59 protein-coding genes are annotated in these 52,831 nt (G+C 72.0%); 18 read left to right on the forward strand and 41 right to left on the reverse strand.

Annotation, left to right across the window (positions count from 1 at the left end):
* From ACTIF1_RS19405 to ACTIF1_RS19445, 9 genes are all read right to left on the reverse strand, one after another.
* On the reverse strand, nucleotides 1–202 hold a 202-nt coding region (locus ACTIF1_RS19405; RefSeq protein ID WP_439598108.1), incomplete at its 3' end, for a GcrA family cell cycle regulator.
* 137 nt (nucleotides 203–339) lie between these two features.
* Nucleotides 340–1,305 (reverse strand): acetamidase/formamidase family protein, encoded by a 966-nt coding sequence (locus tag ACTIF1_RS19410; RefSeq protein WP_439598109.1) that lies wholly within the window; start codon nucleotides 1,303–1,305, stop codon nucleotides 340–342.
* Nucleotides 1,306–1,379: 74 nt separating this feature from the next.
* The gene (locus ACTIF1_RS19415; protein WP_439598110.1) at nucleotides 1,380–2,210 is read right to left on the reverse strand and encodes a hypothetical protein; all 831 of its coding nucleotides are present in this window, start codon (nucleotides 2,208–2,210) and stop codon (nucleotides 1,380–1,382) included.
* Nucleotides 2,120–3,103: a magnesium/cobalt transporter CorA gene (gene corA / locus ACTIF1_RS19420; protein ID WP_439598111.1), complete on the reverse strand. Its 984-nt coding sequence runs from the start codon at nucleotides 3,101–3,103 to the stop codon at nucleotides 2,120–2,122. Before corA ends, ACTIF1_RS19415 begins: the two co-directional genes overlap by 91 nt.
* 72 nt (nucleotides 3,104–3,175) lie before the next feature.
* On the reverse strand, nucleotides 3,176–3,871 hold the full coding sequence (mtnC, locus tag ACTIF1_RS19425) for an acireductone synthase (protein ID WP_439598112.1): 696 nt from the start codon (nucleotides 3,869–3,871) through the stop codon (nucleotides 3,176–3,178).
* Entirely contained in the window at nucleotides 3,868–4,407 is a 540-nt protein-coding gene (locus ACTIF1_RS19430) for a 1,2-dihydroxy-3-keto-5-methylthiopentene dioxygenase (protein WP_439598113.1), read from the reverse strand. Before ACTIF1_RS19430 ends, mtnC begins: the two co-directional genes overlap by 4 nt.
* Nucleotides 4,404–5,015 carry a methylthioribulose 1-phosphate dehydratase gene (locus tag ACTIF1_RS19435; protein WP_439598114.1) on the reverse strand — a complete coding sequence of 204 codons (612 nt, stop codon included), beginning with the start codon at nucleotides 5,013–5,015 and terminating at the stop codon, nucleotides 4,404–4,406. Before ACTIF1_RS19435 ends, ACTIF1_RS19430 begins: the two co-directional genes overlap by 4 nt.
* A complete protein-coding gene (locus tag ACTIF1_RS19440; protein WP_439598115.1) occupies nucleotides 5,012–7,054 on the reverse strand; it encodes a TRAP transporter permease in 2,043 nt (680 codons plus the stop codon). The genes ACTIF1_RS19435 and ACTIF1_RS19440 overlap by 4 nt, the downstream gene beginning before the upstream one ends.
* Nucleotides 7,055–7,247: 193 nt before the next feature.
* Nucleotides 7,248–7,517, reverse strand: coding sequence for a twin-arginine translocase TatA/TatE family subunit (locus ACTIF1_RS19445; RefSeq protein ID WP_439598116.1), 270 nt, complete (start codon nucleotides 7,515–7,517; stop codon nucleotides 7,248–7,250).
* Nucleotides 7,518–7,997: 480 nt separating this feature from the next.
* Here ACTIF1_RS19445 and ACTIF1_RS19450 point away from each other — a divergent pair, with 480 nt between their 5' ends.
* Nucleotides 7,998–9,038, forward strand: a complete 1,041-nt coding sequence (locus ACTIF1_RS19450; protein WP_439598117.1) for a TerC family protein — start codon at nucleotides 7,998–8,000, stop codon at nucleotides 9,036–9,038.
* Nucleotides 9,039–9,379: 341 nt separating this feature from the next.
* Here the strand turns inward: ACTIF1_RS19450 and ACTIF1_RS19455 are convergent, their stop codons facing one another.
* From ACTIF1_RS19455 to ACTIF1_RS19485, 7 genes are all read right to left on the reverse strand, one after another.
* Nucleotides 9,380–10,303 (reverse strand): manganese catalase family protein, encoded by a 924-nt coding sequence (locus tag ACTIF1_RS19455; RefSeq protein ID WP_439598118.1) that lies wholly within the window; start codon nucleotides 10,301–10,303, stop codon nucleotides 9,380–9,382.
* 136 nt (nucleotides 10,304–10,439) lie between these two features.
* Nucleotides 10,440–11,417, reverse strand: a complete 978-nt coding sequence (locus tag ACTIF1_RS19460) for a Bug family tripartite tricarboxylate transporter substrate binding protein (protein ID WP_439598119.1) — start codon at nucleotides 11,415–11,417, stop codon at nucleotides 10,440–10,442.
* Nucleotides 11,418–11,477: 60 nt separating this feature from the next.
* Nucleotides 11,478–11,981 (reverse strand): CHAP domain-containing protein, encoded by a 504-nt coding sequence (locus ACTIF1_RS19465; RefSeq protein ID WP_439598120.1) that lies wholly within the window; start codon nucleotides 11,979–11,981, stop codon nucleotides 11,478–11,480.
* Nucleotides 11,982–12,038: 57 nt separating this feature from the next.
* Nucleotides 12,039–12,491, reverse strand: coding sequence for an ASCH domain-containing protein (locus tag ACTIF1_RS19470; RefSeq protein ID WP_439598187.1), 453 nt, complete (start codon nucleotides 12,489–12,491; stop codon nucleotides 12,039–12,041).
* Nucleotides 12,392–13,303, reverse strand: coding sequence for a hydroxymethylglutaryl-CoA lyase (locus tag ACTIF1_RS19475; RefSeq protein WP_439598121.1), 912 nt, complete (start codon nucleotides 13,301–13,303; stop codon nucleotides 12,392–12,394). Before ACTIF1_RS19475 ends, ACTIF1_RS19470 begins: the two co-directional genes overlap by 100 nt.
* Complete coding sequence (locus ACTIF1_RS19480) at nucleotides 13,296–14,495, reverse strand: CaiB/BaiF CoA transferase family protein (protein WP_439598122.1); 1,200 nt, start codon at nucleotides 14,493–14,495, stop codon at nucleotides 13,296–13,298. Before ACTIF1_RS19480 ends, ACTIF1_RS19475 begins: the two co-directional genes overlap by 8 nt.
* Nucleotides 14,496–14,551: 56 nt before the next feature.
* Nucleotides 14,552–15,445 carry a LysR family transcriptional regulator gene (locus tag ACTIF1_RS19485; protein WP_439598123.1) on the reverse strand — a complete coding sequence of 298 codons (894 nt, stop codon included), beginning with the start codon at nucleotides 15,443–15,445 and terminating at the stop codon, nucleotides 14,552–14,554.
* A 98-nt stretch (nucleotides 15,446–15,543) separates the two neighbouring features.
* On the opposite strand from ACTIF1_RS19485, the gene ACTIF1_RS19490 reads away from it, so the two are divergent.
* Together ACTIF1_RS19490 and ACTIF1_RS19495 are read left to right on the forward strand one after the other, a co-directional pair.
* Nucleotides 15,544–16,092, forward strand: a complete 549-nt coding sequence (locus ACTIF1_RS19490; RefSeq protein ID WP_439598124.1) for a GNAT family N-acetyltransferase — start codon at nucleotides 15,544–15,546, stop codon at nucleotides 16,090–16,092.
* A complete protein-coding gene (locus ACTIF1_RS19495) occupies nucleotides 16,089–16,910 on the forward strand; it encodes a phosphodiesterase (protein ID WP_439598125.1) in 822 nt (273 codons plus the stop codon). The genes ACTIF1_RS19490 and ACTIF1_RS19495 overlap by 4 nt, the downstream gene beginning before the upstream one ends.
* A 129-nt stretch (nucleotides 16,911–17,039) precedes the next feature.
* On the opposite strand, the gene ACTIF1_RS19500 is transcribed toward ACTIF1_RS19495, so the two are convergent.
* The 6 genes from ACTIF1_RS19500 to hrpB all read right to left on the reverse strand — a co-directional run bounded on the left by ACTIF1_RS19500 (nucleotide 17,040) and on the right by hrpB (nucleotide 24,493).
* Nucleotides 17,040–18,158 (reverse strand): YbfB/YjiJ family MFS transporter, encoded by a 1,119-nt coding sequence (locus ACTIF1_RS19500; protein WP_439598126.1) that lies wholly within the window; start codon nucleotides 18,156–18,158, stop codon nucleotides 17,040–17,042.
* A gap of 48 nt (nucleotides 18,159–18,206) precedes the next feature.
* Nucleotides 18,207–18,524: a hypothetical protein gene (locus ACTIF1_RS19505; protein ID WP_439598127.1), complete on the reverse strand. Its 318-nt coding sequence runs from the start codon at nucleotides 18,522–18,524 to the stop codon at nucleotides 18,207–18,209.
* A gap of 39 nt (nucleotides 18,525–18,563) precedes the next feature.
* Nucleotides 18,564–20,033: an ATP-binding protein gene (locus tag ACTIF1_RS19510; protein WP_439598128.1), complete on the reverse strand. Its 1,470-nt coding sequence runs from the start codon at nucleotides 20,031–20,033 to the stop codon at nucleotides 18,564–18,566.
* Nucleotides 20,034–20,037: 4 nt separating this feature from the next.
* Nucleotides 20,038–20,718, reverse strand: coding sequence for a winged helix-turn-helix domain-containing protein (locus ACTIF1_RS19515; protein ID WP_439598129.1), 681 nt, complete (start codon nucleotides 20,716–20,718; stop codon nucleotides 20,038–20,040).
* Nucleotides 20,719–20,848: 130 nt separating this feature from the next.
* Nucleotides 20,849–21,928: a trypsin-like peptidase domain-containing protein gene (locus ACTIF1_RS19520; protein ID WP_439598130.1), complete on the reverse strand. Its 1,080-nt coding sequence runs from the start codon at nucleotides 21,926–21,928 to the stop codon at nucleotides 20,849–20,851.
* Between the two features lie 102 nt (nucleotides 21,929–22,030).
* Entirely contained in the window at nucleotides 22,031–24,493 is a 2,463-nt protein-coding gene (gene hrpB / locus ACTIF1_RS19525; protein WP_439598131.1) for an ATP-dependent helicase HrpB, read from the reverse strand.
* A gap of 182 nt (nucleotides 24,494–24,675) precedes the next feature.
* Between hrpB and ACTIF1_RS19530 the strand changes: the two genes are divergently transcribed.
* Nucleotides 24,676–25,440 (forward strand): hypothetical protein, encoded by a 765-nt coding sequence (locus ACTIF1_RS19530; RefSeq protein ID WP_439598132.1) that lies wholly within the window; start codon nucleotides 24,676–24,678, stop codon nucleotides 25,438–25,440.
* 13 nt (nucleotides 25,441–25,453) lie between these two features.
* Here ACTIF1_RS19530 and ACTIF1_RS19535 read toward each other — a convergent pair whose 3' ends face one another.
* Nucleotides 25,454–26,296 carry an alpha/beta fold hydrolase gene (locus tag ACTIF1_RS19535; protein ID WP_439598133.1) on the reverse strand — a complete coding sequence of 281 codons (843 nt, stop codon included), beginning with the start codon at nucleotides 26,294–26,296 and terminating at the stop codon, nucleotides 25,454–25,456.
* Between the two features lie 215 nt (nucleotides 26,297–26,511).
* Between ACTIF1_RS19535 and ACTIF1_RS19540 the strand changes: the two genes are divergently transcribed.
* Nucleotides 26,512–28,191 (forward strand): diguanylate cyclase, encoded by a 1,680-nt coding sequence (locus tag ACTIF1_RS19540; protein WP_439598134.1) that lies wholly within the window; start codon nucleotides 26,512–26,514, stop codon nucleotides 28,189–28,191.
* Here the strand turns inward: ACTIF1_RS19540 and ACTIF1_RS19545 are convergent.
* The 4 genes from ACTIF1_RS19545 to ACTIF1_RS19560 all read right to left on the reverse strand — a co-directional run bounded on the left by ACTIF1_RS19545 (nucleotide 28,181) and on the right by ACTIF1_RS19560 (nucleotide 33,432).
* Nucleotides 28,181–28,717 carry a GNAT family N-acetyltransferase gene (locus ACTIF1_RS19545; protein WP_439598135.1) on the reverse strand — a complete coding sequence of 179 codons (537 nt, stop codon included), beginning with the start codon at nucleotides 28,715–28,717 and terminating at the stop codon, nucleotides 28,181–28,183. The genes ACTIF1_RS19540 and ACTIF1_RS19545 overlap by 11 nt on opposite strands.
* Before the next feature lie 5 nt (nucleotides 28,718–28,722).
* The gene (locus tag ACTIF1_RS19550; RefSeq protein WP_439598136.1) at nucleotides 28,723–31,377 is read right to left on the reverse strand and encodes a DUF4175 domain-containing protein; all 2,655 of its coding nucleotides are present in this window, start codon (nucleotides 31,375–31,377) and stop codon (nucleotides 28,723–28,725) included.
* Entirely contained in the window at nucleotides 31,374–32,717 is a 1,344-nt protein-coding gene (lysA, locus tag ACTIF1_RS19555; protein ID WP_439598137.1) for a diaminopimelate decarboxylase, read from the reverse strand. Before lysA ends, ACTIF1_RS19550 begins: the two co-directional genes overlap by 4 nt.
* A gap of 106 nt (nucleotides 32,718–32,823) precedes the next feature.
* Nucleotides 32,824–33,432, reverse strand: a complete 609-nt coding sequence (locus ACTIF1_RS19560; protein ID WP_439598138.1) for an NAD(P)-dependent oxidoreductase — start codon at nucleotides 33,430–33,432, stop codon at nucleotides 32,824–32,826.
* A 104-nt stretch (nucleotides 33,433–33,536) separates the two neighbouring features.
* Between ACTIF1_RS19560 and ACTIF1_RS19565 the strand changes: the two genes are divergently transcribed.
* Nucleotides 33,537–33,905: a winged helix-turn-helix transcriptional regulator gene (locus ACTIF1_RS19565; protein ID WP_439598139.1), complete on the forward strand. Its 369-nt coding sequence runs from the start codon at nucleotides 33,537–33,539 to the stop codon at nucleotides 33,903–33,905.
* On the opposite strand, the gene ACTIF1_RS19570 is transcribed toward ACTIF1_RS19565, so the two are convergent.
* From ACTIF1_RS19570 to argH, 4 genes are all read right to left on the reverse strand, one after another.
* The gene (locus tag ACTIF1_RS19570; protein ID WP_439598140.1) at nucleotides 33,887–34,306 is read right to left on the reverse strand and encodes a DUF2852 domain-containing protein; all 420 of its coding nucleotides are present in this window, start codon (nucleotides 34,304–34,306) and stop codon (nucleotides 33,887–33,889) included. The genes ACTIF1_RS19565 and ACTIF1_RS19570 overlap by 19 nt on opposite strands.
* Before the next feature lie 84 nt (nucleotides 34,307–34,390).
* Nucleotides 34,391–35,002: a TetR/AcrR family transcriptional regulator gene (locus tag ACTIF1_RS19575; RefSeq protein ID WP_439598141.1), complete on the reverse strand. Its 612-nt coding sequence runs from the start codon at nucleotides 35,000–35,002 to the stop codon at nucleotides 34,391–34,393.
* 20 nt (nucleotides 35,003–35,022) lie between these two features.
* Entirely contained in the window at nucleotides 35,023–35,148 is a 126-nt protein-coding gene (locus tag ACTIF1_RS19580; protein ID WP_280864807.1) for a hypothetical protein, read from the reverse strand.
* Entirely contained in the window at nucleotides 35,145–36,539 is a 1,395-nt protein-coding gene (gene argH / locus ACTIF1_RS19585; protein ID WP_439598142.1) for an argininosuccinate lyase, read from the reverse strand. The genes ACTIF1_RS19580 and argH overlap by 4 nt, the downstream gene beginning before the upstream one ends.
* An 18-nt stretch (nucleotides 36,540–36,557) precedes the next feature.
* Between argH and ACTIF1_RS19590 the strand changes: the two genes are divergently transcribed.
* The 3 genes from ACTIF1_RS19590 (at nucleotide 36,558) to ACTIF1_RS19600 (ending at nucleotide 39,479) form a co-directional block, all read left to right on the forward strand.
* Complete coding sequence (locus ACTIF1_RS19590) at nucleotides 36,558–37,145, forward strand: TlpA disulfide reductase family protein (protein ID WP_439598143.1); 588 nt, start codon at nucleotides 36,558–36,560, stop codon at nucleotides 37,143–37,145.
* A gap of 17 nt (nucleotides 37,146–37,162) precedes the next feature.
* Nucleotides 37,163–38,398, forward strand: a complete 1,236-nt coding sequence (locus tag ACTIF1_RS19595; protein WP_439598144.1) for an aminopeptidase — start codon at nucleotides 37,163–37,165, stop codon at nucleotides 38,396–38,398.
* Nucleotides 38,399–38,501: 103 nt separating this feature from the next.
* Nucleotides 38,502–39,479, forward strand: a complete 978-nt coding sequence (locus tag ACTIF1_RS19600; RefSeq protein WP_439598145.1) for a cyclase family protein — start codon at nucleotides 38,502–38,504, stop codon at nucleotides 39,477–39,479.
* A gap of 7 nt (nucleotides 39,480–39,486) precedes the next feature.
* On the opposite strand, the gene ACTIF1_RS19605 is transcribed toward ACTIF1_RS19600, so the two are convergent.
* Genes ACTIF1_RS19605 through ACTIF1_RS19625 form a run of 5 tightly spaced genes read right to left on the reverse strand, consistent with a single transcriptional unit; the run spans nucleotide 39,487 to nucleotide 43,554 of the window.
* Nucleotides 39,487–39,801 carry a helix-turn-helix domain-containing protein gene (locus ACTIF1_RS19605; RefSeq protein WP_439598146.1) on the reverse strand — a complete coding sequence of 105 codons (315 nt, stop codon included), beginning with the start codon at nucleotides 39,799–39,801 and terminating at the stop codon, nucleotides 39,487–39,489.
* Nucleotides 39,791–40,117 (reverse strand): addiction module toxin RelE, encoded by a 327-nt coding sequence (locus tag ACTIF1_RS19610; protein WP_439598147.1) that lies wholly within the window; start codon nucleotides 40,115–40,117, stop codon nucleotides 39,791–39,793. The genes ACTIF1_RS19605 and ACTIF1_RS19610 overlap by 11 nt, the downstream gene beginning before the upstream one ends.
* 56 nt (nucleotides 40,118–40,173) lie before the next feature.
* Nucleotides 40,174–40,914 (reverse strand): SDR family NAD(P)-dependent oxidoreductase, encoded by a 741-nt coding sequence (locus ACTIF1_RS19615; RefSeq protein WP_439598148.1) that lies wholly within the window; start codon nucleotides 40,912–40,914, stop codon nucleotides 40,174–40,176.
* 13 nt (nucleotides 40,915–40,927) lie between these two features.
* Nucleotides 40,928–42,520: a GMC family oxidoreductase gene (locus ACTIF1_RS19620; RefSeq protein WP_439598149.1), complete on the reverse strand. Its 1,593-nt coding sequence runs from the start codon at nucleotides 42,518–42,520 to the stop codon at nucleotides 40,928–40,930.
* 35 nt (nucleotides 42,521–42,555) lie between these two features.
* Nucleotides 42,556–43,554 (reverse strand): Bug family tripartite tricarboxylate transporter substrate binding protein, encoded by a 999-nt coding sequence (locus ACTIF1_RS19625; RefSeq protein ID WP_439598150.1) that lies wholly within the window; start codon nucleotides 43,552–43,554, stop codon nucleotides 42,556–42,558.
* 156 nt (nucleotides 43,555–43,710) lie between these two features.
* Here ACTIF1_RS19625 and ACTIF1_RS19630 point away from each other — a divergent pair, with 156 nt between their 5' ends.
* Nucleotides 43,711–44,163: a cytochrome c gene (locus ACTIF1_RS19630; RefSeq protein ID WP_439598151.1), complete on the forward strand. Its 453-nt coding sequence runs from the start codon at nucleotides 43,711–43,713 to the stop codon at nucleotides 44,161–44,163.
* 23 nt (nucleotides 44,164–44,186) lie between these two features.
* On the opposite strand, the gene ACTIF1_RS19635 is transcribed toward ACTIF1_RS19630, so the two are convergent.
* Nucleotides 44,187–44,903, reverse strand: a complete 717-nt coding sequence (locus tag ACTIF1_RS19635; protein WP_439598152.1) for a cytochrome b/b6 domain-containing protein — start codon at nucleotides 44,901–44,903, stop codon at nucleotides 44,187–44,189.
* Nucleotides 44,904–44,980: 77 nt separating this feature from the next.
* Here ACTIF1_RS19635 and ACTIF1_RS19640 point away from each other — a divergent pair, with 77 nt between their 5' ends.
* Nucleotides 44,981–45,628 (forward strand): hypothetical protein, encoded by a 648-nt coding sequence (locus tag ACTIF1_RS19640; RefSeq protein WP_439598153.1) that lies wholly within the window; start codon nucleotides 44,981–44,983, stop codon nucleotides 45,626–45,628.
* Between the two features lies 1 nt (nucleotide 45,629).
* Here ACTIF1_RS19640 and ACTIF1_RS19645 read toward each other — a convergent pair whose 3' ends face one another.
* Together ACTIF1_RS19645 and ACTIF1_RS19650 are read right to left on the reverse strand one after the other, a co-directional pair.
* On the reverse strand, nucleotides 45,630–46,427 hold the full coding sequence (locus ACTIF1_RS19645) for an alpha/beta fold hydrolase (RefSeq protein WP_439598154.1): 798 nt from the start codon (nucleotides 46,425–46,427) through the stop codon (nucleotides 45,630–45,632).
* A gap of 11 nt (nucleotides 46,428–46,438) precedes the next feature.
* The gene (locus ACTIF1_RS19650) at nucleotides 46,439–47,227 is read right to left on the reverse strand and encodes an SDR family NAD(P)-dependent oxidoreductase (protein WP_439598155.1); all 789 of its coding nucleotides are present in this window, start codon (nucleotides 47,225–47,227) and stop codon (nucleotides 46,439–46,441) included.
* Nucleotides 47,228–47,330: 103 nt separating this feature from the next.
* Here ACTIF1_RS19650 and ACTIF1_RS19655 point away from each other — a divergent pair, with 103 nt between their 5' ends.
* From ACTIF1_RS19655 to ACTIF1_RS19685, 7 genes are all read left to right on the forward strand, one after another.
* Complete coding sequence (locus ACTIF1_RS19655; RefSeq protein WP_439598156.1) at nucleotides 47,331–48,101, forward strand: DUF3750 domain-containing protein; 771 nt, start codon at nucleotides 47,331–47,333, stop codon at nucleotides 48,099–48,101.
* A gap of 135 nt (nucleotides 48,102–48,236) precedes the next feature.
* Nucleotides 48,237–48,695, forward strand: a complete 459-nt coding sequence (locus tag ACTIF1_RS19660; protein ID WP_439598157.1) for a Rap1a/Tai family immunity protein — start codon at nucleotides 48,237–48,239, stop codon at nucleotides 48,693–48,695.
* 17 nt (nucleotides 48,696–48,712) lie between these two features.
* Nucleotides 48,713–49,000, forward strand: a complete 288-nt coding sequence (locus ACTIF1_RS19665) for a glycine zipper domain-containing protein (protein WP_439598158.1) — start codon at nucleotides 48,713–48,715, stop codon at nucleotides 48,998–49,000.
* A gap of 62 nt (nucleotides 49,001–49,062) precedes the next feature.
* On the forward strand, nucleotides 49,063–49,539 hold the full coding sequence (locus ACTIF1_RS19670) for a M23 family metallopeptidase (RefSeq protein WP_439598159.1): 477 nt from the start codon (nucleotides 49,063–49,065) through the stop codon (nucleotides 49,537–49,539).
* Between the two features lie 93 nt (nucleotides 49,540–49,632).
* Complete coding sequence (locus ACTIF1_RS19675; RefSeq protein ID WP_439598160.1) at nucleotides 49,633–50,556, forward strand: LysR family transcriptional regulator; 924 nt, start codon at nucleotides 49,633–49,635, stop codon at nucleotides 50,554–50,556.
* A gap of 93 nt (nucleotides 50,557–50,649) precedes the next feature.
* Entirely contained in the window at nucleotides 50,650–50,988 is a 339-nt protein-coding gene (locus tag ACTIF1_RS19680) for a hypothetical protein (protein WP_439598161.1), read from the forward strand.
* Nucleotides 50,989–51,119: 131 nt separating this feature from the next.
* Nucleotides 51,120–51,329, forward strand: a complete 210-nt coding sequence (locus tag ACTIF1_RS19685) for a DUF4170 domain-containing protein (protein ID WP_439598162.1) — start codon at nucleotides 51,120–51,122, stop codon at nucleotides 51,327–51,329.
* Between the two features lie 4 nt (nucleotides 51,330–51,333).
* Here the strand turns inward: ACTIF1_RS19685 and ACTIF1_RS19690 are convergent, their stop codons facing one another.
* Both ACTIF1_RS19690 and mntR read right to left on the reverse strand, forming a co-directional pair.
* Nucleotides 51,334–52,287, reverse strand: coding sequence for a sterol desaturase family protein (locus ACTIF1_RS19690; RefSeq protein ID WP_439598163.1), 954 nt, complete (start codon nucleotides 52,285–52,287; stop codon nucleotides 51,334–51,336).
* Entirely contained in the window at nucleotides 52,284–52,781 is a 498-nt protein-coding gene (mntR, locus tag ACTIF1_RS19695; protein ID WP_439598164.1) for a manganese-binding transcriptional regulator MntR, read from the reverse strand. Before mntR ends, ACTIF1_RS19690 begins: the two co-directional genes overlap by 4 nt.
* Nucleotides 52,782–52,831: the final 50 nt, after the last annotated feature.

Raw genomic sequence — 52,831 nt, forward strand, 5'->3', positions numbered from 1 at the left:
CGGCGGCCGGCGCGGCCTGGGCCGGGCGCTCCGCCGGCGCCTCGCGGCGGATCGGGCTGGGGCGCGCCGGCAGGTTCAGGCGATGCGCCTTGCCCACCACGGCATTCTTCGAGACGCCCATGCGGCGTCCGATCTCGGCCGTCGAATGGCCTTCCGCCCAGAGCGCCCGAAGCCGCTCGATGGCCTCCGCCGTCCAATCCATGCGCTCTCTCCACAACCCCGGCTGACACAACATACGGTAGGGCAAGCCGGGGGGCGACTACAAGTTGTAGAAAGCCTGAGGAGGCATGATTCCTGTGGACAGAGTCGCCTGAAGGTTGCTGAAGCGTTAACGGGCGCTCAGAACAGCAACCCTTTCTTCAGCATGCCGTGCACGCCCTTCTCGCCATTCACCGTCTGCGTCACCCGGAAATCCACCGCGAGCGAGCAGAGCTGGTAGGCATCGGCGGCCGAGACATTCATCCGCGCCACGATGAAGGCGATCATTTCCCGCAAGGCCTGCTTCATGGCAAGGTCCAGATCCTCATTCATCCCCATGGAGATGAAATGCGTGGCCGTCTCCGCCCGCGGGAAGCGCAGCGCGGGGTCGGCAGCGCCGCCGCCCTTCTCCAGCGTCAGCCGGAAATGGCCGGTCAGGCACATCTCCAGCGCATTGATGCAGACCTCGCCATCGCCCTGCACGCCATGCCCGTCGCCGGCCGAGAAATTGGCTCCGGCCACATGCACGGGCAGCCAAAGCGTGCTGCCGGCGGTCAGTTCCTTGTTGTCCAGATTGCCGCCATGGGCGCGCGGCTCCTTGGTCGAGATCGCGCCCCAGGGCGCCGGCGGGGCCACGCCCATCACGCCGAAGAAGGGGCTGAGCGGCAGCGTCACGCCCGGCCCCACCGGCACGCGTCCCGTCATCGCGGCCTTGTCGACCGGGATATGCAGCATGCGCGCATAGGGGAAATCCTCCGGCAGCGTGCCGAAGAGCGGCCGGAACCCGCAGAAACCCCAGTCGCAGCCGAGCTCGATCCGCTCGATATCGACGCGCAGCACATCGCCGGGCTCGGCGCCCGCGACCGCCACCGGGCCGGTCAGGATATGCGGGCCGAGGCGCGGCGGCTTCGACGCATGGATCGCGGCCAGGGCGGGCGGCGGCACCAGGCCCGACTCCGGCTTCGGCATCGCCTCCGGCCCGCCGGAGACGCATTCCAGCACCACCAGGTCGCCGCTGGCGATGGTGGCGACGGGGGCGAAGCTGGCATCGAAGGCGCCCCAGCGGATGGTCTCGGGTGTGGCGGGGATGCGGTGGGTTTCGGGCATCGGGCGACCTCGGCTGGGGATTGGGGGCAGTGCAGCAAGACGGCGCCCGCGGGTCAACGCATCGCCCGCGCGATTCAATGCGCGCCGAAGCGCAGGCTCAGCCGCCGCTGATCGGCCGGGCAGACGCGGCCGAGGCGGCGGTATTCCTGCGGCGTGTCGATGGCATCGTGCCCCTCCTCCCGCGCCGCGCGCAGCCGGGCCAGCACCGGCTCCACCGCCGCCGTCAGATCCTCCTGCAGCAGCAGCGCCGCGCCCCCTGCATCGGGGGCCTGGGCCTGGGCCCGCGCGGCCCAGTTGCGGGCGGCCGCGCGCAACCCCTCCGCCGCCTCGCGCAGCGTGCGGCGGTTCACCTCGGCATGCCGGCGCTCATGCGCCAGCACCTCCCGCGCCAGGCAGCCATTGCGGGGAATCTCCCGCGCCAGGCGGATGCTGTGCTCGGCATGCACCAGGCTGAGTCGGACCTCGGAGGGCAGCCCGCAGACCGGCCCCTCCGAGGGGCCCTGGCTGCGCACCGTGATCTCGCTGCGCCATTCGACGCGCGACAGCGTCAGGCCGAGATGGTGCAGCACCGTGCCCTGGCCATGCGTCTCCTCCGGCACCTCCGCCAGGCGGCGCAGCTGCTCGGCGCTGACCGGCGGCAGGATCCGGGGATCGGGGTCCGAGACGCTGACCCGCACCAGCGGCGTGCCGCGCGGCGGACAGGCCACCTGCGCCGGCACCGGCGCCGGCAGCGCCCCGCCCTGGGCCAGCGCCGGCCCGGCACCCAGCAGCAGCAGGGGCAGCAGCAGCGCCGGCAGAAGAAGGACCGGCAGGGTCAGAGCCAGCCCTTCCGCTTGAAATAGGCGATGGGCAGCACGCCCGCGATCACCATCAGCCCCAGCGCGGCGGGATAGGCCCAGGGCCATTCCAGCTCCGGCATGTGCTGGAAATTCATGCCGTAGATGCTGGCGATCAGCGTCGGCGGCATCAGCGCCACGCTGGCGACGGTGAAGGTCTTGATGATGGCGTTCTGCTCGACATTCAGGATGCCCAGCACGGCGTCCAGCAGGAAGGTGGCCTTGTTGTTCAGGAAGCCGGCATGGTCCACCAGGGACCGCACGTCCCGCACCAGGGTCTTGATCAGCGTCTGGTTGTCCTTGCGGATCACCGTCGCCTTCTCCGCGCTGACGAAGGACAGGATGCGGGTCAGGCCCAGCAGCGTTTCGTTCGTGCGCGTCGTCACCTCCCCCACCTCGCCCAGGGTGATCAGCGCCTCGCGCAGGTCATGGTCGCGCTTGTCCGCCTTCACCTTGGTGCGCGCACTGCGGAAGGAGGCGGAGGAGGCGCGGTCCATATCGGCACCCACCCGCTCCAGGATATCGGCCAGCCGGTCGACGATCTGCTCGAACAGATGCAGCATCACCGCATCGGGGGTGGAGACCAGGGCCGGGGAGCGCTGGCAGCGCAGCGCGAAGACGGAGAAGGCCTTGGGCGTCGCGTAGCGCACCGTCACCAGCGCCTGGTTGCTGAGCACGAAGGTGATGGGGGTGGAGCCGTATTCGCCGCCCTCCACGCCGTAGAGGAAGTTGGCGGTCAGGAACAGCGCCTCCCCCTCCCGGTAGAGGCGGGAGGAGCTTTCGATCTCCTGCATCTCCTCCCGCGTCGGGATTTCCAGGCGCAGCGCATCCTGCACCGCCCGCTCCTCCTCGGGCGTCGGGTTGAGCAGGTCGATCCAGACCGCCTCGGCAATCTGCTCCGCGGCCAGGACGCCATCGCGCAGGGCGAGGCGGCCGTCACGGACGGCATAGCTCGTCATCATATTGATTGATCTCCCGCGCCCGATCACCGCGCCCCGGGGGCGCGGGCACTTAGCCTGCCGCGATAAAGCGTGTCACCCAGGCAGAGGCAGCTGGAACAGGCTGGCGACGCCGGGGAAGTCCATCGCGGCGGGGTGTCTCCCGCAGGCCACGGTGCCGTCCTGCGCGCGGACCAGCTGGCAGGTTGCCAGGCCGCTGGCGCGGGCCGCGTCCAGCTCCTCCGCCACATCGGACAGGAACAGGATCCCCCCCGGTTCCTGCCCGGTCTGCGCGGCGATCGCGGCGTAGGAAGCGGCCTCCCGCTTCGCGCCCACCCGCGTGTCGAAGAAGCCGCTGAACAGCGGCAGCAGGTCGCCGGCCTCGCTATGGCCGAAGAGCAGCCTCTGGGCGCCGACCGAACCGGAGGAATAGACGGCCAGCGCCACCCCCGCCGCGTGCCAGGCGCGCAGGCAGGGCGCCACATCCGGCCAGAGATGCCCGCGCAGCCGCCCATCGGCGAAACCCGCCGCCCAGATCAGCCCCTGCAGCGCCTTCAGCGGGGTGACCTTGGCATCCGCCGCCATCCAGCCGCGCAGCGTCGCCGCCCGGTCCGGCCCCGGCACCTCGGCCAGGATCGCCGCCACCTCCGGCTCCGCCCCGCGGTCGGCCAGGAAGGCGTCCAGCTCCGCCTCGGCGAAGGGGAACAGGGTGTCCTTGACGAAGGCGATGGCGCTGGTCGTGCCCTCGATATCCGTGAGGACCAGCCTTGGCAGCACCGGGCGCGGCGTCATGCCGTCGCGGCGGGGAAGCGGTTCGCCATGTCGGTGCCGGTGTAGTGCGGCGTCCAGCCGGAGGTGTCGGTGAAGACGCGCAGGACCGCGAAATTCGGATTCTCGCCGGCATCGAACCAGTGCTTGCTGTCCGCCGGCACCGAGATCAGGTCGCCCGCCGTGCAATGCGCGTCAAAGACCTTGCCGTCCACATGCAGCACGAAGTTGCCCGACCCCGCATGGAAGAAGCGCACCTCGTCCTCGGTATGGATATGCTCCGACAGGAACTTGGCCCGCATGGCATCCTTCTGCGGATGGTCGGGCGTCAGCTTGATGACATCGGCCGTGCCGGCGCCGGTCTCGCCCATGAAGGCATCGAGCCGCGGGCGATAGGCCTCCAGCACCGCCTCGGCCGGGGCATCGGCGGGCAGGTCCGCCAGCGGCCAGCGCTCGAAGCGCACGCCGATCGCGCCCAGGGCGGCGGCGATCCGGGCGGGATCCTCGGTGACCTGGACCTGCTGGTTGGTCGCGGCGTCCCAAATGGTCAGACGGCTCATCGCAGGCTCCTTTCCTTCAAGGCACAGTCCAGCATGAATTCCAGCCCCTCCATCCGGGCGAGGGCCGCGGGCATGTCGGGCGCCCATACATAGGACCCGTGGCCACGGATCAAATAGCCCGGCGGGACGCTGGGCAGACCGTCCCACAGCGCATCCAGGCCGCGCTGCATGCGGGCGATGTCCTGGTCGTTCTCCACCACCGGCACCGCCACCTCCGCCTCATGGGTGGCCAGGCCCGGGAAGACCTTCAGCAGCTCGTAGCCCGCCAGCACCAGGCTTTCGCCGGCGGCGCGGGACAGCACGGTATTGGCGATGGAATGCCCATGCAGCACGGCGCCGGCCTCGGGGAAGCGGCGATAGATGCCGCAATGGAGCAGCGTCTCGGCCGAGCTCTCCCTGCGCGGATCCTCGGCGATGCCGTCGAGGTCCACCACCATCACGTCGTCGGTGGTGAGAAAGCCCTTGTGGCGGCCCGACACCGTCACCGCGAGCCGCCGCGCATCCAGACGGACGGAAAAATTCCCCGCCGTCGCCGGCACCCAGCCCCGCGCATCCAGCCTTCGCCCGGCGGCGACGATCGCCTCCGCCGCCTGGTCCCAACCCGTCATGCCGCCCGCGTCTCCGGAAAGGCGCGGTACTGCCAGGCGAGCAGGCCGATGCCAACCGCCAGGCCGAAGAGGTCGGTCAGCCCCTCCGGCACCATCAGCGCCAGGCCCGCCACGGCGGAGAGCAGGCGCAGCGGCAGCGACAGGCGACCGTTCAGCATCCAGCCTTCCGTCGCGCAGGCCAGCAGGAATACGCCGCAGCCGGCGGTGAAGACGGCTTGCAGGATCACCAGCAGCTCCCCCTGCGCCAGCAGCGCCGGGGAGATCCAGAACATGAAGGGCACGATGAAGGTGGCCAGCCCCAGCTTCACGGCGATGACGCTGGTCTTCCACATATCGGCCCCCGCCATGGAGGCCGCGGCGAAGGAGGCCAGCGCCACCGGCGGCGTGATGGCCGAGAGGATGGCGAAGTAGAAGATGAACATATGCGCCACCAGCGCCGGCACGCCGATATTGATCAGCCCCGGCGCCACCACCGCCGCCGCGATCGCATAGGCCGCCGTGGTCGGCACCCCCATGCCGAGGATGATCGCCACCACCATGGCGAAGAGCATGGCCAGCAGCTCGGAGGCGCCGGCGATCTCCAGCAGCATATTGGCGAAGCGGCCGCCGATGCCGGTCAGCCCGATGACGCCCGCCACCAGCCCCGCCGCGGCGCAGACCGCGATCAGCTGCATCACCTCCTTGGCCGAGCCGGCCAGGGCGCGTTCGATCGCCTGGGCGAGTTCCACCAGCGCGCCGACGACGCCCGCCACCAGCCCTTCCCGCCGCAGCACCAGCCGATGCACCAGGAAGGTGACCAGCATGATGGCGATGGTGGCGGCGATGCCGGTGGCCGCGGCGCGGAAGGGCGAATAGCCCGTCACCAGCATATAGATCATCAGCACCAGCGGCGCCGCCATATAGGCGCGGCGGCCGAGATCGACCCAGCGCGGCAGCTCGTCCCGGCGCAGCCCCATGATGCCCGCCTTGCGGGCGTTCAGGTCGCAATGGATGTAGTTGGCCAGGTAGAACAGCAGCGCCGGGATCAGGCCCGCCAGCGCGATCTCCGTGTAGGGAATGCCCAGCACCTCCGCCATGATGAAGGCGCCGGCGCCCATCACCGGCGGCGTGATCTGCCCACCGGTGGAGCTGGTGGCCTCCACCGCCGCCGCCGTCTCCCGCGAATAGCCGACGCGGCGCATCATCGGGATGGTGAAGGTGCCGGAGGCGACGACATTGGCCACCGCGCTGCCGGAGATGGCGCCGAAGAGGATGCCGGAGACCACCGTGACCTTGGCCGGCCCGCCGCGCGCCCGCCCCACCAGGGCAAGGGCGAAGTCGTTGAAATAGTCGCCGGCCTTGGAGGCGGTGAGGAAGGCGGCGAAGGTCACGAATAGGATGATGAAGGTCGCCGAGACCTGCACGATGGTGCCCAGCACCCCGTTGTTGTTGAACAGCTCCACCACCGCCTGTTCATAGGCGATGCCGCCATGGAACAGGATGCCGGGCATCCAGGGGCCGACGAAGCAATAGGCGATGAAGACCACGGCGATCAGCGGCATGACGAAGCCGGCGGTGCGGCGGGCGAATTCCAGCACCAGAAGGATGCCGACCGTGCCCACCGCGATATCCTGCCAGTTCGGCCCCATGAAGGACCGCATCTCGATGCCGTCCGCATCCAGGATGTAGTGCATCGGCACCAGCAGGCAGGGGACCATCAGCAGCCAGTCGTACCAGGGCACCCGCGTGCCGGCGCCCCCCGCGCCCTGCACCGTGGCCGGCGCGAACAGGGCGAAGCCCAGCGCGGCGCCCAGGAAGACATGCGCGGCGCGCGCCACGGTGGGATCCACCGGCGCCACCAGCAGGATCCACATATGCCACAGCACGAAGGCCACGGCCGCGGCGCGCCAGGCATAGCCCTGCCAGCCCGAAAGCTCCCGCCGGGCGGAGGCGAATTCCATGTCGTCGATCTGCACCACGCCGGTGCCCGCGCCTGCCGCTGCCCCCGCGGCCGCCTGCGGGGCAGGCTGCCCCGCGCCGTCCATTGCCGGCCTGTTCATTCTTGAAGCCCCCCAAACGCAACGCGCCGGCCCCGGATCCGGGGTCGGCGCGCGACCCCACCTTGTGGCGGGGCACGTCCAATGCGGGGCGAGCCTAGGCCGGGGCTGCCCGGCGATCAACCAAGCAGCCATCCCACCGGCCAGCGACCACCTCGGAACCTGGGGCCGAGGGGCCAGCCAGCCGGGTGGCGCGTCAGGCCGCCGGGCGGGTCGGGTTGGCGGCCTGCTGGGTGGCCGTGGCGGCGCCGGGGGCCGCGATGGTGCCGGCGGGCGGAACCGGGGTCTGCGCCGCCGGATCGGCCACCATCGAGGCGTCCTTGCCGTCCTCCTCCTTGATGTTCGCCTTGAAGGACTTGATGCCCTTCGCGACGTCGCCCATCAGGCCGCTGATCTTGCCGCTGCCGAACAGCAGCAGGACGACCAGCAGAACGACAAGCCAATGCCAGATGCTGAAAGAACCCATAGCGACGCCTCGATCCCGTGAGTGGCCCGCCCGTGGCAGGGGGCCGGATTGCCTCGGGGCCGGAGAGTAATCCGCCCCGGCGTCTTCCGCAAACCGCAGATGGCCCGCCGCCAGGGCCGAGACAACCGGGGGCGGCCGGATTATCGCGCGAAAGCCGCCGCCACCCGCCCCCGGCGGCGCCCCCGTGGGCCGCCCTGGCAGCTTTCCAAAATATTTACGTCCGTCCATGTAGAAGGGGCTTGAAGGCGTGCGGCCCGCCCCTTAATTCGGCCGCTGATCCGGGCCCCTCTGGCGGCTCGGGCGGGTTTCCGGCGCTGCGCCGGCCCCCGCCCCCGCGATGTCGGATCGCCAGAGCCTGCCACGACCCCGGCCCGGATCGTGACACCCGCGCCGGGGTGCCCCCTGTGAATCCGTCTCCCGGAGCCCCCCTTGAGGGCCATCCGGGGCGGCGGCTTCCGTATGACCCGGAGCGAAAACGTCATGGACTTTCTTCTGTTGGAATGGGTCGGCAAGCCGGTCTGGATGTGGCTGGGCTTCCTCGCCATCGTCTTCGCCCTGCTGGCCTTCGACCTCGGCGTCCTCCACAAGGAGGACAAGGAAATGGGCATCGCCGAAAGCCTGTGGCTTTCCGCCTTCTACATCGGCTTCGCCATGCTCTATGGCGGCGCCATCTGGTGGGCCTACGAGGCCGGCCATATCGCCACCGAGGACGGCACCCATGCGGGGGTGACCTACTTCACCGGCTTCTTCATCGAGAAGGCGCTGTCGATCGACAATGTCTTCGTCATCAGCCTGATCTTCGGCTTCTTCGCCATCCCCCGCAAATACCAGTACCGGGCACTGGTCTGGGGCATCATCGCGGTCATCGTGCTGCGCGGCATCATGATCGGCGTCGGCGCCGCCCTGGTGCAGGAATACGACTGGCTGCTGTTCATCTTCGGCGCCTTCCTGATCGGCACCGGCATCAAGATGATGGTGGTGCCGGAAGGGGATTCCGACATCTCCAAGAACCCGGTGGTGCGCTTCCTGAAGCGCCACATGCGGGTGACGGACCAGCTGCACGACCAGAAGTTCTTCGTCCGCCAGCCGGATCCGAAGACGGGCAAGATGGTGGCCTGGGCCACCCCGCTGTTCCTGGCGCTGGTCGTCATCAACCTGGCCGACCTGGTCTTCGCGGTGGACAGCGTGCCGGCGATCTTCGCCATCACGACCGACACCTTCATCGTCTATACCGCCAATATCATGGCGATCCTCGGCCTGCGCGCGCTGTACTTCGCGCTCTCGGCCATGGTTCACCGCTTCCACTACCTGAAGTACGCGCTGGCCATGGTGCTGGTCTTCATCGGCGCGAAGATCTTCTGGAACCAGATCTTCGGCAAGGTCGACCCGGCCATCTCGCTGGGCGTCACCGCGGCGCTGATCGCGGGCGGCATCGCCTACTCCCTGTGGAAAACCCGCGGCGCCCCGCCGGCCCCGAACGCCCTGGTCGCCGAGAAGGAAGCGATCGAGCGGGCGGGCTGACACGCGACGCCCCGGGGGGTGAGGCGCAGGCCGTGCGCCGGATGAGTCGGGGCGCGCGGCTTGATTGCAGGGGGACGCTGTCCCCCTGCACCCCCTGCCAAGGGGCAGTGGCCCCTTGGAACCCTTTGAATCATGAGTGGAAATGGAGAGGGGGCCGGAGGGACCGCATGATCTGCGGCACCGCTGGCCCCCTCTCCATTTCCACTCAAAGGTCCTGAGGTCCAGGAGGCCACTGCCTCCTGGCGGGAGGGGCGCGGGGAGGGCAGCGCCCTCCCCGCATCACCCGCGCCGCCCTCACCCGTCCCGCCTCCGTGCCTGCGCGGCCCGCGGGACGCGCGCCGCTACATCTTCGCGGTCAGCTTCTTCGCGATCTCGAACATTTCCTCGGGCGCGTAGTCGGGTGTGAAGGCGGAGGGCACGCCCACCAGTTGGTGGATCTTGCCGCCTTCCGGCATGCCGGCCACCACTTCCAGTTCGCCCGGCGGATCGCCTGGCAGCGCCATTTCGCCATTGCCCCAGATCGACGCCATTTCGGCGTAGTCGTTCGGGCTGAAGCGGTAGAGGCGGCGGTGCGAGCCCTCGGCCAGGTATTTCTGGCTTTCCGGGATGTTGGAGAGGTTGATGTTCGGCGTCGGCAGCATCTTGTGGATGTCGACGCCGGTGATCTGCTGCAGCGCCAGCGCATAGGCATGGGCGTGGACGGATCCGCGCACCAGCAGGTAGCCGCAGACCTCCCGCGCGGTCGGGTCCTTCACCGTCTCATAGACCCGCAGCTTGTGCAGCCGCGCGCCGCATTCCAGGTGGAAGTTGTGCAGCAGGTCGATCACCACATTGCCCGTGGTGGTGATCATGTCCGCATTCCAGGACATGGAATTGCTGTTCACCGGCATGGCGCCGCCGGCGTTGGACGCGAAGCTGGCGTAGGAGCGGATGTCCTTCATGTCGGCGAAGGGGGCGCCGGTGATGTCGCCGCCGTCGCCGGTGTCGTCACCCTCGCTGTCCGGGCCGTTGTTGAGCATGGCGACGCCGTTGCTCACAAGCTCCACATGGCCCAGCTCCTCCGCCGTGATGGCGGCGACGAGGCTGTAGAAGGGGCGCAGCTTGGCCTTGCTGCGGAAGTTGAAGCTCTGGAACATGTAGTTGCCGAGCGTGGACATCTCGCCGTACTTGCCGCCGAGCAGTTCCTGCAAGGCCGCGGCCTCGTTCGGATCCTGGCGCTTGGGGGGCGGCAACTCGGTTTGCAGCTTGTCGATGCGTAGGAACATCTCGTCTCTCCCGTCAGGTATACGGGACGAACGGCACCCACTGCGCACAGTTCTTTGCCGAAGGCGACAGGCCGCCCCCCGCCGCGTCACCTATGCGTGGTGACACGCGCGGGTGCATGGTTCCGCCGGGGTGCCTTCAGGCATCCATGCGGATGCCGAGGCGCCGGATCATGCCGCCCCAGCGGTCGGTCTCCTCCGCCAGGAAGGCGGCGGCCTCCTCGGGCCCGGTGGCCATCACCTCGAAGCCGGCATTCTCCAGCCGCTGCCGGCCCGCGGCCTCCCGCAGCCCCTTCTGCGCTTCCGCCGCCAGGCGGGCGATGCGTTCGGGCGGCGTATTGGCGGGGGCGACCATGATCTGCCAGCCATAGCTCTCGGCATTGGCGATGCCCTGTTCCGCCAGCGTCGGCACCTGCGGCGTCAGGTGGAAGCGGTTGGCGGAGGTGACGGCCAGCGCGCGGATGCTGCCATCCCGCACCTGGCCCATCACCGCCGCCGTGGTCACCACCATGGCCTGGATGCGCCCGGCCACCAGGTCCAGCGTCGCCTCGGGGAAGCCGCGATAGGGCACGTGCAGCATCTCGAGCCCGCCGGCCTTGGCCATCAGGTCGATCATGCCGAGATGCCCGCCCGAGCCCGGCCCGACCGAGCCAAAGGCCAGCTTGCCCGGATTGGCCTTCACATGCGCCACGAAGCCGGCGAGGTCCGCCGCCGGCAGGTCCTTGTTCACCACCAGGAATTGCGGCCCGCGCACCAGCAGCGAAACCGCCTTCAGGTCCCGGATGGGGTCATAGGGCAGGTTGGCAAACAGCGCCGGCGCGGTGGAGAGCGGGCCGTTGATCGACAGGCCGATGGTATGCCCGTCCGTCGCCTTGGCCACCGCATCCGTGCCGATATTGCCGCCCGCCCCGGCCCGGTTCTCCACCACCACGGGCTGGCCGAGCGCGGTTGCCAGATGCGCGCTCACCACCCGCCCCGTCAGATCCGGGCTGGAGCCCCCCGGGAAGGGCACGATGAAGCGCACCGGCCGCTCCGGCCAGTTCGACTGGGCGCGGGCGGAAAGGATGGGCGCGGTGGCCAGGGCGGCGGCCATCAGGCCGCGGCGGGTCGGGTTCATGGGTTCCTCCGGGGAATGATTGCAGAACAGATAGCCTGCCGGCGCGGCCTGCGGAAAGGCTCAGCCGCCGGCGTAGCTGCGCCCGGCATGGACGAAGCCATGGGCCGCGAAGACCGTGTTGCCCAGGGCGTTGATCGGCGGATACCAGACCCGGACGCGCGACCAGTCATTGCCGGGCGAGACATCGACCACCCGCTGGTCGGTCATGATCCGCCCACGCGCCGCGCCGGTGGCCCAGTTCGCATGGTCCACCAGGATCTCCCGCGGGCCGAGCACGCGGGTGACCACGGCGACATGCCCGGCGCGCATCCGCGGCGTGCGGCCGATGACCAGCACGCTGCCCGGCCGCGGCGCCGCGCCCCGGTCATAGCGCCCGGCGGCGGCATCCCACCACTGCCAGGCATCGCCCGCCAGCGCGATGCCGGACCGCGCCCGCGCATAGGGCACGCAGGAAATCGGCTCCCCCAGCTCCGGCCGCAGCGGCGCCACCACCGCCGGCGGGGTGCGGGAGGTGCCACAGGCTGCGAGGGTCAGCAGCAGCAGCATGGCAAGGACGGCGCGCATCGCGTTGAAACTAGCAAAATGCTCTTGGCGAATCGAGGCCGAAGCCAGGCCCTTGGATCAGGGCTGGAAATCCACCTCGTAGATCCGCCGCGCCGCCCGCACCCGCCGCCCGGGCGGCAGCGGACGGACATCGCCGAGCTCCCAGGCCAGCCAGCCTTCCTCGAAGAAGGCGGCGCAGGCGGCCGCCAGGTCGGCGCGCGTGAAGGGACGGATGGCCGTCACGCGGACCAGGGCCACGGCCAGGCCATCGGCGTCCTCCTCCCCGTCCCGGGTCAGGAAGCGGCCATTCTCGACGATCAGCAGATCCTCGGAGGGGAGCAGTTCCGGCATCCAGCGCCGCACCTCCAAGGTCTTTGTCCCGGCGGCGATCAGGCTGCCGCCGGGCCGGACGATGGACAGCGCCCGCAGAGTCAGGCTGCCCGCGCCGCCGGCACCGCGCGCATCCGGCCGCCCGGCAGCGCGCCGGGGATCGCCGCCGCGTAATCGGCCGCGGCCAGCAGCGCGGGCCAGTCCACGCCGGTCGCCACGCCCATCCGGTCAAACAGCCAGGCGACATCCTCCGTCGCCACGTTGCCCGTGGCCCCCGGCGCGAAGGGGCAGCCGCCCAATCCGCCGGCCGCGCTGTCGAAGACGCGGCAGCCGGCTTCCCAGGCCGCTGCGCAATTGGCCACGCCCATGCCGTAGGTGTCGTGGCCGTGGAAGGCGAAGCGCGGCTTGCCCTCGGCATCCGGCCAGCTGCGGATGGCATGCGCGAAGACGCGACGCACCTGGTCCGGCGCGGCATTTCCGGTGGTGTCGCAGATGCTGATCTCGATGCCCTGGTCGAGCGCCTGAACCCGCTCCACCCAATCCAGCGCGTCCTTCTCCGGCACCACGCCCTCGAAGGGGCAGTGGAAGGCGCAGGACAGGTTGAACCGCACCTTCATCCCGGCAGATCGCGCATCTGACACGATGCCGGAGAGGTCGAGAAAACTGTCCATCCGGCTGCGGTTCACATTGGCCTTGTTGTGGCTTTCGGTGACCGACATGAAGACGCCGACGCGCTGCGCGCCGGCGGCCTTCGCCATCTCGAAGCCGCGCCGATTCGGCGCCAGCACGGTGCATTCGAGGCCCGGCAAGGCAAGCGCCGCCTCCAGCACCGCGGCGGTATCGGCCATCTGCGGCACCGCCTTGGGGTTCACGAAGGACCCGATTTCCATCCGCCGCAACCCGGCCGCGTGCAGCTTCCGCACCAGCTCGATCTTGGTCGCGGTCGGCACGAAGGGGCCGATGGATTGCAGCCCGTCGCGCGGGGCCACTTCCGAGATCACGGCGCTATGCATCGCGGGATTCCCCCAGCAGTTCACCAAAGACATGGTCGTTGTGCGCGCCCACGGCGGGCGCCGTCCAGCGCACCATCTCGCGCGGGGTCACGCCATCGAAGCGGAAGGGCGCGGCGGGGTGCAGCAGGGTGACGCCCAGCAGCGGGTCCTCCACCTCCATCACCGTCTGCCGGGCGCGGAAATGCGGGTCCTCGGCGCAGTCGCGGATGTCGTAGAGGCGCGAGCAGGGAATGTCGGCCGCCTCCAGCACCGCCTCCGCCTCCGCCGCCGGCAGGGTGCGGGTCCAGCGGCCGATCTCCGCGTCGATCTCCGCCATATGCGCGCAGCGGCCGCGATTGTCGGCGAAGCGCGGATCGGCCCCCATGGCCGGCGCACCGATGGCGTCGCAGAGCCGCTTGAAGATCGGGTCCGAATTGCCGCCGATGCACAGCCATTTGCCATCGGCACAGAGATAGGTGTTGGTCGGCGCCGCGGTCAGGATGGCGGATCCCGCCGGCTGGCGGATGGCGCCGGTCAGCCCGTATTCCGGCAGCATCCCCTCCATCAGGCTGAACACCGCGCCCACCAGGTCCACATCGATGATGCGGCCGCGCGCCTCGGGGTTGCCCTTGATGCTCCAGCAGGCCGAGGTCACGGCCAGCGCCGCATACATCCCCGCCAGGTCGTCGCTGATGGAGACGCCGCAGCGCGGCGGCGGATGGTCGGTGACGCCCGGCGTCGCCGTCAGGTGGCGCAGCCCGCCCATCGCCTCGCCGATCGAGCCGAAGGCGGGCTTGTCCCGATAGGGCCCGTCCTGGCCGTAGCCGGAGACGCGGGCGATGACGAGGCGCGGATTGGCCTGGTGCAGCACCTCCGGCCCCAGCCCGATGCGCTCCAGGAAGCCGGGCCGGAAGTTCTCCACCAGCGCATCGGCACGCGCCACCAGCTTCAGCATGCGGGCACGGCCCTCGGCCGATTTCAGGTCGAGCGTGACGGAGAGCTTGTTGCGGCCATGGATGCTGAACCAGACGGGGTGCCCATTGTGCCGGCTGCCCCAGCCGCGGATCGGGTCGCCCTCCGGCGGCTCGATCTTGATGACCTCGGCGCCGAGATCGGCCAGCAGCCGCGTGGCGAAGGGCCCGGCGATGTAATGGCCGAGCTCGATCACCTTGAGCCCATCGAGCGGCAGCCCCGCCGAACCAGTCCCCGCCATGCCTTCTCTCCCGAAGCTTGTCGGAGGGGCTTAGGGCAAAAAAACCCGGTCGGGTATCACCCCGCGGGCAGGTCCTGCACGCTTCGGTCCAACTCGGCCAGGAACAGCCGCAAGCCGCGGTCCCGCACCTTCTCCTTCCGCAGCACGCAGCCGAGGCTGCGTGCTGCGGCCGGTCGCAGCGGCCGCGTCACTGTGCCGGGGGGCGGCCTGCGCAGCGCCAGGGCCGGCAGCACGGCGGCCCCGAGCCCCGCGCCCACCAGCGTCTTGATCGCCTCGACGCTGCCCAGCGCCATCGCGGGCTCCGGCCGGATGCCGGCGCGCCGGAACCAGGCATCGGTCGCCGCGCGCGTATTGCCGCCCTCCTCGTACAGGATCAGCGGCCAGGCCCCGAGCGCCCTGGCCGTGATCGGTCCATCGCCTCCCGTGGCGGGCAGCAGGGCGAGCAGCGGGTCGGACATCAGCCGCGTGGTGCTCAGCGCCCGGCCCGCCGGCACGGGCAGGGTCGCCAGCACCAGGTCGAGATCGCCGGACTCCAGCCGCGGCAGCAGCTCCCCCGTATTGCCGATGGCGACGCTGACCGCGAGGCCGGGCATCGCCGCCTTCACCCTTTGCAGCACGGGCGGCAGCAGGTGGATGCAGGCGGTGGCCCCGGTGCCGAGCCGCAGCCGCCCGGTCTCGCCCCGCCCATGCTCCGCGACGGCCGCCACGGCATCCGCGGCCGCCGAGATCGCCCGCCGCGCCGGCTCCAGCAGCGCGGCCCCGGCCGCGTTCGGGATCATCCGGCCGGCGGCCCGGTCCAGCAGGCGCAGACCGAGGCCGCGCTCCAGCTCGCGCAACTGCTGGCTGACCGCCGGCTGGGTCAGGTGCAGCAGGCGTGCGGCGGCGGAGACGCTGCCGGCCTCGACCACGGCGAGGAAGGTGCGGAGCTGGCGGAGGGAGGGCTCGGGCATAACCACATCTTATTCTGATGCCGCGTATCAGAAAGATTTTCTTCTGTCGGCACCAGCCACTGGGCAGGATTCAGCACCGATCCTCAAGGTTTCCGCTGATGACAGCCCACCCCCTGGCCGACCGCGCCGTGCTCCAGAAGCTCGATCCGGCGGCCCCCATCGCCGAGCTCACGGCCCTGCTGCACCGCGCCTATGCGCCGCTGGCCGCGCGGGGGCTGCGCTACATGGCGACGCACCAGTCGGATGCGGTGACGCGCGAGCGCGCCGCCTCGGGCGAGTGCTGGGTCGCCCTCGCGGAGGGGCGCATCGTCGGCACGATCCTGTTCAAGGCCGCCTGCCGCACCGCCGGCTCCGCCTGGCTCGACCGGCCGGAGGTCGCCAGCCTCGGCCAGTTCGCCGTCCGGCCGGATTGGCAGGGCAGTGGCCTCGGCGCCCGGCTGATGGACCTCGCGGAACGCCGGTCGGCGGAGACGGGGGCGGTGGAGATCGCGCTCGACACGGCGGAGCCGGCGGAGCCGGCGGAACACCTCGTCGCCCTGTACCGGCGCCGGGGCTACCGCTTCATCGAGCACGCCCAGTGGTCCCACACCAACTACCGCAGCGTCATCATGAGCAAGCCGGTCGGCCTGGCGCAGGTGGCGGCGTGAAGTTCATCCACCTGTCGGACCTTCACCTGGTCGGCCCCGGCGCGACGCTGCACGGCCTCGACCCGCAGGACCGCCTCCGCCGCTGCGTGGCGCAGATCCGGCGCTTCCACGCGGATGCGGCCTTCCTGCTGATGACCGGCGACCTCACCCATGGCGGCGAGCCCGACGGCTATGCGGCGGCACGCGCGATGCTGTCGGCGCTGCCGATGCCGCTGCATGTCACGATCGGCAATCACGACAGCCGCCCCGCCTTCCGCGCCGCCTTCCCCGATGCGCCGGTGAGCGAGGGCGGCTTCGTGCAGGAGGCCTTCGACACGCCGGCGGGGCGTTTCGTCCTGCTCGACACCCACGAGCCGGGCCAGGCGGAAGGCCGGCTCTGCGACCAGCGCCTGGCCTGGCTCGACCGCGCGCTGCACGGCGGTTCAGGGCCGGTCTTCCTGGCCCTCCACCACCCCCCGTTCCGCGTCGGTCTGGGCCGGATGGACCGCATCCGCCTGCTGGACGGCGAAGCGCTGCTGGAGGTGCTGCGCCCGCATCTCGGCCGGCTGCGCCACCTGTTCGTCGGGCACCTGCACCGCGCCCTGGCCGGGTCCTGGCACGGCATTCCCTTCTCCGGCGTCCGCGGCACGAACCACCAGATCGCGCTGGATTTCGTCACGCAGGAGGTCGCGCCGGTGAGCTTCGAGGCGGCGGGCTATGGCGTGGTGCTGGTCTCGCCCGAGGCGGTCGTCGCCCATCTCGAGGAACTGCCGCTCGGCACAAAAACACCGGCCGGCGACGCCTTTGGAAACCAAGTCGAAACCATTTTGCCGGCATAACGTCCCTGGGGTTGCCGAGCTTCCGCACCCCGTCTCTCCCTCCGGATGCCGGCTGCCTCCCCCCGATCTCGCCGGCATCCTCAACTTGAGGCGGGACCCCTTCCCCGGGGTCCCGCCTATTCTTTTTTCTCAGCGCCGCGCCAGCGACGCGCCCAGGGCGGCCAGGGACAGCACCAGGCCGGCGCCGAAGACCGCGGCGTGACTGTCGCCGGTCGCAGCGAACAGCGCGGCCAGCACGAAGGCGATGCCGGCCTGGGCCAGCGCATAGCCGGCCGTGGCGCGGATCCACACCACGCCCGCCTGCGCACCCGCCACCTCCCGCGCCGCGGCCAGGGTCACCGCGGTGGCGCCGACGCCGGCAAAGCCGCCGAGCGGCGCGGCCAGCAGCAGCGCCGGCCACCAGGGCAGCAGCGCCGCCGCCAGCGCCCCAACCTGCACGCCGAGCCAGATCGGCAGCGCCCGCCGCCCGCCGATCCGCCCGGCGACGCGCCCGCCGAGCAGCGTGCCCGCCACCGCCCCCAGCCCGAACAGCACCCAGACGAGGGAAGCGGCCTCCACCGCCAGGCCGCGGCCGCGCACGGCGAGATCCGCCAGATAGACCATCGGTGCCACCATCCCGGCACCCGAAAGCCCATAGGCCAGCAGCAGCCGCCCGGCCCGCGGCACCGCCTGCGCCAGCTCGGCCGCCGCCAGCGCCGGCGGCCGCGGCCAGAAGGGACGCGCGCCGAGCCACAGAAGCCCGACCGCCACGGCGAGCCCGCCCCAGGCGAAGGCCAGCCCGCCCCAGAGCAGCAGCGGCACCAGCAGCCCGGCCGCCGCCACGCCGCTGCCGGCACCCGACATCACCACGCCACCCGCCATGCCGCGCGCCTGCGGCGCGACGCTCGCCTGCACCGCCGGCCCGACGAGCGCCATCAGCACCCCGCCCGCCGCCCCCGCCAGCCCGCGCCAGAGCACGAACCACCAGAGCCCGCCCTGGATGGCGCAGGCGGCGAAGGCGAGCAGCGCCAGCGCCATGCCGGCATCCAGCGCCCGCGGCACGCCGATCCGCGCCGCCAGGCCCCGCCCGCCCAGCACGCCCGCCAGATAGCCCGCCAGATTCGCCGCCCCCAGCAGCCCGGCGCCGCCGCCATCCACCCAGCCGGCGCCGACCATGGCCGGGAACAGCGGCACATAGGCGAAGCGCGCCAGGCCGATGCCGGCCAGCACCGCGGCGGCCCCCGCAAGGGCTGGCGGCCAGAAGGTCATCGGCCGCAAGGCCGTGGATGAGTAATCCGGCCGCAAGGCCGTGGCGGGCTACTCCGCCCGCGCCGCATCCCGCATGGCGCGGCGCAGCCGGGCAATGCCGGTGCGGACATGGCCGGAGTCGCAGAGCCGCAACCCCTCCTCCACCAGCCGCCCCTCCTCGGCCGGGCGCGGCGCGGGCAGGGCGGCGATGCGCCCGGCCAGTTCGCGGCAATAGGCGGCGCTGTCACTGGTGACGCGCAGGGGCGCCTCCGCCCGGAGGCGGACTGACGGCATCGACCAGAGCAGCGCCAGGACCAGCAGGAAGAACAGCACGCGCATGCGGCGGATGATGCGCCGCGCCACCGCAGCGCGGCATGGCGTCGCCATGAATAAGGCGCAACGCGCAAGGTCACCCGGTGCGGCGCCTCACGCCGCCGGCAGCCCCATCGGCAGCGCCGCCGCCAGGCCCGGTACCAGGCCGGCGGTGCCGCCGGGTTGCACGCCCGTCGGCAGCCGCAGCGTCACCCGGAGGCCGGGCGGCGCGGCGCCGGGGTGGGAATCGGCCAGCACCACCTCCCCCGCATGCAGCCCGACCACGGCCCGCACCAGGGACAGGCCGAGGCCCGAGCCGGGCGTGGTGCGGGCGGCATCGGCGCGGAAGAAGCGTTCCCCCACCCGGGCGCGATCCGCCAGCGCCAGTCCCGGCCCGTCATCCGCCACCCAGATCTCCACCACGCTGCCCACCTGATGCGCGCCCAGCACCACGCGCCCGCCCGGCGGGTTGAACTTCAGCGCATTGTCCAGAAGGTTCGCCACCGCCTGCAGCAGCAGGTCGCGATCGCCCACCAGGGGCAGCGCCTCCGGCAGCGCGGCCTCCAGCACCTGCTCCCCGGCCTCGGCCGCAGCCCCGTAGAGCTCCGCCGCATCCGCCAGCATCGGCGCCAGGTCGAGCGGCGCGAAGGCGGCGCGGCGGGCGCCGGCCTCCACCTCGGCGATGCGCAGCACCGCCTTGAAAACGCGGGCGATATCGTCGAGATCGGCGATGCCCTGCTCCACCGCGGCGCGCAGCGCCTCCTCATCCGCCGCCGAATCCAGGCTTTCCTCCAGCTTGGCGCGGGCGCGGGCGATCGGCGTGCGCAGGTCATGCGCGATGGCATCCGAGACGCCGCGCACCCCCTCCATCAGCTGGGCGATGCGGTCCAGCATGGCGTTCATCGTCATGCCCAGCCGGTCGAATTCATCCTGCCGGTCGGACAGCGGCACGCGGCGGGAGAGGTCGCCGGCGCTGATCGCGGCCGCGGTGCCATAGACTGGCGCCAGCCGGTCCTCCAGCGCGCGGCGCAGCAGCCAGGCGCCGAGCACGGCGATCAGGGCGGAGGAAGCGGCCGCCCAGGCGAGGCCCTCGCTCAGCAGCGCCCGCAGCCGCAGCTTTTCCGCCACGTCGCGGCCGACCAGCAGACGGTGGCCATCGCCCAGATCCACCCGCAGCAGCCGCGCCTCGCTTTCCGCGCCGTCGCGCAGCAGCGGCATGCGGATCCAGGGCGCGTCCGCATTGGCCTCCGCCGGCCAGGCCTCCAGATTGCCGGCCAGCACCCGGCCATCCGGGCCGAGCAGCAGGTAGAGCGCCTCGTTCTGCACATCGAGCGCGAGGCGATCGACGATCGCCGGCACCAGGGCGGCCAGCCCCGCATCGACCCGGCGTTCGGACAGCGCCGTGGCATCGGCGCGGATCGCCGCATCGGTCTGCCGGTCCAGCGCGCCGGCGGTGTTCCACCACAGCACCACGGCAGCCGCGGTGGCGGAGGCCGCGAAGAGCGCGGTGAAGAACAGCGCGAAGCGGCCGGAGGCGCTGCGCAGCAGCCCGATCAGCGGCAGCTGCGCCAGGCCAGGATTCACGCCTTCAGGCCTGCGCCCGGATCATGTAGCCGGCATTGCGCACGGTATGGATCAGCGGCTTGTCAAAACCCTTGTCCAGCTTGTGGCGCAGGCGGCTGACATGCACGTCGATGACGTTGGTCTGCGGGTCGAAGTGATAGTCCCAGACCTTCTCCAGCAGCATGGTGCGGGTCACCACCTGGCCGGCATGGCGCATCAGATGCTCCAGCAGGCGGAATTCGCGCGGCTGCACGTCGATCTTGCGGCCGGCCCGCGTCACGGTGCGCGACAGCAGGTCCAGCTCCAGGTCGGCCACCTTCAGCCGCGTGGTCGGCACCTCCGCCGAGGGGCGGCGGCCCAGCGCCTCCACCCGCGCCAGCAATTCGGCGAAGGCGAAGGGCTTCGTCAGATAGTCGTCGCCGCCGGCCTTCAGGCCCTTCACCCGCTCATCCACCGCCGTGAGGGCGGACAGGAACAGCACCGGGCTGCGATTGCCCTGGCCGCGCAGCGTCTCCACCAGCCGCACGCCATCCACCCCGCCCGGCAGCATGCGGTCCAGCACCAGCACGTCAAAGCCTTCCGAGGCCGCCAGGAACAGGCCGTCCCGGCCATTGGCGGCGTGTTCCACCGTATGGCCGGCCTCCTGCAACCCCTTCTTCACGAAGCGGGCGACCTCGACATCGTCCTCCACCAGCAGGATCCGCATGGGTGTTCCAGTGCAAACAGGTGCAAAACAGGGGCCGGAAGATAGGGCGCGAAGCGGGGGTGCGTCACCTGCCCCGGCCGCGCTTCGCGCATGACCATAGCGTAACCGGGCGCGGCCGGCCCAGCGGGGTTCAACCGGGCGGCTGGGCCGGGCGGCGGCCGACCTGCACCGGCACCTCGGTCGGCCGGCCATTGCGCAGGATGGACAGCCGCACCGTCTGCCCCGGCGCGATGGCGGCGATGCCGCGCACCAGCGCCCGGCTGGTCTCCACCCGGTCGCCATTGATGGCGACCACCTGGTCGCCCTGGCGCAGCCCGGCCCGTGCCGCCGGGCTGCCCCGCTCCACGCCCGCCACCAGCACCCCGGCCGCCGCGCCGCGCGCCGCGCCCGGCTCCGCCGCATCCTGCACCGAGACGCCGAGCCAGCCGCGCTCCACCCGCCCGGTGGCGCGCAGCTGCTCGATCACCCCCCGCGCCAGGTCGGACGGCACCGCGAAGCCGATGCCGGCGGAGGCGCCGGAGGGCGAGTAGATCGCCGTATTGATGCCGATCACCTCGCCCGCCATGTTGAACAGCGGGCCGCCGGAATTGCCCGGATTGATCGGCGCATCGGTCTGGATGAAGTCGTCGAAGGGCCCCGCCCCGATCTCCCGCCCCCGGGCGGAGACGATGCCGGAGGTGATGGACCCGCCGAGGCCGAAGGGATTGCCCGCCGCCAGCACCCAGTTGCCCACGCGCAGCGCGCCGGAATTGCCCCAGCCCACCGCCGGCAGCGGGTTGCGCGCCTCGATCCGCAGCAAGGCGAGGTCCGTCAGCTCATCCATCCCGACAAGCCGCGCGGGATATTCCTCGCCGTTCTGGAAGGTCACCTGCATCCGGCTGGCATTGCCGATGACATGGTTGTTGGTGACCAGCAGGCCGGAGGGGTCGATGACGAAGCCGGAGCCCGCCCCCATCACCTGCTGGCCGCGGCCGCGCAGCCGGTCGCGGAAATAGCGCTCGAAGGGCGTGCCGCGCAGCTCGGCCGGAATTTCGGTCCGCGCCTCGGAGGTGACGGCGATGCTGACCACGGCGGGCAGCACCCGCTCCGCCAGGTCGGCGAAATCGGGCAGCGCGGCGCCGCGCTGCGCCCGGGCGGGCGGCGCGGCGCAGCCGAGCAACGGCACCAGGGCGAGGCCCGCAAAGGCGCGGCGGGAAAGCGCGTGCGACATGGAGACTCCGGGGCAAGGGGGCACGGATGCGATGGATATGGTCTTCGCCCCAGCGGGCGCCATGCGGACGAGACGGTCAAGCGGGCCGGGGGTTGCGAATTGCTACCGGGCCGGCGGCGGTGCCGCGGCCCAGGGCTCCTCCGGCCAGGGATGGCGCGGGTAGCGGCCGCGCATGTCGCGCCGCACATCGGCCCAGGCGCCGCGCCAGAAGCCGGCGAGGTCGCCCGTGATGGCCACCGGCCGCCCAGCCGGGGAGAGCAGCGAAACCTGCAGCGGCACCGCCCCGCCGGCCAGCGGTGGCAGGCGCTCCAGCCCGAAGAGATGCTGCGCGCGCGCCTCCAGCGTCGGCACCTCCCGGTCGTAATCGACGGCCGCCGACCGGCCGGCGGGCAGGTCGAGCCGCGCCGGCAGCGCGGCGTCGAGGCGCCTCTGCTGGTCCCAGGGCAGCATCGCCCGCAGCACGCCGACCAGGTCCAGGGCCTTGGCCTCGGCCAGTTTCGTGCGCCCGTGCAGATGCGGCGCCAGCCACTCGGCGGCAGTCGCCACCAGGGCGGCATCCGAGAGATCGGGCCAGGCCTCGCCCTCCGCGCGGCGCATCCAGCCGATGCGGGCGCGCAGCTGCCTTGCCGCATTCGACCAGTCGAGGTCGCGCAGGCCGCGCTCCGCGATGCCCTGGGCCAGGGCGGCGGCGATGGTGGCGGGGTCGGCGCTCGGCAGGGCGTGGTCCTCCAGCACCAGCGGGCCGAAGACCAGCCGGCGGCGGGCCAGCACGGCGCCGGCGCGGGCGTCGAAGGCAGCACCCTCCACCCAGCGCAGCCGTTCGGGGAAGCGCGCCTCCAGCGCCGCGCGATCGAGCGGCGCGGCCATGCGGATGCGCGCCTCGGTGCCCTGCAATTCGAGGTCGGCGACGGCCAGCAGCGGGGCGCGGGACAGCGGGTCCGTCGCGCCCAGCCGCGCACCCTGCCCCGACGCCAGGCGGAAGGCGCCATCCATGCTGCCGCGTTTCGCCGCGATGCGGTCCGGGAAGCCCGCCGCCAGCAATGGTCCTGCCTCGCCACCGGGCAGCGCCGTGCCATGCAGCTTCAGCCGCCGCCGGTGCAGCGCGCCGGCGCGGCGGATGCGCTGGATGGTGGCGCGATCCGCATCCCGATGGTCGGCGCCATGCAGCAGTTCCAGCCGCAGGTTGATATCGGCCGGCTGGTCGCGGCCGCGCAGCGGGTCCCGCTCCTCCAGCAGCGCGGCGAGGTCCGCGGCCAGGGCGCGCTCCCCCTCATCCACCGCCGCCAGCAGCATCCGCGCCAGCCGCGGATGCGTGCCCATCCGCGCCATGGACCGGCCCATGGCGGTGATGCGCCCCTCCCCGTCCAGCGCATCCAGGTCCCGCAGCAGCGCCCGCGCCGCGGCCAGCGCGCCGGCCGGCGGCGGATCGAGGAAGGGCAGCTCGGCCGGCGCCGCGCCCCAGGCGGCGCAATCCAGCGCCAGGCCCGAAAGCTCCGCCTCCAGGATCTCCGGCCGGTCCTGCAGGGGCAGGCCGCGATGCAGCGCCTCCGACCACAGGCGGATCGCCACGCCCGGCGCGGTGCGCCCGGCGCGGCCGGCGCGCTGGTCCGCCGCGGCGCGGCTGATCCGCACCGTGGCCAGCCGCGCGAGGCCGCTGGCCGGGTCCAGCCGCGGCGTGCGCCGGAAGCCGCCATCCACCACGATCCGCACCCCCGGCACGGTCAGCGAGGTTTCCGCAATCGAGGTCGCCAGCACCACTTTTCGCCGGGTCGAGGGATTCAGCGCGCGGTCCTGCTCGGCCGGCGGCAGTTCGCCATGCAGGGGCAGCACCTCGGCCTCGAGGCCCGACAGACGTTCGGCGGTGCGGCGGATCTCGCCCCAGCCGGGCAGGAAGGCCAGCACATCGCCGGGATGCGCCCGCAGCGCATCGCGGATGGCGCCCGCCATCGCCTCCGGCAGCTCCCGCGCCTCCTTCAGGTCGCGCGGGCGATGCTCCACCTGCACCGGGAAGGCACGGCCGAGGCTTTCGATGACGGGGCAATCGCCCAGCAGGCCGACAAAGCGCGAAACATCCAGCGTGGCGGACATGGCGAGCAGCCGCAGCTCCGGCCGCAGCGCCCGCTGCAGGTCGAGGCAGAAGGCCAGCGCCAGGTCGGTATCGAGGTTGCGCTCATGCGCCTCGTCGAACAGGACGGCGGCGACGCCATCCAGCCCCGGATCCGATTGCAGGCGCCGCACCAGCAGGCCTTCCGTCACCACCTCGACCCGCGTGCGGTCGGAGACCATGCGATCCAGCCGCGTCGCCAGGCCGATGGTGCCGCCGGGCTGGCCCTCCCCCAGCAGCTCCGCCATCCGCCGCGCCGCCGCCCGCGCCGCCACCCGGCGCGGCTCCAGCACCAGGATCTTCGCCCCCTGCGCCCAGGGCTCGTCCATCAGCGCCAGCGGCGCCAGCGTGGTCTTGCCGGCGCCGGGCGGCGCCACCAGCACGGCATTGGCGCCTTCACGCAGCGCCTCCGCCAGGCGCGGCAGGGCCTCGGAGACGGGCAGTTCGGGGAGGAGCATCATCGGCGCGATGCCTAAACCGGCGCGAAACATAAGTCACATCGCATGTCGCGGGGCGCGAGACGCGCGAAGCAAACGCCCTGTTCATCGCAATGCGGCAACATCGCCCCGCAAGGTCCAGCCGGCAAAACGTCGATCCGACGCGGTTCCCGAAACCCGGGCGCCGCACCCCGAGGACACCGACGATGCGCCCCACCCTGATCCGGCTCCTGACCGGCCTCGTTCTCTGCAGCCTGCCCGGACTGGCGGACGCGCAGGGCCAGCCGGCGCGGGGCGGCGCCAGCAGCCCCATGGCCCAGGCCGGCGCCATGTGCCGCGCCGAATGCCTGCAGACGGCGCGCGCCCGCCTCGGCAGCGACCCCGCCCAGGCGGCGCGGGCCTGCGAGGTGCGCTGCGCCGCGGCGGTCGGCTATCTCGCGAACCAGAATCGTCGCGGCAGCGCGGAGGCCACCGGCCGCGGCCAGGCGGCGGCCCCCGCCGGCCTGGTGCAGCCGGTGCTGCACCGGGTGCAGCAGCCCGCGCCCCAGACGGCGCCCCCGGCCGCGCCCCAGGCCGCGCCGGTGCGGCCGGCCTCGGCGCGCAACGGCGTGACCCATGGCGTGATCTACGGCGCCCGCACCCCCTCCGCCGCCTTCGGCCTGGTGGTGGGGGAGCCGGACCGGATGACGGCGCATCGCCTGGCCGAGCGCGGCTGCACCGCCGGCGGCCCCGGCTGCCGCGTGATCGCCGAGACGACGGAGGCCTGCGCCGCCGCGGCGCATGGCGTGCGGCGCAGCCAATGGGCCATGTTCATGACCTCCGACCCCTCCTCCTACACCGTGACCTCCCTCTCGGCCGGCAGCGGTCGGACGCAGGTGGCGGCGGAGCAGCAGGCGATCGCCGAATGCCGGTCCCGCGACCCCATGGCCACCTGCCGCATCGCGGCCTCGGCCTGCGCCAACCGGGGCTGAGGAGGCAGGCCCTTCAGCCGGCGTGCCCAACCTCGGCGAGAAAGGCCTCGACCAGGGCATTGAAGGCGGCGGGGTGCTCGAAATAGGCGGAATGGGCGGCATCGGGGATTGGCGCCAGGCGGGCGCCCGGAATCTCCGGCGCCATCGCCGCCAGGGCGAAGGGCGGAATCACCTGGTCCTGGCCGCCCGGGATGAACAGCACCGGGCATTTCGCCGCCGCGAGGTCGGCCGGCGGGCGGCAACGCATCTCCCCCATCCGTGCGCGCAGTGCCTCCTTGTCCAGCCCGGCGCTCAGCCGATCGAGCTGCGCATAGAGGTGGTGCATCGCCGGCTGCCGCGCCGCCATGGCGGGGCCGGCGGCCGGGTGGATGTTCTGCGAAACCATCGCGGCCCGGGCCCTGGCCGATTCGGCGTTCCAGCCCTCCAGCCGCCCCCGCGCCGGCTCCCGCATCTGCCGCGGGTCGAGCGAGCCGGTGGTCGCCGCCAGCACCAGGGCCTTCACGCGGCCGGGCCGGGCCAGGGCATATTCCACCCCGGTCCAGCCCCCCATGGACTGGCAGACCAGCGCGATATCCCCCAGCCCCAGATGGTCCACCAGCGCGGCGAGGTCCCCCGCATAGTCGCGCGGATCCGGCCCGCCCGCCGGCGCGGTGGAGGGGAAGAAGCCGCGATGGGAGAAGGCGATGCAGGTGTAGCGCTGGGCAAAATGCGCCACCTGCTGGAACCAGGACAGGTAGCAGCCGCCCAGCCCATGGGCGAAGACGATCGGCGGCCCGCTGCCCGTCACCTCATAGGCCAGGGTGCAGTCGGGCCTTTCCAGCGTGCCGAGGCGGCGGGCGGGGGCGGTGAAGTCCATGCGGCGGGGTCCTCCTGCCGCGCAGCCTACAGGATCGCGGCCGGGGCGCGAGCCGCGCCGCGCGCGGCAGCGCCTTTCGCGGATCGCCGGGCAGACGACAAATCCTTCCATTGCCGCAGGCCGCACTTCGTTGACGTTGTAGAGGCAAGATGGGAATTCACGGCCAGGTTGCAGATCCCACGCCCTTGCATGGCGTCTACGAAAACGGACCCTCGATGAGCGTCAGGACATGGTTGCGCAGCTTCGGCCTGCTGACGGCGGGCCTGGTCGGCGTGGTGTTCAACAGCCTGGTCGTCCACGCCAATCTGCAGGCGCTGTCGCAGGCGACCGTCTGGGTCAATCACACGCTGACCGCCGAGCGGCTGATGTCGGACCTGCTGACCACGCTGCTGGGGGCCGAAAGCGGGCAACGCGGCTATCTCGTCTCCCGCGACCGTCGCTACCTGGCCCAGTTCTACGCCGCCGGCGGTTCCATCCCGATGAAGCTGGACGCGCTGCTGGCCGAGGTGGATGACAACCCCCTGCAGGTCGAGCGTGTCGCCGCGCTGCGCGGGACCATCGCCCAACGGCTGGAGGAGATGTCGGCCGCCATCCATCTGGGCAGCGCCGACGGCCAGGACGGCCGCCTCATCAACATGGACGCCAGCAAGGCCATCCTGCAGGAGATGTCGGCGGAGGAGTCGCGGCTGCTCGCGGAGCGGCAGGCGGAGTACGACCGCCAGTGGCAGGCCTCCGTCGTCTCCATGCTCGCCTTCGCCCTGACCTGCGGCGCCCTGATCCTGGTGCTGTTCATCTTCATGCGGCGGGAGCATCGCCACCGGCTGAAATCCGCGAAGCTGCATGCGGAGCAGGTGCTGCTGATCGAGCAGAATGTGCGGAGCCTGCAGGTCGAGCGGAATCACGTCGGCCGCCTCAACGAGATCAACAGCTTCCTGCAGAGCTGCAAGTCGATGCAGGAGATCGGCGCCCTCGCCAGCACCTTCCTGGAGCGGCTCTTTCCCGACCGCTCCGGCGCGCTCTACCTCTATGCGGCCTCGCGAAACCAGCTGGTGCGGCATGCGCAATGGGGTGGCGGCGACACGCCGGAGGTGGTGCTGCCCGAGCATTGCTGGGGTCTCCGCCGGGGGCAGATCCATCGCTCCAGCCCCGGCGCACCGCGCTGCGCCCATCAATGCGGCGGCGAAGAGGCGGGGGAAAGCCTCTGCCTGCCGCTGATCGCCTATGGCGAGACCATCGGCCTGCTCGCCTTCGCGGTCCGGCCGGCGGCCGGCAGGGCCTGCTGCGACCCGGTCTTCGATGCCAGCACGGCGCAGTTCTCCGAGATGGCGGCGCGCCAGCTCGGCCTGGCCGTGGCCAATATCCAGCTGCGCGAGTCGCTGAAGGAACAGGCGATCCGCGACCCGCTGACCGGCGCCTTCAACCGCCGCTACCTGGAGGTGGTGGGCGAGAAGGAGATCGCGCAGAGCCTCCGCCTCGGCCGCCCGCTCGCCGTGGTCATGTTCGATGTGGACCACTTCAAGAAGTTCAACGACGTGCATGGCCATGCCGCCGGCGACCTCGTGCTGGTCACGGTCTGCGACCATATCCGGCGGCAGGTCCGGGAAGGCGACTGGCTGTTCCGCTATGGCGGCGAGGAATTCGTCCTGCTGATGAGCGAGGTGAGCGGGGCGGAGATCGCGACGCGGGTGGAGGCCCTGCGCCGGTCCGTGGCCGAGCTGACCATCGCCAATGCCAATGCGGCGCTGCCGAGCGTGACCATCTCGGTGGGCGTCGCCGTCGTCGCGACCAGCGACATGACCCTGCAGCGCGCCCTGAAGGAGGCCGACCGGGCGCTCTATGCCTCGAAGGCGGAGGGGCGGAACCGGGTCACCTTCAGCGAGGCGGTCACCGTGTGAGGGATCCGGGGCCGGCCGCGCCGGCCCCCTGCGTCGCCGGAGGCGCCGTGACCGGCGCCAGGACGAAGCGCTGCTCCGTCACGCGCACCCCCCAGGTGGAATCCGGCGCCTCCTCCTCCAGCCGGAAGCCGGCCGCCTCATAAAGCCGCCGCGCCGCCTCCAGCCCCGCGAAAGTAGTGAGCCAGACCGCCTCGAAGCCACGCGCCGCGGCGAAGTCCAGCGCGGCGCCGAGCAGCCGGCGGCCCAGCCCGCCGCGGGCGCCCTCCGCCAGGATGAACCAGCGGATGCGCGCCTGCCGGCCCGCCCGCCCATCCAGCGCGATGCCGCCCTGCACCTGGCCCGCCGCGTCCAGCGCCAGGAACAGCCGGCAATCCTCCCGCGGCAGGCTGGCGGCGAAGGCGCCGAGCTCGGCGGCCACCTTCGCCTCGAAGGGCAGGCCGAAGCCCCAGTGGCGGCCGTACCAGTCGGCGTGCAGGGCGATCAGCCGCGCCAGGCTGCCGGGGACCGGCTCCTCGCAGATGCGCATCTGCGTCAGAACCGCCGCAGCAGCCGGTCGATATAGTCCAGCTCCTCCTGCGGCCGCCCGCGCTCGGCGCCGCGCTTGCGCAGCTCCTCCTGGATCCGGCGGGTGCGCAGCTGCTCGGCCTCGTCTGGCACGCGGGTGTCGCTGCCATTGTCCTGGGCGCCGGGGGCCTCGCGGGTGCGGCGGCCGAGCGGGTCGCGGCCCTGGCCCTGGCCCTGGGCATTCTCCTGCCCGCCCTGCTGGCCGTCCTGGCCCTGGCCCTGGCCCATCATCTCGCCCTCGCCTTCCTCCCCCTCCTCGCCCGGCTCGCCCTGGCCGAACTGGCGCTGCATCTGCTGCGCCATCTGGCGGCCGCCTTCCTGCAATTCGCGGATCGCGGTCTGCTGCGGGGTGCGGGCATCGCCGCCCTGTTCCAGCGCCTCCTGCGCCTCCCGCATCGCCTGGTCGGCGCGGCCGAGGGGCGCGGGGATTTCCCCGGCCAGGTCGCCGAATTGCTGCATCACCTCGCCCAGCGCGCGGCGCAGCGCCCGCTGGGTGCGCGCCTCCCGCGTCGATTCGGCGCGCGCCTCGGACTCGGCTTCGGCGCGCTGCTGCTGCTGTTGCTGCTGTTGCGGCGCCTGGTCCTGCGGGCGGGCCCAGGGGGCGCGGTTCTGCAGCTGCTGGGCGCGGCGATCCGCCTCCCGCCGCTGCGCCTCGGCCTCGGCCCGCCTGTGGCCGCTGTCCAGCATGCCGGTCTGGCGGCGCACCATGTCCTGCACCACGCCCATCTGCTGCTGGCCGCGCTGGCGCTGCTGGCGGTTGCGCTCCTGCGCCTCGTTGCGGGCGGAGCGGCCTTCCTCCAGCGCGCGCAGCATCTCCTCCAGCTCCGCCAGCTCGCGCTCGGCATCCTGCGGGCGCTGCTGGCGGTTGGCCTCGCGCATGCGGTCGGTGCGGCGTTCCAGGTCGCGGCGGTCCATCAGGCGGTTCTGCGGATCGCTGGTCATCGATTCCGCGTTCTCCTGCTGCAGCCGCTCGGCCAGCGCCTCCAAGTGCCGGCGTACGGCGTCGCGCAGTTCCTGGATGCGGCGGTCGGTCTCGGCGCGCTGCGCCTGGGCCTGCTGTTCCTGCTCCGGGGTGCGCTGCGCCTGCTGTTCCTGCTGCTCGCGCAGCTGCTGTTCCAGCGCCGCGCGCAGTTCCGCGCGGGCCTGTTCCAGGGCGCGGGCGGTGCGGTCGGCGCGGCCTTCCTCCAGCGCCAGGGCCGTCTCCCACAGCGTCTCCTGCACCTCGCCCACCGCCTCCGGCCGATGGTCGCGGGTCAGGCGGTGGCGGCTGGCGCGCAGCGCCAGGAAGGTGGTGGTGTCGTGCTCGAAGGCCTCGGGTTCGGCCGACAGCCGGTCCAGCTCGGCCTGCGCCGGCGGGCGGGCCGTCGGGTCCAGGGACAGGCCGCGGCGGATGGCGATCAGCGCCTGGGCCACGGGATGGGTGAAGGCGCGCTCCGGCAGGGTCAGCCGCGCGGTGGCGGAGCGACCCTCCTGCCCCGCAGCGTCCCGCGCGCGCAGCTGCACCTCCACCTCCAGCCCCGCCCAGGGATGGGCCGAGAGATCGGGGGCCGAGATGCCCTGCGCCTCCCGCGGCTGGGGCGAGGGCAGATTGATCTCCAGCACATGCGCCGGGGCCTGGGGCCGCGCCACCAGGCGGAATTCGGCGGCCAGGTTGACCAGCCCCCAGTCATCCTCGGCCCGCCAGGGCAGCCGCAGCGCCAGGCCGCGCGGGGCGCGGGCGGGGGCCTCGGTGAAGCGGGCGGTGGGCGGCTGGTCCGCCTGCACGGTCAGGGTCCAGGCCGCCACCTCGAAACCATCGCGGCGGATCGCCAGCCGCGTGCCCTGGTCGAGCCGTGCCTCCGCCGCCCAGGACCGGGCATCCAGCGCGCGGAAGGGCGAGGCCTCCGTCCCCAGCTGCAATTCCGGCGCGCCGCCGCTGCCGCCCGAGAGCGCCACCTGCAGCCGGCTGCCCTGCGGCACCGTCAGGCTGCCGCCGGCGGCATCGAGGAAGATCGGCGCGGCGCCGGTATAGGCGGGCGGCGTCACCCAGGCCTCCAGCCGCAGCGCGGGCGGCGCGACGGTGACGCCGAGCGTCGGCAGCAGGGCGCGGCGCAGCCGTTCCGGTGCCTCCGTCCCCGCCATCACCAGCGCGGCGCCGAGCGCGAGGCCGAGGCCGGTGCGCAGCGCGATCGGGTCCCGCCGGGCGAGCCCCGGCCGCGGCAGGCCCACCTTCAGCGCCTGGATGGAGGCCGCGGCGCGGCGCCGATGCGCCTGCCAGACGGCCAGCGCCACGGGGTCATCCCCCGCCGGCCGGTCCGCCAGCGCGGCGAGCGGCCGGTGCGCGAGGCCGGAGGCGGCCTCCAGCCGCCGATCCGCCTCCTCCGCCCCCGGCACCGCCAGGCCGCGGAAGCCGCGCCAGGCGGCATAGGCGATGGCCAGCGCGAAGGCGAAGGTCAGGAAGGGCCGCAGCCAGGGCGGCAGCAGCAGCGGCAGGCCGAGCAGGGCAACCAGAAGGAACAGGCCGAGCACGCCGAGCGGCGGCCAGAGGGCGGGCCAGAGCCTTTCCCAGCCCAGCGCCAGCCTGGCCAGCCGCCGGCGCCGCGGCAGGGCGCGAAGCGGGGAAGCCTCGCGCCCGCCGCTCATGCGGCGAACCAGTCCGGCAGGCGCTGCCCGGCCAGCAGCGCGTCCTGGGTCTGGCGTTCGCGGACCACGGCGAAGCGGTCGCCCTCGACCAGGACCTCCGCGGCCAGGGGCCGGCTGTTGTAGGTGCTGCTCATCGCCGCGCCATAGGCTCCCGCATCCAGCAAGGCGACGAGGCTACCCGCATCGAGACGCGGAAGGCCACGGTTTCGCGCGAAGGTATCGCCCGATTCGCAGATCGGCCCGACCACATCGGCTGGCGCGATGGCGGCGGTGAAATCGGCGGGCGCGACGGGGAGGATGCCATGCCAGGCATCGTACATGGCGGGCCTCACCAGGTCGTTCATGGCGGCGTCCAGCACCACGAAGCGGCGCTCCGCCCCCTGCTTCTGCAGCACGACGGAGGCGAGCAGCACGCCGGCGGGGCCGGCGATCCAGCGGCCGGGCTCCACCATCAGCTCGACGCCGAGATTGCCCAGCGTCGCCTGGATGGCGCCGGCCAGCGCCGCCGGGTTCGGCGCCGGCTCGTCGCGATAGGGAATGCCAAGGCCGCCGCCGCAATCCACCCGCTCCACCGACAGCCCCTGGGCGCGCAGGCCGCGGACCAGGTCGGCCAGGTGGCCATAGGCGACGCGATAGGCGGAAAGCCCCGCGGTGATCTGGCTGCCGATATGCACCGCGACGCCGATCGGCTGGATGCCCGGCAGGCTGGACATGCGGGCATAGAGCGCCGGGGCGTCGCCGATGGCGATGCCGAACTTGTTCTCCGACTTGCCGGTGGTGATCTTGGCGTGGGTCTTGGCGTCCACATCGGGGTTCACCCGCAGCGCCACCCGCGCGGTGCGGCCCATCTGCGTGGCGACGGCGGAGATCATCTCCACCTCCTCCGCGCTTTCGGCATTGATCTGCTGGATGTCCTCGGCCAGGGCCAGGCGAATTTCCGAAAGGGTCTTGCCGACGCCGGAGAAGACGATGTGGGCGGCCGGGATCCCGGCGGCGCGGGCGGCGCGCAGCTCGCCTTCCGAGACCACATCGGCGCCGGCCCCGGCCTCGCCCAGGATGCGCAGCACGGCGAGGTTGGGGTTCGCCTTCACCGCGAAATGCACCTGCGCGCCGAGGCGGGCGTCGGACAGCGCGCCCTGCAGCGCAGCGAGGCGCCGGCGCAGGGTATTGGCGGAATAGACCCAGGTCGGCGTGCCGGCGGCGGCGGCGATGCGCGCCAGCGGCACCTCCTCCATCATCAGCCCGGCCAGCGGGTCCATGCGGAGCTGCGGGCGGAGGGCGAGCAGCTCGGCAAAGCTGGGGTCGAGATCCGGGTGAAGCAGGGGAGCGGGTGCGGCCATGCCCCTATTCTGGGGGCACGACCGGCACTCGCCAAGCTTTCGGTTGTGAGTCTCCGGGCCGGTTCAGACCTGCGGGCCATCCGGCCCTCCGGTCATCGGGCCGGGCTCAGTAACCCACGGTGAAGCGCCGGCGGGAATGGGCCGGGCGCTCCACCTCATCGGCCATGGCGATGGCATAGTCGGCGAAGGAGATGCGGCTGCCCTCCGGACCGGTCAGCAGCTGGTCGCCGCCGAGGCGGAATTTCGCGGTGCGCGGGCCGACGAAGAATTCGGCGGAGGGGGAGAGGAAGCTCCAGTCCAGCGCCGTCTCCTGCCTGAGGCGGTCGAGGAAGGCGGCGCCGGCACTGGCCTCGGCATGGTAGGCGGCAGGGAAGCCAGGCTGGTCGAGCAGGCGCGCCCCGGGCGCCACCTCCAGGCTGCCGGCGCCGCCGACCACCAGGTAGCGGGCCACGCCGGCCTGGCGGATGGCGGACAGCAGTGTTTCCACATCGCTGTCCAGGAACATCACCGAGCTGATGACGACATCCTGCCCCGCGAGCAGCGCGGCAAGGCCGGCCTGGTCCCGCACATCGCCCTGGCGGGCGGTGATGCCGGGCAGCGGGGCGATCCGCGCCGGATTGCGGGCGATGGCCGTGAGGCTATGGCCGCGGGCGGCGAGTTCCTTGAGGATTTCGGACCCGGCGCGGCCGCTGGCCCCGATGACGGCGATCTTCACGATGCATGCTCCACAGTGGTTTCTAATGGAAACCAGATGCCCAATTCGGTATCTGCTGTGAAGAAGGCACCAATTTCTCACCAGGTCACCCCGAGGAAACCGCCATGGCCGATACGCTGACCCCCGATTGCTATGCGTCGGATTGCCCCACGCGCGTGGTGCTGGATCGGATCGCGGACAAATGGGCGGTGCTGCTGCTGGGCCTGCTGGCGGAGGGGCCGCTGCGCTTCAACGCGCTGCGACGCCGGGTGCAGGGCCTGTCCCAGAAAGTGCTGTCGCAGACGCTGAAGGGGCTGGAGCGGGACGGGCTGGTGCGTCGCACCGCCTTCGCGACGGTGCCGGTGACGGTGGAATATGCCATCACCCCGCTGGGCGCGACGCTGGCCGAGCGGCTGGACCTGCTGCGCGACTGGGCGGAGCGCCATATCGCGGAGGTCCAGGCCGCCCAGGCGCGCTACGATGCCGGGGCCTGACCAGCCCGGCGGCTGGCCATGAAGCGGTCGAATTCCTCCTGGTCCTTGGCGCGACGCAGCTGCGCGACGAAGCCGGTAAACTCGGCCTGCTGCGCATCGAGCGCCCGGCGCTCGGCCTCCAGCCGCTGCAGCACCGCCGCCCGGTGCTCGTCGAAGGCGGCATTGCCCGAGGAGGCGGGGGCGAAGGCGCCCTCCATGGCGGCGCGGGCGCGGCGCTTCAGGTGGCGGGGCGAGCAGAACATGGCGTGTCTCCAGGTGAAGAAGCTGAGCAGGGCGAGGCCGACCGGCCACCAGGCGATGAAGCCCGCGACCAGGACCGGCAGGCGCCAGCCACGGAGCGCGCCGCGCCAGCCGCCCTGCGGCAATGCGAGAGGGGGGATCGGGTGCAGTGCGGCGGACACGGGCGGCTTCCTTTGTGAATGTGACGAACATTCACTTACCAGCCACGCCGGAGCCTTGCAAGAAATATGTAAGGAAGATTCACATCAAGGTGCGCGCAGCAGCCGCATCACCGCATCGCCCAGCACCTGCTCCGCATCCGGCGCGCCGCTGCCCGGCCGCGGCATGCCCGCGCGCTCCAGCCCGGCCACCCCATGCGAGACCGCCCAGACCTGCAGCGCCAGCAGGCGCGCCTGCTGGCGCCCCGCGCCCTCCGGCAGCTGGCGGGCGATGGCGCCGACCAGGGCGCCAAAACTGTCCTCCGTCGCCACGCCGGGCGGGGCGCGCCAGTCGAACATGGCGCCGTAATAGCCCGGCTCCTCCCGCGCGAAGCCGAGATAGGCGGGGCCCATGGCGTTCAGCCCGCCGGCCTCCGCCGCCGCCTTCAGCCGGGCGCCGAACAGGGCGAAGCCGCGCCGGCACAGCTCGGCCAGCATCTCGTCCCGGTCCTTGAAGTGGCGATAGGGGGCGGAGGGGGAGACCCCGGCCAGACGCGCCGCCTCGGCCAGGGTGAAGCCATAGGGGCCGCGCTCCGCCGTCAGCCGGCGGGCGGCCTCCAGCAGCGCCTCCCGCAGATTGCCGTGATGGTAGCCGCGGCGGGCGGCGAGGTCGGCGGGAGGCGGGGGCCCAATGGGGGCTGATGTGTTGTCATTTGACATTTGCCCCCATTAGCGCCGCCTCAGCGGCTTGGATAGGCGCGGGGGTAGGTGACCTGGTCGGGCGGGCCGGGCGGGCGGATGCCGCCGGCGCGCCCGCAGGCGGCCAGCGTGCCCGCCACCAGCAGCAGGGCGATGAACAGCCTCATGCCAGTCTCTCCTGCCATTCCGCCGCCATCCGCGCCACATTTTCGGGCGCCGTGCCACCGAAGGAGGTGCGGGACCGCACCGAGGCATCCACCGTCAGCACATCGAAGACGCCCTGGCTGATGCGCGGTTCCACCTGCCGCATCTGTTCCAGCGTCAGCCCGGCCAGGTCCAGCCCCGCCGCCTCCGCCATCGCCACCAGCTTGCCGGTCACATGATGGGCGTCGCGGAAGGGCAGTTTCAGCTCCCGCACAAGCCAGTCGGCCAGGTCGGTCGCGGTGGAGAAGCCGGCGCCGGCGGCCACCTTCAGCCGCTCCGGCTGCGGCTGCATGTCCCGCACCATGCCGCCGGTGGCGGCCAGGCACAGGGCCAGGGTCTCGGCGGCATCAAAAATGCCTTCCTTGTCCTCCTGCATGTCCTTGCCATAGGTCAGCGCCAGGCCCTTCAGCACGGTCAGCATGCCCACCAGCGCGCCGAAGACGCGACCGGTCTTGCCGCGCACCAGCTCCGCCGCATCCGGGTTGCGCTTCTGGGGCATGATGGAGCTGCCGGTGGTGAAGGCGTCGGAGAGCTTCACGAAGCCGAAGTACGGATTGGTCCAGATCACCACCTCCTCCGCCAGGCGCGACAGGTGGGTGACGCACATGGCGCAGGCGAACAAAAATTCCGCGGCGAAGTCGCGGGAGGCGACGGCATCCAGGCTGTTGCGCATCGGGCCATCGAAGCCGAGCGCGGCGGCCGTCATGTGCCGGTCGATCGGGAAGCCGGTGCCACAGAGCGCCGCCGCGCCCAGCGGGCTCTCGTTCAGCCGCTTGCGGCAATCCGCCAGCCGGCCGCGATCCCGGGACAGCATCTCGACATAGGCCAGCAGGTGGTGGCCGAAGGTGGTGGGCTGGGCCGGCTGCAGGTGGGTGAAGCCCGGCATCACCGTGCCGGCATGTTCGGCGGCGCGGGCCACCAGGGCGCGCATCACATCGGCGATCTGCCGGTCCAGCCCATCGATCGCGTCGCGGGTCCAGAGGCGGACATCCAGCGCCACCTGATCGTTGCGGCTGCGCGCGGTGTGCAGGCGCTTGCCGGCCTCGCCGATCCGCTCGGTCAGCCGCGCCTCGATATTCATGTGGATGTCTTCCAGCGCATCGCTGAAGACGAATTCTTGCGATTCGATCTCCTTGGCGATGTCCGCGAGACCCTGGCGGATGGAAGCCTCGTCCTCGGCGCTGATAATGCCTACATGCTTCAGCATGGCGGCGTGGGCGAGACTCCCCGAAATGTCCTGGCGCCACATCTTGCGGTCGAAGCCGATGCTGGCATTGATCTCCCGCATGATGGCGGAGGGGCCCTCGGCATAGCGCCCGCCCCAGAGGTCGTTGCTCGCACGCTGTTCGGTCACGGAGGAGGTCTTTCGCAGGTGTCTTGGAAATCCGGCAGCCGCCGCACCCTGCTCGGGGCCGCGACCTGCGCGACCCTACTCGCCACGATGGGGGCGCGCCAAGCCGCGCGGGCGAATGGCCTGCAAAGGCTGGTGGAGCACCCGGAGCCCCAGCCGCTGCCCGAGGGCCTGTCCTTCACGGACGCGGAGGGCAAGCCCTTCGGCTTCGAGGGGTTTCGCGGCAAGGCCCTGGTGGTGAATTTCTGGGCCACCTGGTGCCCGCCCTGCGTCGCCGAGATGCCGGCGCTGGACCGGCTGCACGGCATGGTGGCCCGCGACGGGATCGAGGTGCTGGCCCTGTCGAATGACCGCGGCGGCCGCGCCCAGGTGGAGCCCTTCTACCAGCGCACCAACCTCCGCCGCCTGGCCATCTGGCTGGACCCGCGCGGCGCCACCGGCCGGGCGCTTCAGGTGCGCGTGCTGCCCACCACCCTCATCATCGACCGGCGCGGCCTGGAAGTGGCCCGCCTGATGGGCGAGGCCGAATGGGACCAGCCGGAGGTGGTGGCCGCCATCCGCCGGTTGACCCGCACTCCGGCCAGCGCCGAAACCAGCACCCGGACCTGAGATAGGACGCCTCCACCATGACCGATTTCGAAACCCGGCTCGACAAGCTGGCGGCGCTGGCCGTGCGGGTCGGGCTGAACCTGCAGCCGGGGCAGGAGCTGGTGATGACCAGCCCGGTGGAGGCCCTGCCCCTGGTCCGCCGCATCGCGGTGCATGCCTACCAGGCCGGCGCCACGCTGGTGACGCCGCTGATCGGCGATGACGAGGTGGCGCTGGCCCGCTATCGCCACGCCGCGCCCGAGGCTTTCGATGTCGCCCCCGGCTGGCTTTTCGAGGGGATGGCGCAGGCCTTTCGCGGCAATGCCGCGCGGCTCGCGGTGGTCGGCGAGAGCCCGACCCTGCTGGCCGGGCAGGACCCGGAGAAGGTGGCGCGGTCCAACCGCGCACGCTCCATCGCCTATCGCCCGGCGCTGGAGCTGATCACCAGCTTCGCCATCAACTGGAACCTGGTCCCCGCCTCCACCCCAGGCTGGGCGCGGGAGGTGTTTCCGGGCATTCCCGAGGCCGAGGCGGTGGCCAAGCTGTGGGACGCGATCTTCGCGGCCTGCCGGGTCGATGTGGCCGACCCCGTGGCGGAATGGGCGGCGCACAATGCCCGCCTGCACGCCCGCACCACCTACCTGAACAACAAGGATTATCTCGAGCTACGCTATCGCGGCCCGGGCACAGAGCTGACCCTCGGCCTGGCGGATGGCCATCTCTGGGCCGGCGGGGCGGAGCCGGCGAAGAACGGCATCACCTGCAACCCGAACATCCCGACCGAGGAGGTCTTCACCACGCCGCACCGCCTGCGCGTGCACGGCACCGTCCGCTCCACCAAGCCGCTGGCCTATGCCGGCACGCTGATCGAGGACATCGTGGTGCGCTTCGAGGAAGGGCGGATCGTCGAGGCGCATGCCTCCAAGGGCGAGGAGGTCCTCCGCAAGGTTCTGGAGACGGATGAGGGCGCGGCGCGGCTGGGCGAGGTGGCGCTGGTGCCGCATTCCTCGCCCATCAGCGCCAGCGGGCTGCTGTTCCGCAACACGCTGTTCGACGAGAACGCCGCCAGCCACATCGCCCTCGGCCAGGCCTATACCACCTGCCTGCGGGATGCCGCCGGCGTGCCGATGGACCGGCTGGCGGAGCGCGGCGCCAATGCCTCCCTCATCCACATCGACTGGATGATCGGCAGCGGCCAGTTGGACGTGGATGGCGTGACCAAGGATGGCGCGGTGGAGCCGCTGATGCGCGCCGGCGAGTTCGTGGCCGTCTGACCAGCAAATCCGCGCGACGAGCGTTGCGCGGCAGAAATATGGCTTAGCGTCCCGGTGCCGGCGGCGGTCACAGCCGCCGGCCCAAGAACCGGGATGAAACGCCATGAGACAGATATCGCGCCGCGGCCTGTTCGGTGCCGCCTGCCTGGCCTGCGGCACCGGCCACCTGGCCGCAACGCCCGTTCAGGCGCAAGGCTGGTCGCCCCCCGCCGCCGCGCAGCGCTGCCCCAGCCGCTGGGGGCCGAATGACCGCCGCGGCTCGATGAACCTGATGACGCCGGCGCGCGCGCAATCCGCCTCCAGCCTGATCCGCACGGGGGAGATGGTGGAGCTCGGCCATGTGCTGGCGCCCACCATGCCCTTCTTCGGCACCCGGCGCTTCGACCTGCACACCAAGCGCACCTTCATGAACCCGGAGCCCAATCGCCGCGGCTCGAACGAGGAGATCGTCATCACGGAGATCGGCCAGGTCGGCACCCAGCTCGACGCCTTCCCGCACCAGACCATCGGCGACCAGGTCTACAATTGCGTGGACATGCCCAGCATCACCGGCCGCGCCGGCTTCACCGAGATGGGCGTGCACACCATCGGCACCATCTTCACCCGCGGCGTGCTGATCGACGTCGCCGGCGCCAAGGGCGTGCCAGTGCTGGGCGATGACTACGAGATCACCGTGGCGGATCTGGAGGAGGCGCTGCGCCGCCAGAACACCCAGCTGGCGGAAGGCGATGCCGTGCTGATCCACACCGGCTGGGGCACGCTCTGGGGGCGGGAGAATGCGCGCTATGTGCGAAGCTGCCCCGGGATCGGCGTGGCGGCGGCGGAATGGCTGATTTCGCGCAACCCGATCCTGATGGGGGCGGACAACTGGCCGGTGGAATGCGCGCCCTCCAAGACCATGCCCGATGCGTCGCTCCCCGTGCACCAGCTGGCGCTGGTGGTGCATGGCGTGCATCTGCTGGAGAACCTGAAGCTGGATGAGCTGGCACGCCGGCCGGAACGGCAATTCGCCTTCCTGCTGCAGCCGCTGAAGGTGCAGGGCGGCTCCGGCAGCACGGTGGCGCCGACGGCGATTCTCTAGTTCCAGATCAGGTGGCGGTGGCGGCGGCGGCGCGTTCCACCGCCTCCGGCTCCCGCTCCATCACCTCCAGCAGCAGCCGCGCGGCGGGGTCCGGCGCGCGGCGACCCTGTTCCCAATTGTTCAGCGTGGCAGCCGGGATGCCGAATTTCTGCTCGAAGGCGCGGGCGGATTTCGCAAGCCGCTTGCGGATGGCGCGGATCCGCTCCGGAGGCATCGGGTTGCGATTGACTACCTGCAGCGCAGCGCGGCCCTGCTGCCAGTCCCGCACCTCGCGCAGCGCCTCCGCCAGGCCGGCGCCGAAGCTTTCGCTGTCATCCGGCATCTTCGATCTCCTTCAACAGGGCGACGACCTGCCGGCGCTCCTCCGGCGTCAGGTCATCCGCCTCGTTCTTCGCATAGGCGCGCAACAGGGCGACGAGGCCGCCGTTCATCACCAGCGCATAGATGCAGCGCCCTCCGCCGCGCTTGCCACGCCCGCCGAAGCCGAAGCGCAGCTTCCGCAGGCCCTTGAGGCCCGGCACCACGTCCCCCGCCGTCGGCCGGGCGGCGATGGTGGCTTCCAGCGCCTCAAGCTCCGCCTCCGTCATCGCCAGCCGCTTCACATCCTTCATGAAGCGGCGGGTGCGGAGGAACTGCATCAGCGCCAGATATACGCCAATGGCGGATCAGGGCAAGAAAAATACGCCAATGGCGCTTAGGTCTCCGTCCCCCCATTCACCTGCAGCATCTGGCCGTTGATGAACCCCCCATCCGCCGAGACCAGCAGGCGCACGGCTGCCGCCACCTCCCGCGGCTGCCCCATGCGGCCGACCGGCACGCGCGCCACCATCTTCTGGCGGTACTCCGAGGGATTGTCGTCCTCGTCATCCGCCGCGATGGGCCCCGGCGAGATGGCATTCACCGTGATGCCCTTCGGCCCGAACTCCTTGCCCAGCGACTTGGTCAGCCCCCAGAGCCCGTGCTTGGAGACGGAGACCGGCGCGCGCCCGGCATAGCCGTGGATGGCATTCATCCCCGTGAAATTCACGATCCGCCCCCAGCCGCGCTCCAGCATCCCCGGCAGGCAGGCCTGGGACAGCCAGATGGCCGCTTCCAGGTCCACCGACATCACCCGGCGCCAATCCTCGGCGGTGGTCTCCAGGAAGGGCTTGGCCGGGCGCAGCGCCGCGTTGTTCACCAGCACGTCCACCGCGCCGAATTGGCCGAGTGCGGCGGCGGCGATGCGGCCGCAGGCGGCGGGGTCGCCGACATCGCCCATGGCGACCAGGGACTGCACGCCCAGCGCCTTCGCCTCCGCCGCCACGGATTCGGCCGCCGCCCGGTCGGAGGAGCCGTTGATGACGACGTTGAAGCCGTCCCCGGCCAAGGCGAGCGCCACGGCGCGGCCGATATTGCGGCCCGCGCCGGTGATCAGGGCGGTCTTGCGGTCACTCATGCGTCTCGTTTCCTCATGCGGCGCGCCGGATGAAATCGGCGCAGCGTTCGCCCACCATCAAGGCGGCGGGCTGGATATTGGGGGAAGGGATCAGCGGGAAGACGCTGGCATCCGCCACGCGCAGCCCCGTCACGCCCCGCACCCGCAATTCGGGGTCGAGCACGGCGCGGCTATCCGTGCCCATGCGCGCGGTGCCGCAGGGGTGGAAGACGGTGCCGGCGGTCGCGCGAATATTCGCCTCCAGCGCCGCATCGCTGTCGCCCTGCGGGCCGGGGCGCAGCTCCTCCTCGATCAACTGCGAGAAGGGCGCGCTGGCGGCGATGCGCTGGGACAGGCGGGCGGCGCCGAGCATCACTCGCAGGTCGTTCGGATGGTCCAGATAGTTCGGCCGGATCACCGGCTTGTCCGCCGGATCGGGCGAGGCGAGCGTCAGCCAGCCGCGGCTGTCCGGCCGGCAGGGGCCGTAATTCCACATCACGCCGGGGAAGGGATGCAGCCCCTTGCTGTAGTCGAAGGTGGAAAAATTCACGAAGAGGATCTGCGCCTCCGCCTCCTCCGCCCCCGGCGTGATGCGCGCGAAGGCGGTCGCCTCGCCCGCGCCGATCGCCAGCGGCCCGCTGCGGCGCAGCAGCCAGTCCAGCCCCATGGCGCCTTTTCGCAGATTGCTGCCCAGGATCTCGTTCAACGTCCCGCAGGGTTTTGTGCGGAAAATGAATTTGGAGATCAGGTGGTCCTGCAGGTTGCGGCCGACATCGGGGCTATGCGCCACGCTCGCGATGCCGAATTCCGCCAGCGCCGCCGCATCGCCGATCCCTGACAGCATCAGCAGTTTCGGCGATTCGATCGCCCCCGCGCTCAGCACGATTTCCCGAGACGCGCGGGACACCCCCTGCCCTGTCTGCACGCCCACCGCGCGGCCGTCCTCGAACAGGATTCGCTGGACGGTGATGCCCGTCTCCACCCGCAGGTTCGGCCGCCGCATCGCGGGGTGCAGATAGGTGCGCGCGGAGGAGGAGCGAAAACCGTTGCCGACATTCAGCTGGATCGGCCCGGCGCCCTCGATCGGCCCGCCGGCATTCACATCGCCGAAGCGCGGCAGGCCCGCGGCGACGCAGGAATCCACAAAGGCCCTCGCCGCCGGCGCCAGGCGCTTCGGTTCGCTGACGCGGATCGGGCCATCGGTGCCGCGCGTCTCCGAGGGCGGCCCCTCCCAGCGTTCCAGCTTGCGGAAGAAGGGCTGCACATCCGCATGCGCCCAGCCGCGCGCGCCGGATTGCGCCCAGCGGTCATAGTCATTCGGGCTGCCGCGCAGGAAGACCAGGCCGTTCACGGAGCCCGACCCGCCCAGCACGCGGCCGCGCGGCCAATGGATGGAGCGCCCCGCCAAGGCCGCCTCCGGCTCCGTCATGAAGCGCGGATCGTAGCGGCCGGTGCCGTAGAGTTTCGCATAGCCCATCGGCAGGCGGATCCAGGGGTCGCGGTCCGGCGGCCCGGCCTCCAGCAGCAGCACGCGGCAGCCGGGATCCTCCGACAGCCGCGCGGCGACGACGCAGCCGGCGGAGCCGCCGCCGATGACGATGATATCCGCCACTTCCCCCGCCTGCATCGGCCGGACGTCCCTTCCCGTATCGCAGACCGACTCTACGGCTCCAGCTTCACCCCGGTGCGCGCCACCACCTGCTGGAATTTCGCCAGCTCCGCGCGGAAGAATGCGGTCGCATCGGCCGGGCTATTGGGCCGCGTCCAGGGCGCGACACCCGCCGTCAGCAGGCGCTCCCGCAGCTGCGCCTGGCCCAGCGCCTCCCGGATCGCGGCGTTCAGCTGCGCCACCACCGGCTGCGGCAGGCCGGGCGGGCCGATCACGGCGAACCAGTTCTCCAGGTCGAAGCCGGGCAGCGCCGTCTCGTTCAAAGTGGGGATATCGGGGAAGGCGGGAAAGCGCTCCATCCCCGTCACGGCGATGCCGCGTACCCGCCCGTCCCGCACCTGGCCGGCGGCGGAGGCCAGCACGGCCACGCCCCACTGCGTCTCCGCCTTGGCGATGCTCTCCACCATCAGCCCGCCGGAGCGATAGGGCACATGCGGGAAGCGCCCGCCGAGACCCATGGCATGGGCGAACATCTCCCCCGACAGATGCGGCATGGAGGCGACGCCGGAGGAGGCGAAGGGCAGTTGTTCCGCCTGCCCCTCCCGCATCCGCGCCACCATCTGCTGCGGCGTGGCCGCGGGCAGGTTCGGCTGCGCCACCAGGATCATCGGCCCGCTGCCGACGATGGCGATATGGGTGTAGTCCGCGATCGGGTCGTAGCGCGTGCCGCCGACGATGGCCGCCGGGGCGAGGGCGTGGGAGGAGGCCTCCACCAGCATCAGCACATGGCCATCCGGCGCCTGCCGGCGCAGCCAGTCGCTGGCGATGATGCCGGCCGCACCCGGGCGGTTCTCCACCACCACGCGGCCATTCGGCCCGAGCGCCGGCCCCAGCCGGTCCGCCAGCAGGCGGGAGGTGATATCGGTGGACCCGCCGGGGGCGAAGCCCACGACCAAGTTGATGGTCCGGTCCGGAAAGGCCCAGGCCCCCGGGGAAAATCCCGTGGCCAGCCCCGCCGCCAAAGCCATGCCGAGCAGGCTGCGTCGCAACATTCTTGATCCTCCCAGGTCTTCTTGGCCGCCAGCCTCGCGCCGGCGCGCCGCCAGCGCAACCGTCACATGACCAAATGCAACGGCCTTCGCGCCATCGTTGCGCTTCTGTCAGCTTGCTGCCAGTTTCGCCTCACCCCGATCGATGAGGATCAAGGCATGCGTGGTTGGACGATGGCGGCAGGCGCGCTTGTGGCGCTGGGCATGGCGGGCAGTGCCCTGGCGCAGGACGTGATCGCGGATCGCCGCGCCGGGCTGCGCGGCCTGGGCCAGGGGATGGAGGCGGTGGCCGCCACCGTGCAATCGCGCGGTGATACACGCGCCCTGGTGCCGCGGATCGAGGCGATGTCCGCCTTCATCCAGACCCTTCCGGACCTGGTGCCCACCGCCAGCCTGACCCCGCCGCAGCCGCAGGGCACGAATCCCGGGCAGACCCGCGCCCTGGCCGCCATCGACGCCGATCGCGCCGGCTTCCAGACCCGTGCCACCGCCATGGTGGCGGCCTTCGCCACGCTGAAGACGGCGGCCGAATCGGGCAGCATCTCCCCCGACCTGCTGCGCACCACCGGCGGCACCTGCGGCGCCTGCCACCAGCAGTTCCGCGCCCGCTGACGAAAAGGGGGGCGACCCGCCCCTCACCCGAAGGCGCTGGCGCTGCCCTGGGCCGAGCCCCAGGTGACAAGCGCCCAGACGCCAGCCGCCGCCAGGGCCAGCAGCGCGGCGGCCAGCCAGTTGCTGCCCATCCGCGGCACCGGCCCACGATAGACCACGGGCAGCCGCAGCGCGCCCGTGATCATCGGCCCCACCAGATTCTGCTTGCGCACCAGGCGATAGAGCAGGATCGCCAGGATATGCAGCACCGCCGCGCCGACGATCACCCAGAAGACCCGCAGGTGGATCGATGTCGCCAAGGCACTCGTCGAGGAATCGACAGCGCGCGCCAGCGGCCCCCGGGTAAAGATCTCGTCGTCGGCCATGAGTCCGCTCACCGCCTGGGCCAGCAGCAGGCCGAGCAGCACCAGCACCATCCAGCCGCCGGCCGCATTGTGGCCGATCTCGACCGCCGCCTGGCGTCGCCGGAAATGGCCCAGATGCCGCACCGCCTCCAGTGGCGAGGCCAGGAAGTTGCGGAAGCGCGCGGTATGGCTGCCGACGAAACCCCAGGCGATGCGGAAGACCAGCAGCGTCAGCATGGCGTAGCCGGAGAGCACATGCAGGTCGAAGCGATGCGTCTCCGCCGACCACCAGGAGATCGGGATCAGCAGGACGATGCTCCAATGCACCAGGCGGATCCATGGGTCCCAGACCTTCAGGCGGCGGGTGCCCGGCAAGGGGGTGGCTTCGCGGGCCATCGGCGCTCCTCGGGGTGGCAACGATGCGGCTTAGGCCGGGCCGGCGCGCCGTCGCAAGTTTCGGATGGTGACGCGACATGATGGACCAGGCGATGCCGGCGCTGTTCGCCTTGCTGGTCTCCGCCGGCTTGGCCCTGGCGGGGGGGCGCCTTGCGGCCCTTGGCGCAGTTGCCCTGGGGGCGGGGCTGGTGGTGGGCTGGATCTGGCTGCTGGGCGGGTTGTCGGCCTCCCCACGCCAATTGCCGGAACGCCTGCCGCCGCTGGCGCTGGCGATCCTCCTGCTGGCCGCGCTGAGCCTCTGGCGCAGGGCACCGCCCTGGCTGCTGGCGGGGCTTGGGGCCCTGGGCACGGGCTGGTGGATGGGCGGCGCGCCGCGCACCGGGGCCGACCTGGCGCAGGCCGCGCCGGTGATGGCCCTGGTTGCGCTTCATGCGCTGCTGGCGCTGCGGCTGCGCGGGGCGCGCGCGGTGCTGGCGGCGGCGCTGCTCTGGGCCGGGCTGGCGCTCGCCGGGCCGCCGGGGCCGGCGGCGCTTCTCGCCCTGGTGCTGCTGGGCGCCAGTATCGGCGCCCTGGCCGGACCACGCCCCGGCCTTGCGGCCGTCCTGCCCTTCGCCGCGGCGCTGGCCGCACTCGCCGCCCTGCCGGTGCTGGCGCGCGGCACGCCGCTGGATTGGGGCCTCGCCCTGCTGCCGCTGGCCGCCCTGCTGCCCTGGCCGCGCCGCTGACTCAGCCCAACAGGAAATCCCGCACCAGCGCCGCGCTGGCATCGGGGTCGGAGGCGGCGACGTGGTAGCTGTCGTTCTCCAGCACCACGAGGCGGGAGCCGGCGATGCGTTCCTGCCATTCCCGCACCTCGTCCACCGAGCCGAGGCCGCTGCCGGTGGTCGTCACCACCAGCGTCGGCGCTCGAATGCGCGAAACCTCCGCCGTGACATCCACGCCCGGCACCATCTGCAGAAAGCCCTGCAGCGTGCAGGAGGCGGTGCGGCCCATCATCCGCGTCCACCAGTCCAGCGCCGCGGGCGGCATGCGCGTGCCCATCCGCCCGGCATTGGAGGCGGCGACCCAGGCCGCCACACCTTCCGCCGCGATCTGCGCCCGCCAGCCCGGCGTGCGCCCGGCCATATTGGTCAGCGAGGCCGGGCCGCCCAGCACCGCCAGCTTCTCCACCAGCTCCGGATGCCGCGCGGCGACGGCGAGCGCGATGGTGCCGCCGATCTTGCCGCCCACCAGATGCACGCGCGCCACGCCCAGATGGCCGATCAGCGCCACCACGTCCGCCACCAGCTGGTTGAAGCGCCAGGGATGGTCCTCGGGCATCGGCGTCGATCCGCCATAGCCGCGCAGGTCCAGCCGCACCACGCGCGCCTGCCGCGCCAGGGCGGGCACGAAGGCGCGAAAGGCCTCGCCGCTTTCGGCCAGGCCGTGCAGCAGCAGCACGGTGGGCGCCGGCAGCCAGGGATCGGTGAAGTCATCGACCGTGTAGTGCAGGCTCACGCCCGGCGAGACCTCGAAATGGGGCATTCGGAAAACCTTCAGATGCAGCGGGTGCCGCCGCCGTCGATGTCGATGTTCGTGCCGGTGATGAAGCCGGCGCGATCGGAGCAGAGGAAGGCGACGAGGCCCGAAACCTCCTCCGCCGTGCCGAGCCGGCCGAGGGCCACGGAGGCGATGGCCGCCGCATTCTCCGCCGCCGGGTCCCGCCCGCTGCCGGCCGCGCCCTGCGCCACCAGCGCATCCCAGCGCGGGGTCGCGATGGGGCCTGGATTCACCCCCACCACCAGCACATTGTCCGGCGCGCAATCCTGCGCCAGCGCATGGGTGAAGCTGAGCAGCGAGGCGTTCACGCTGGAGCCCACGATATAGGTCGCGCGCGGCTGGTGGCCGGAGCGGCCGATGATATTGATCACCCGCCCCCAGCGGCGCGCCCGCATCGGCGGCACCAGCAGCCGGGCGCAGCGCATAGTGCCCATCAGCTTCAGCTCGATGGATTTGCGCCAGGTGGCATCGTCGCTTTCGGCAATCCGGCCCATCGGCGTGGCGCCGGCATTGTTCACCAGGATGTCGATGCCCCCGAGGGCCGCCTGCGCCTGCGCCACCGCCGCCTCCAGCGCCGCCGCATCCACCAGGTCCACGGCGATGGGCAGGGTGCGGCTGCCGGTCTCGGCGGCGATGGCGGCGGCGGCTTCCGCCAGGCGGTCCGCGCCGCGCGCCAGCATGGCCACCGCCACGCCCTCCGCCGCCAGCTCCCGCGCGATGGCGCGGCCGATGCCCATGGAGGCGCCGGTGACCAGCGCCCTCCTGCCCCTCAGGCCCAGTTCCATCCCATGCCCTTCCGTTTCCCCCGCCCCCAGTGGCGGGCAGCCCGCGCCGCTGTCAACCGGGCCAGCTTGCGGAAGCACCGGCGGCACCCAAACTGGAAAAAAGATGCCGATCCTGAAGACCGCCCTCCTCCTCTTCGCCCTTTTCTTCCTGCTGCCGCTCGGCATCTCCGCCGCCATCTACCAGTGGAACGGCGTGGGCCCGGGCTGGCAGACCGCCGACCGCGGCAGTGCCGGTCTGCTGCCCCCGGCCGCCGAGAAGCCGGAGGCGGTGGTGCGGATCTTCGCCGCCCCCACCGTGCGCTGGCGCGGCATCTTCGCGGTGCATAGCTGGGTGGTGCTGAAGCCGGAGGGGGCGGATGCCTATACGCGCTACGACTATACCGCCTGGGGCGACCCGATCCGGGTGAACGGCTTTGCCGCCGATGGCCGCTGGTTTGGCCGGGCGCCGCAGCTGGTCTTCGCGGCCGATGGGCCGGAGGCCGAGGCCATGATTCCCCGCATGCAGGCGGCCATCGCCGATTACGCCTGGCGCAATCGTGGCGACTACCGGGTCTGGCCCGGCCCCAATTCCAATACCTTCGTGGCCGCGGTGATGGAGGCGGTGCCGGGACTGCCCGCGGCGCTGCCGCCCAATGCCATCGGCAAGGATTTTCCCCATGACGGGCGCTGGCTGCGCCCCACCGGATCCGGCACCGGCATCCGCCTGACGCTGGGCGGCTATGCCGGGCTGACGCTCGGCTGGGTGGAGGGGATCGAGGTGAATATCCTGGGCGCCGTCGCCGGGCTCGACCTGCGGCGCCCGGCGCTGAAACTGCCCGGCCTCGGGCGGCTCGGGCTGGATCCGGTACCGGAGGCCGCGGCCGCCCTGCCGTAAAGGGCAGGTGGATCTGCTCCCGCATGGAACGCGGCGCGGCGCCCGGGCGTTGCCACCAGGATGCTTGCGGTCCGCCTTCGGAAGGCCTCCGCCGCGGCAGAGTCTTCGACTCCACTTCCGAAGGAAGGAAACGACATGCGCCTTGTGGCAACAGCCGCGTTGCTGGGGCTGGCAGCCTCCCTGGCCGCCGCCCCGGCGCTGGCCCAGGGTCCCCGCCAGGGACCGGGCGGCCCGGACCGCGAACCCAGCGTCACCGATCATGTGCAGACCGTCTCGGACCTCGCCGAGGTCTGCGACCCGCAGGTCCGCGGCATGCGGCGCTTCGAGGCGATCGCCTATTGCCAGGGCTTCCTGACCGGCGCCGGCCAGTATCACGCGCTGCTCTACCCGGCCGGCGGCCCGGCGCGGCCGCTGTTCTGCGTGCCGGGCGCGGGCCCCAGCATCGCCGAGACGGGCCTCGGCTTCGCCGCCTGGGCGCGCGCCAATCCGCGCTACGCCAACGAGCCGGCGCTGGATGGCTTCCTGCGCTACGCGCAGGCGCAGTTCCCCTGCCCGCCGGCCGCCCCGCCAATGCGCAACCGCCCGTCCCGCTGAGCGAAAGGACCCCCATCATGCGCGCCTTGCGCCTTGTTCTCCCCCTGGTCGCCGGGCTGGGCCTTTCGGCCTGCGGTGACCTCAACCAGACCCAGCAGCGGGTTGCGACCGGCGCGCTGGGCGGCGGCGCCGTCGGCGGCGTGCTCGGCTCCTTCAGCGGCAATGCGGGGCTGGGCGCCCTGCTCGGCGCCGGTGTCGGCGGCGCGGGCGGCTATCTCTACGACCAGTCGCAGCCCCGCTACGACGACCGTCGCGGCCGCGGCGGCTATCGGGGCGGCTATCGCGGCGACGGCTACCGCCGCTGATCGGCTTGCCAGCAGGGGGCGAGGGGCGGCAAAGGCCCCTCACCCCCATGGTGGCAGGTCTCGTGCGACGTCCCTTCCTTCTGGCCTGGCTGCTGCTGGCCGCGCCGGCGGCGGCCCAGCCCGCGCCAGGCGATCTCGCCCTTCCGCTCGGCGCGGCCTGCATCTCCTCCCCCTTCGGTGAAAGGCGCGATGCGGGGCCGCGCGCCTCCCGCAACCATCGCGGCATCGACCTGCCGGCGCCGGCCGGCGCCTGGGTGACGGCCGCGGCCGCGGGCCAGCTGGTGGCGGTCCGGCGGCGCGGTGCGGCGGGGCTGGAGGTGGAGATCCGGCACGAGGGCGGCTTCGCCACCCGCTATGCCCATCTCGGCAGCGTCGCCCCGGCGATCGCCAGCGGCCGCCGGCGCGTGGCGCGCGGCGAAAGGCTGGGCCGCATCGGCCGCAGCGGCATCACCTACGGCACGCATCTGCACTTCGAAGTGGTGGTGGGCGGCCAGCCGGTGGACCCCGCCCCCTTCCTGCCGGTCGCCCCCTGCGGCTGACCCCCGCCCGCTGCCTGCTGGGCCGCGAAACCATCCACCCGGCCCCGGCGAAGCCTGCCTGACCCGGCGCGGCGCCGTGGAGGGAGCACGGGCATGGAGCTGCGCGAGATGGGCTATTTCCTGGCGGCCAGCCAGACCCTGCACTTCACCCGCGCCGCGGCTTTGTGCGGCGTCACCCAGCCCACCCTGACGCGCGGCATCCAGAAGCTGGAGAAGGAACTCGGCGGGCCGCTTTTCGTGCGGGAGGGCGGCAGCACGCATCTGACCGCGCTCGGCCGCATGGTGCAGCCGCGGATCGAGGAGATCGTCGCGCGCAGCCGCTCCGTCCGCAAGCAGGCGGCGCTGCACCTGCGCCTGCAGGGCTCCGACCTCCGCCTCGGCATCATGTGCTCGCTCGGCCCCGCGCGCTTCGGGCCGCTGCTCGGGCGGTTCCGCGACGCGCAGCCGGGGATCGACCTGAGCCTGGCGGATGCGACGCCGGACCGGCTGGCGGAGCTGCTGCTGCAGGGGGAGCTGGACGCCGCGCTGATGGTGCAGCCGGAGGCCTTCCACGAACGGCTGAAGCCGGAGCCGCTCTATGCCGAGCGCTTCCTGGTGGCCTGCGCGCCGGGCCACCCCTTCGCGCAGCGCAAGGCCATCGCGATGCGCGACATGGACGGGCAGACCTACCTCTCCCGCATCAATTGCGAGCATCGGGACGTGTTGGGCAGCCACCTGACGGCGGCGGGCGCCCGCCTGGTGCATGCCTGCCGCAGCGAGCGGGAGGACTGGATCCAGTGCCTGGTGGCCGCCGGCATGGGCGTGTGCTTCCTGCCGGAATTCAGCGCGGTGCAGGCGGGGCTGGTGCTGCGGCCGGTGGAGGATGCGCCGCTGGCCCGCCAGGTCTGCCTGGTGACGGTGGCCGGCCGCCGCTGGTCCGGCCCGCTGGCGCGTTTCGTCGAGGCGCTGCGCCGCACCCGCTTCACCACGCCGGCGGCGAATGACCAGCCCCATGCGCCGCGCGCATTGTTCCGATAGCGGCGGCGCATGAAGGCTGCGCCGGCGCGGCCGCATCCGGAAGTCTCCCCCAGGCGCCGGCCCTTGCCGCGCCGCCAAGAAGGAGAGAGTCCGATGACGCTGCGCCGCACGATGTTCCTGGCCGCGAGCCTTCTGCTGGTCGTCCCCGCCGCCATGGCCCAGAGCTATCCGCGGGTGACCGGCACGGGCGAGAACATGATGGTGGACTATGGCCCCATGGGCCAGGGCACGCTGGTGGGCGGCGGCCGGGTGATGGTGACGGACCCCACCGGCATGGATGTGCGGGTGGTGCATTTCGACGCCATCTTCGCCCAGTCCCCCCGCCCCGGCTATGTGCCGCTGACCATCGGATCCGGTGAATCGCAGGAGACGGTCTATGTGCCCGCCGGCATGGTGGACATGATGCGCCGGGCCCGCGGCACGGCTCGCTGAGCGCCGCCGCCCGTCTTCACCCCTGGTGAAGGCGGGCCGGCTATCCTCGCGGTGTTTTCGACCGCCGGGCGATACCGCCCGGGCCGAAAACACTTTAATGCTGCGCTGCGGCATGACGCGAGGAATGGATGATGAGCGAGCGGCAGGTCTGGATCGTCTGGGGCGGCATCTTCACGGATACCAGCTTCACCGTGCTGGAGCCGGGGACGGAGGAGCTGCACGGCCCCTATCCGGACGAGGCGACCGCCAATCGCGCCTGGCAGGACCACATGCGCCGCAAGGTGGATATCGCGACGCACCGGCTTTTCGTGATGCTGGCGAAGCCGCCCATCAAGGCCTGACGGTTCAGCCTTCGGGCTGCCGCTTCGCCCTCGGCCGAAGGCGCCCCAGCGCGGCGCGCAGCCCCGCCACCTGCTGCGCCCAGAAACCGCCGGAGACGATCGCGGGATCGGCCCCCGGCACGCCGGTGGCCGGGTAGTGGCGCCGGTTCCAGTCGGCGGTCCCGAAGATCCAGTCCCAGACGGGCAGCAGCACGCCGTAGTTCACGCCCTGCACATCGGTGGCCTGCACGCCGTGATGCGCGCGGTGGAAGCGCGGCGAGACCAGCAGCCGCTCCCCCACCCGCCCGAAGCTGAGCCGCGCATTGGCGTGCGACAGGGATTCGACGATGCGGGTGGCCAGGACGATCACCGGGAACTGCGCCGGCGGCACGCCGATGGCGAGCGCCAGCAGGCCGAGCCAGATGGCGGCGATGATGTCATCGGCCAGGTGGTTGCGGTCATCGGTCCAGAAGGTCATCTGCTGCTGCGCGTGATGCACCGCATGCAGCTCCCACCACCAGGGGATCGCGTGCTGCAGCCGGTGGCGCCAGTACTCGCCGAAATCCAGCACCACGATATAGACGGCCAGCGCCAGCAGCGGCGCCTCCCGCAGCGCGGGGAAGAGCGATTCCAGCGTCGGCGGCACCGCGCCGAAATCCACGATGGTGCCGTGCAGCCAGACCTGCAGCGGGCGGAACAGCACGAAGACCGCCAGCGGCAGGATGCCGAGGCGGATCAGCAGCGTGTAGAGGATATCGGTGCGCACCGGCCCATGGTCGTCCCAGCGCTCCACCGGCCGCCATTTTTCAAGTGTCCCGCAAAGCACGATGCAGACGGCGATCTGCACCAGGCCAAGCAGCGCAAAACCCAGCCAGTCGAAGGCCTCCTCCTCCCAGGCCATCAGGCCCAGGTCGTAGAGGGCGGGGATCACCCAGGCCTCGTGGACATGGGCGCGGATGGCGTCGAGCAGGTCGATCATGGCGCGGTCGTCCCCACAGGCGCCGCGGGCCCGCCCGCCGTGGCCAGCAGGAAACGCTCGAAGGCGGCCAGCGTCGCGTCGCTCACATGGTGCTCGATGCCCTCGGCGTCAGCCTCCGCGATCTCCGCCGGCACGCCGAGGGCGGCCAGGAAGGCGACCACGGTCTGGTGGCGGGCGCGGACGCGGCGGGCCAGCTCATGCCCCGCCTCGGTCAGGAAGACGCCACGATAGGGCTTCGAATGCGCCAGGCCATCCCGCTTCAGGCGGCCGATGGTCTTGATGGCGGTGGCATGGGTGACGCCGAGGCGCCGCGCGATATCGGTGGGCCGCGCCTCGGCATCGCGCTCCAGCAGGTCCGCGATGATCTCGACATAATCCTCGGCCAGGGCGGCGGCGCGGGCGGTGCGGGCGGAGGCATGGCGCGCGGCCTCATCCGCCCCCTCGGGCGCGGGGTCGGGAAGGGAATCGTCCGCGCTGGACTCGGCCGTGGTCATGGGGGGAACCTAGCACCGCGGAAGTTCGGTGCCAATTTGTGGCATAGGCT

Source organism: Falsiroseomonas sp., assembly GCF_051860665.1.
In the GTDB taxonomy this organism is placed as follows: domain Bacteria; phylum Pseudomonadota; class Alphaproteobacteria; order Acetobacterales; family Acetobacteraceae; genus Falsiroseomonas.

Excerpts from the sequence above, each read along its gene's own strand:
- ACTIF1_RS19410 (WP_439598109.1), bottom strand. The coding sequence starts at position 1,305 with ATGCCCGAAACCCACCGCATCCCCGCCACACCCGAGACCATCCGCTGG.
- ACTIF1_RS19415 (WP_439598110.1), bottom strand. The coding sequence starts at position 2,210 with ATGGCCCTGGGCCTATCCCGCCGCGCTGGGGCTGATGGTGATCGCGGG.
- corA (WP_439598111.1), bottom strand. The coding sequence starts at position 3,103 with ATGATGACGAGCTATGCCGTCCGTGACGGCCGCCTCGCCCTGCGCGAT.
- mtnC (WP_439598112.1), bottom strand. The coding sequence starts at position 3,871 with ATGACGCCGCGCCCGGTGCTGCCAAGGCTGGTCCTCACGGATATCGAG.
- ACTIF1_RS19430 (WP_439598113.1), bottom strand. The coding sequence starts at position 4,407 with ATGAGCCGTCTGACCATTTGGGACGCCGCGACCAACCAGCAGGTCCAG.
- ACTIF1_RS19435 (WP_439598114.1), bottom strand. The coding sequence starts at position 5,015 with ATGACGGGTTGGGACCAGGCGGCGGAGGCGATCGTCGCCGCCGGGCGA.
- ACTIF1_RS19440 (WP_439598115.1), bottom strand. The coding sequence starts at position 7,054 with ATGAACAGGCCGGCAATGGACGGCGCGGGGCAGCCTGCCCCGCAGGCG.
- ACTIF1_RS19445 (WP_439598116.1), bottom strand. The coding sequence starts at position 7,517 with ATGGGTTCTTTCAGCATCTGGCATTGGCTTGTCGTTCTGCTGGTCGTC.
- ACTIF1_RS19450 (WP_439598117.1), top strand. The coding sequence starts at position 7,998 with ATGGACTTTCTTCTGTTGGAATGGGTCGGCAAGCCGGTCTGGATGTGG.
- ACTIF1_RS19455 (WP_439598118.1), bottom strand. The coding sequence starts at position 10,303 with ATGTTCCTACGCATCGACAAGCTGCAAACCGAGTTGCCGCCCCCCAAG.
- ACTIF1_RS19460 (WP_439598119.1), bottom strand. The coding sequence starts at position 11,417 with ATGAACCCGACCCGCCGCGGCCTGATGGCCGCCGCCCTGGCCACCGCG.
- ACTIF1_RS19465 (WP_439598120.1), bottom strand. The coding sequence starts at position 11,981 with ATGCGCGCCGTCCTTGCCATGCTGCTGCTGCTGACCCTCGCAGCCTGT.
- ACTIF1_RS19475 (WP_439598121.1), bottom strand. The coding sequence starts at position 13,303 with ATGCATAGCGCCGTGATCTCGGAAGTGGCCCCGCGCGACGGGCTGCAA.
- ACTIF1_RS19480 (WP_439598122.1), bottom strand. The coding sequence starts at position 14,495 with ATGGCGGGGACTGGTTCGGCGGGGCTGCCGCTCGATGGGCTCAAGGTG.
- ACTIF1_RS19485 (WP_439598123.1), bottom strand. The coding sequence starts at position 15,445 with ATGCCCGAGCCCTCCCTCCGCCAGCTCCGCACCTTCCTCGCCGTGGTC.
- ACTIF1_RS19490 (WP_439598124.1), top strand. The coding sequence starts at position 15,544 with ATGACAGCCCACCCCCTGGCCGACCGCGCCGTGCTCCAGAAGCTCGAT.
- ACTIF1_RS19500 (WP_439598126.1), bottom strand. The coding sequence starts at position 18,158 with ATGACCTTCTGGCCGCCAGCCCTTGCGGGGGCCGCCGCGGTGCTGGCC.
- ACTIF1_RS19505 (WP_439598127.1), bottom strand. The coding sequence starts at position 18,524 with ATGGCGACGCCATGCCGCGCTGCGGTGGCGCGGCGCATCATCCGCCGC.
- ACTIF1_RS19515 (WP_439598129.1), bottom strand. The coding sequence starts at position 20,718 with ATGCGGATCCTGCTGGTGGAGGACGATGTCGAGGTCGCCCGCTTCGTG.
- ACTIF1_RS19520 (WP_439598130.1), bottom strand. The coding sequence starts at position 21,928 with ATGTCGCACGCGCTTTCCCGCCGCGCCTTTGCGGGCCTCGCCCTGGTG.
- hrpB (WP_439598131.1), bottom strand. The coding sequence starts at position 24,493 with ATGATGCTCCTCCCCGAACTGCCCGTCTCCGAGGCCCTGCCGCGCCTG.
- ACTIF1_RS19530 (WP_439598132.1), top strand. The coding sequence starts at position 24,676 with ATGCGCCCCACCCTGATCCGGCTCCTGACCGGCCTCGTTCTCTGCAGC.
- ACTIF1_RS19535 (WP_439598133.1), bottom strand. The coding sequence starts at position 26,296 with ATGGACTTCACCGCCCCCGCCCGCCGCCTCGGCACGCTGGAAAGGCCC.
- ACTIF1_RS19540 (WP_439598134.1), top strand. The coding sequence starts at position 26,512 with ATGAGCGTCAGGACATGGTTGCGCAGCTTCGGCCTGCTGACGGCGGGC.
- ACTIF1_RS19545 (WP_439598135.1), bottom strand. The coding sequence starts at position 28,717 with ATGCGCATCTGCGAGGAGCCGGTCCCCGGCAGCCTGGCGCGGCTGATC.
- ACTIF1_RS19550 (WP_439598136.1), bottom strand. The coding sequence starts at position 31,377 with ATGAGCGGCGGGCGCGAGGCTTCCCCGCTTCGCGCCCTGCCGCGGCGC.
- lysA (WP_439598137.1), bottom strand. The coding sequence starts at position 32,717 with ATGGCCGCACCCGCTCCCCTGCTTCACCCGGATCTCGACCCCAGCTTT.
- ACTIF1_RS19565 (WP_439598139.1), top strand. The coding sequence starts at position 33,537 with ATGGCCGATACGCTGACCCCCGATTGCTATGCGTCGGATTGCCCCACG.
- ACTIF1_RS19575 (WP_439598141.1), bottom strand. The coding sequence starts at position 35,002 with ATGTCAAATGACAACACATCAGCCCCCATTGGGCCCCCGCCTCCCGCC.
- ACTIF1_RS19580 (WP_280864807.1), bottom strand. The coding sequence starts at position 35,148 with ATGAGGCTGTTCATCGCCCTGCTGCTGGTGGCGGGCACGCTGGCCGCC.
- ACTIF1_RS19595 (WP_439598144.1), top strand. The coding sequence starts at position 37,163 with ATGACCGATTTCGAAACCCGGCTCGACAAGCTGGCGGCGCTGGCCGTG.
- ACTIF1_RS19600 (WP_439598145.1), top strand. The coding sequence starts at position 38,502 with ATGAGACAGATATCGCGCCGCGGCCTGTTCGGTGCCGCCTGCCTGGCC.
- ACTIF1_RS19605 (WP_439598146.1), bottom strand. The coding sequence starts at position 39,801 with ATGCCGGATGACAGCGAAAGCTTCGGCGCCGGCCTGGCGGAGGCGCTG.
- ACTIF1_RS19610 (WP_439598147.1), bottom strand. The coding sequence starts at position 40,117 with ATGCAGTTCCTCCGCACCCGCCGCTTCATGAAGGATGTGAAGCGGCTG.
- ACTIF1_RS19615 (WP_439598148.1), bottom strand. The coding sequence starts at position 40,914 with ATGAGTGACCGCAAGACCGCCCTGATCACCGGCGCGGGCCGCAATATC.
- ACTIF1_RS19620 (WP_439598149.1), bottom strand. The coding sequence starts at position 42,520 with ATGCAGGCGGGGGAAGTGGCGGATATCATCGTCATCGGCGGCGGCTCC.
- ACTIF1_RS19625 (WP_439598150.1), bottom strand. The coding sequence starts at position 43,554 with ATGTTGCGACGCAGCCTGCTCGGCATGGCTTTGGCGGCGGGGCTGGCC.
- ACTIF1_RS19630 (WP_439598151.1), top strand. The coding sequence starts at position 43,711 with ATGCGTGGTTGGACGATGGCGGCAGGCGCGCTTGTGGCGCTGGGCATG.
- ACTIF1_RS19635 (WP_439598152.1), bottom strand. The coding sequence starts at position 44,903 with ATGGCCCGCGAAGCCACCCCCTTGCCGGGCACCCGCCGCCTGAAGGTC.
- ACTIF1_RS19640 (WP_439598153.1), top strand. The coding sequence starts at position 44,981 with ATGATGGACCAGGCGATGCCGGCGCTGTTCGCCTTGCTGGTCTCCGCC.
- ACTIF1_RS19645 (WP_439598154.1), bottom strand. The coding sequence starts at position 46,427 with ATGCCCCATTTCGAGGTCTCGCCGGGCGTGAGCCTGCACTACACGGTC.
- ACTIF1_RS19650 (WP_439598155.1), bottom strand. The coding sequence starts at position 47,227 with ATGGAACTGGGCCTGAGGGGCAGGAGGGCGCTGGTCACCGGCGCCTCC.
- ACTIF1_RS19655 (WP_439598156.1), top strand. The coding sequence starts at position 47,331 with ATGCCGATCCTGAAGACCGCCCTCCTCCTCTTCGCCCTTTTCTTCCTG.
- ACTIF1_RS19660 (WP_439598157.1), top strand. The coding sequence starts at position 48,237 with ATGCGCCTTGTGGCAACAGCCGCGTTGCTGGGGCTGGCAGCCTCCCTG.
- ACTIF1_RS19665 (WP_439598158.1), top strand. The coding sequence starts at position 48,713 with ATGCGCGCCTTGCGCCTTGTTCTCCCCCTGGTCGCCGGGCTGGGCCTT.
- ACTIF1_RS19675 (WP_439598160.1), top strand. The coding sequence starts at position 49,633 with ATGGAGCTGCGCGAGATGGGCTATTTCCTGGCGGCCAGCCAGACCCTG.
- ACTIF1_RS19680 (WP_439598161.1), top strand. The coding sequence starts at position 50,650 with ATGACGCTGCGCCGCACGATGTTCCTGGCCGCGAGCCTTCTGCTGGTC.
- ACTIF1_RS19685 (WP_439598162.1), top strand. The coding sequence starts at position 51,120 with ATGAGCGAGCGGCAGGTCTGGATCGTCTGGGGCGGCATCTTCACGGAT.
- ACTIF1_RS19690 (WP_439598163.1), bottom strand. The coding sequence starts at position 52,287 with ATGATCGACCTGCTCGACGCCATCCGCGCCCATGTCCACGAGGCCTGG.
- mntR (WP_439598164.1), bottom strand. The coding sequence starts at position 52,781 with ATGACCACGGCCGAGTCCAGCGCGGACGATTCCCTTCCCGACCCCGCG.